At 67.0% G+C, this 45,718-nt stretch carries 37 protein-coding genes and 4 pseudogenes; 25 read left to right on the top strand and 16 right to left on the bottom strand.

Features of this window, described 5'->3' with window-relative positions:
- Positions 1 to 121: 121 nt before the first annotated feature.
- The 6 genes and pseudogenes from IM725_RS09130 to nadE all read right to left on the bottom strand — a co-directional run bounded on the left by IM725_RS09130 (position 122) and on the right by nadE (position 6,346).
- Complete coding sequence (locus tag IM725_RS09130) at positions 122 to 1,090, bottom strand: TRAP transporter large permease subunit (RefSeq protein ID WP_193780265.1); 969 nt, start codon at positions 1,088 to 1,090, stop codon at positions 122 to 124.
- On the bottom strand, positions 1,087 to 1,569 hold the full coding sequence (locus tag IM725_RS09125) for a TRAP transporter small permease subunit (protein WP_193780264.1): 483 nt from the start codon (positions 1,567 to 1,569) through the stop codon (positions 1,087 to 1,089). Before IM725_RS09125 ends, IM725_RS09130 begins: the two co-directional genes overlap by 4 nt.
- 86 nt (positions 1,570 to 1,655) lie before the next feature.
- Positions 1,656 to 2,279: a phosphatase PAP2 family protein gene (locus tag IM725_RS09120; RefSeq protein WP_193780263.1), complete on the bottom strand. Its 624-nt coding sequence runs from the start codon at positions 2,277 to 2,279 to the stop codon at positions 1,656 to 1,658.
- Between the two features lie 6 nt (positions 2,280 to 2,285).
- Positions 2,286 to 4,676, bottom strand: a complete 2,391-nt coding sequence (locus IM725_RS09115; RefSeq protein ID WP_456096128.1) for a cation-translocating P-type ATPase — start codon at positions 4,674 to 4,676, stop codon at positions 2,286 to 2,288.
- A 99-nt stretch (positions 4,677 to 4,775) separates the two neighbouring features.
- Positions 4,776 to 5,459: pseudogene (locus tag IM725_RS20835) on the bottom strand (cation transporter); the annotation flags it as partial.
- 71 nt (positions 5,460 to 5,530) lie between these two features.
- A complete protein-coding gene (nadE, locus tag IM725_RS09110; protein WP_193780261.1) occupies positions 5,531 to 6,346 on the bottom strand; it encodes an ammonia-dependent NAD(+) synthetase in 816 nt (271 codons plus the stop codon).
- Positions 6,347 to 6,469: 123 nt separating this feature from the next.
- On the opposite strand from nadE, the gene IM725_RS09105 reads away from it, so the two are divergent.
- Positions 6,470 to 8,398, top strand: coding sequence for an FTR1 family protein (locus IM725_RS09105; RefSeq protein ID WP_227753704.1), 1,929 nt, complete (start codon positions 6,470 to 6,472; stop codon positions 8,396 to 8,398).
- A gap of 103 nt (positions 8,399 to 8,501) precedes the next feature.
- Here IM725_RS09105 and IM725_RS09100 read toward each other — a convergent pair whose 3' ends face one another.
- Both IM725_RS09100 and IM725_RS09095 read right to left on the bottom strand, forming a co-directional pair.
- Positions 8,502 to 8,717, bottom strand: a complete 216-nt coding sequence (locus IM725_RS09100) for an SHOCT domain-containing protein (protein WP_227753703.1) — start codon at positions 8,715 to 8,717, stop codon at positions 8,502 to 8,504.
- 20 nt (positions 8,718 to 8,737) lie between these two features.
- A complete protein-coding gene (locus IM725_RS09095) occupies positions 8,738 to 9,271 on the bottom strand; it encodes a Spy/CpxP family protein refolding chaperone (protein WP_193780272.1) in 534 nt (177 codons plus the stop codon).
- A gap of 197 nt (positions 9,272 to 9,468) precedes the next feature.
- Here IM725_RS09095 and IM725_RS09090 point away from each other — a divergent pair, with 197 nt between their 5' ends.
- The 5 genes from IM725_RS09090 to IM725_RS09070 all read left to right on the top strand — a co-directional run bounded on the left by IM725_RS09090 (position 9,469) and on the right by IM725_RS09070 (position 16,212).
- Positions 9,469 to 9,855 (top strand): hypothetical protein, encoded by a 387-nt coding sequence (locus tag IM725_RS09090; protein WP_227753702.1) that lies wholly within the window; start codon positions 9,469 to 9,471, stop codon positions 9,853 to 9,855.
- A gap of 75 nt (positions 9,856 to 9,930) precedes the next feature.
- Complete coding sequence (locus IM725_RS09085) at positions 9,931 to 11,160, top strand: TolC family protein (protein ID WP_193780258.1); 1,230 nt, start codon at positions 9,931 to 9,933, stop codon at positions 11,158 to 11,160.
- Entirely contained in the window at positions 11,157 to 12,668 is a 1,512-nt protein-coding gene (locus tag IM725_RS09080; RefSeq protein WP_193780257.1) for an efflux RND transporter periplasmic adaptor subunit, read from the top strand. Before IM725_RS09085 ends, IM725_RS09080 begins: the two co-directional genes overlap by 4 nt.
- The gene (locus tag IM725_RS09075; RefSeq protein ID WP_193780256.1) at positions 12,665 to 15,847 is read left to right on the top strand and encodes an efflux RND transporter permease subunit; all 3,183 of its coding nucleotides are present in this window, start codon (positions 12,665 to 12,667) and stop codon (positions 15,845 to 15,847) included. The genes IM725_RS09080 and IM725_RS09075 overlap by 4 nt, the downstream gene beginning before the upstream one ends.
- 11 nt (positions 15,848 to 15,858) lie before the next feature.
- Complete coding sequence (locus tag IM725_RS09070; RefSeq protein ID WP_193780255.1) at positions 15,859 to 16,212, top strand: copper-binding protein; 354 nt, start codon at positions 15,859 to 15,861, stop codon at positions 16,210 to 16,212.
- Between the two features lie 157 nt (positions 16,213 to 16,369).
- Here the strand turns inward: IM725_RS09070 and IM725_RS09065 are convergent, their stop codons facing one another.
- Positions 16,370 to 17,881: a multicopper oxidase family protein gene (locus IM725_RS09065; RefSeq protein WP_227753701.1), complete on the bottom strand. Its 1,512-nt coding sequence runs from the start codon at positions 17,879 to 17,881 to the stop codon at positions 16,370 to 16,372.
- A 248-nt stretch (positions 17,882 to 18,129) separates the two neighbouring features.
- Here IM725_RS09065 and IM725_RS09060 point away from each other — a divergent pair, with 248 nt between their 5' ends.
- From IM725_RS09060 to IM725_RS09050, 3 genes are all read left to right on the top strand, one after another.
- Positions 18,130 to 18,339: an SHOCT domain-containing protein gene (locus IM725_RS09060; protein ID WP_227753700.1), complete on the top strand. Its 210-nt coding sequence runs from the start codon at positions 18,130 to 18,132 to the stop codon at positions 18,337 to 18,339.
- Positions 18,340 to 18,425: 86 nt separating this feature from the next.
- Positions 18,426 to 18,878, top strand: a complete 453-nt coding sequence (locus tag IM725_RS09055; protein ID WP_193780253.1) for a hypothetical protein — start codon at positions 18,426 to 18,428, stop codon at positions 18,876 to 18,878.
- Complete coding sequence (locus IM725_RS09050; RefSeq protein WP_193780252.1) at positions 18,860 to 19,264, top strand: hypothetical protein; 405 nt, start codon at positions 18,860 to 18,862, stop codon at positions 19,262 to 19,264. The genes IM725_RS09055 and IM725_RS09050 overlap by 19 nt, the downstream gene beginning before the upstream one ends.
- Positions 19,265 to 19,370: 106 nt before the next feature.
- Here IM725_RS09050 and IM725_RS09045 read toward each other — a convergent pair whose 3' ends face one another.
- The 4 genes from IM725_RS09045 to IM725_RS09030 form a co-directional block, all read right to left on the bottom strand.
- Positions 19,371 to 21,671 (bottom strand): copper-transporting P-type ATPase, encoded by a 2,301-nt coding sequence (locus IM725_RS09045; RefSeq protein ID WP_265334999.1) that lies wholly within the window; start codon positions 21,669 to 21,671, stop codon positions 19,371 to 19,373.
- 181 nt (positions 21,672 to 21,852) lie between these two features.
- Complete coding sequence (locus tag IM725_RS09040) at positions 21,853 to 22,140, bottom strand: hypothetical protein (protein WP_193780251.1); 288 nt, start codon at positions 22,138 to 22,140, stop codon at positions 21,853 to 21,855.
- A complete protein-coding gene (locus tag IM725_RS09035) occupies positions 22,115 to 22,780 on the bottom strand; it encodes a methyltransferase family protein (protein ID WP_193780250.1) in 666 nt (221 codons plus the stop codon). The genes IM725_RS09040 and IM725_RS09035 overlap by 26 nt, the downstream gene beginning before the upstream one ends.
- On the bottom strand, positions 22,761 to 23,021 hold the full coding sequence (locus IM725_RS09030; protein WP_193780249.1) for a DUF2933 domain-containing protein: 261 nt from the start codon (positions 23,019 to 23,021) through the stop codon (positions 22,761 to 22,763). The genes IM725_RS09035 and IM725_RS09030 overlap by 20 nt, the downstream gene beginning before the upstream one ends.
- A gap of 512 nt (positions 23,022 to 23,533) precedes the next feature.
- On the opposite strand from IM725_RS09030, the pseudogene IM725_RS20800 reads away from it, so the two are divergent.
- Positions 23,534 to 23,998: pseudogene (locus tag IM725_RS20800) on the top strand (CopD family protein); the annotation flags it as partial.
- Entirely contained in the window at positions 23,989 to 24,315 is a 327-nt protein-coding gene (locus tag IM725_RS09020) for a DUF305 domain-containing protein (protein ID WP_193780271.1), read from the top strand. The pseudogene IM725_RS20800 and the gene IM725_RS09020, both read left to right, overlap by 10 nt.
- Before the next feature lie 90 nt (positions 24,316 to 24,405).
- Here IM725_RS09020 and cadR read toward each other — a convergent pair whose 3' ends face one another.
- The gene (gene cadR / locus IM725_RS09015; RefSeq protein ID WP_193780248.1) at positions 24,406 to 24,912 is read right to left on the bottom strand and encodes a Cd(II)/Pb(II)-responsive transcriptional regulator; all 507 of its coding nucleotides are present in this window, start codon (positions 24,910 to 24,912) and stop codon (positions 24,406 to 24,408) included.
- Between the two features lie 43 nt (positions 24,913 to 24,955).
- Between cadR and IM725_RS09010 the strand changes: the two genes are divergently transcribed.
- From IM725_RS09010 to IM725_RS08960, 11 genes are all read left to right on the top strand, one after another.
- Positions 24,956 to 27,373: a heavy metal translocating P-type ATPase gene (locus IM725_RS09010; RefSeq protein ID WP_265334998.1), complete on the top strand. Its 2,418-nt coding sequence runs from the start codon at positions 24,956 to 24,958 to the stop codon at positions 27,371 to 27,373.
- Positions 27,374 to 27,532: 159 nt separating this feature from the next.
- A complete protein-coding gene (locus IM725_RS09005; protein WP_193780247.1) occupies positions 27,533 to 27,862 on the top strand; it encodes a hypothetical protein in 330 nt (109 codons plus the stop codon).
- 55 nt (positions 27,863 to 27,917) lie between these two features.
- Positions 27,918 to 28,553 (top strand): SIS domain-containing protein, encoded by a 636-nt coding sequence (locus IM725_RS09000; protein WP_193780246.1) that lies wholly within the window; start codon positions 27,918 to 27,920, stop codon positions 28,551 to 28,553.
- Between the two features lie 20 nt (positions 28,554 to 28,573).
- On the top strand, positions 28,574 to 28,930 hold the full coding sequence (locus IM725_RS08995) for a hypothetical protein (protein WP_193780245.1): 357 nt from the start codon (positions 28,574 to 28,576) through the stop codon (positions 28,928 to 28,930).
- Positions 28,931 to 29,041: 111 nt separating this feature from the next.
- Positions 29,042 to 30,328, top strand: a complete 1,287-nt coding sequence (locus tag IM725_RS08990) for a TolC family protein (RefSeq protein ID WP_193780244.1) — start codon at positions 29,042 to 29,044, stop codon at positions 30,326 to 30,328.
- 10 nt (positions 30,329 to 30,338) lie between these two features.
- Entirely contained in the window at positions 30,339 to 31,505 is a 1,167-nt protein-coding gene (locus tag IM725_RS08985; protein ID WP_193780243.1) for an efflux RND transporter periplasmic adaptor subunit, read from the top strand.
- A gap of 12 nt (positions 31,506 to 31,517) precedes the next feature.
- Complete coding sequence (locus IM725_RS08980; RefSeq protein ID WP_193780242.1) at positions 31,518 to 34,634, top strand: efflux RND transporter permease subunit; 3,117 nt, start codon at positions 31,518 to 31,520, stop codon at positions 34,632 to 34,634.
- Entirely contained in the window at positions 34,631 to 34,969 is a 339-nt protein-coding gene (locus IM725_RS08975; RefSeq protein WP_193780241.1) for a P-II family nitrogen regulator, read from the top strand. The genes IM725_RS08980 and IM725_RS08975 overlap by 4 nt, the downstream gene beginning before the upstream one ends.
- A gap of 2 nt (positions 34,970 to 34,971) precedes the next feature.
- Positions 34,972 to 35,697, top strand: a complete 726-nt coding sequence (locus tag IM725_RS08970) for a ZIP family metal transporter (RefSeq protein ID WP_193780240.1) — start codon at positions 34,972 to 34,974, stop codon at positions 35,695 to 35,697.
- A 14-nt stretch (positions 35,698 to 35,711) separates the two neighbouring features.
- Entirely contained in the window at positions 35,712 to 38,285 is a 2,574-nt protein-coding gene (locus IM725_RS08965; RefSeq protein ID WP_193780239.1) for a heavy metal translocating P-type ATPase, read from the top strand.
- On the top strand, positions 38,282 to 38,641 hold the full coding sequence (locus tag IM725_RS08960; protein WP_193780238.1) for a hypothetical protein: 360 nt from the start codon (positions 38,282 to 38,284) through the stop codon (positions 38,639 to 38,641). The genes IM725_RS08965 and IM725_RS08960 overlap by 4 nt, the downstream gene beginning before the upstream one ends.
- Positions 38,642 to 38,786: 145 nt before the next feature.
- Here IM725_RS08960 and IM725_RS08955 read toward each other — a convergent pair.
- Positions 38,787 to 39,840, bottom strand: a pseudogene (locus IM725_RS08955) (EamA family transporter).
- A gap of 574 nt (positions 39,841 to 40,414) precedes the next feature.
- On the opposite strand from IM725_RS08955, the gene IM725_RS08950 reads away from it, so the two are divergent.
- Positions 40,415 to 42,091 carry a phage integrase family protein gene (locus IM725_RS08950; RefSeq protein WP_193780237.1) on the top strand — a complete coding sequence of 559 codons (1,677 nt, stop codon included), beginning with the start codon at positions 40,415 to 40,417 and terminating at the stop codon, positions 42,089 to 42,091.
- Positions 42,092 to 42,274: 183 nt separating this feature from the next.
- Here IM725_RS08950 and IM725_RS20795 read toward each other — a convergent pair whose 3' ends face one another.
- Entirely contained in the window at positions 42,275 to 42,961 is a 687-nt protein-coding gene (locus IM725_RS20795) for a class I SAM-dependent methyltransferase (protein ID WP_407692513.1), read from the bottom strand.
- 122 nt (positions 42,962 to 43,083) lie between these two features.
- Between IM725_RS20795 and IM725_RS08940 the strand changes: the two are divergent.
- Both IM725_RS08940 and IM725_RS08935 read left to right on the top strand, forming a co-directional pair.
- Positions 43,084 to 43,348, top strand: a pseudogene (locus IM725_RS08940) (IS110 family transposase); the annotation flags it as partial.
- A 463-nt stretch (positions 43,349 to 43,811) separates the two neighbouring features.
- Positions 43,812 to 45,107, top strand: a complete 1,296-nt coding sequence (locus IM725_RS08935) for a branched-chain amino acid ABC transporter substrate-binding protein (RefSeq protein ID WP_193780235.1) — start codon at positions 43,812 to 43,814, stop codon at positions 45,105 to 45,107.
- The last annotated feature ends 611 nt before the right edge of the window (positions 45,108 to 45,718 follow it).

The following is a 45,718-nucleotide window of genomic DNA, read 5'->3' as shown; positions in this document are numbered from 1 at the left end:
CAGGCAGACGAACCCAAAAAGAAGGAGAAGACCAAGAACTTATCCACACCGTGAGCCGCAAGGCTCGCAAAGAGGGTGGGTCAATATTCGATGGAAATGCCGGGTCAGGATTCCATGGAAATCAACACGCAAACAGCTCCTCGATCCAGACAGGTCCGTAGAAGCCCCGGAACACCAGCGTGAAGAACGAGGCGCCCAGCAGCAGGAAGATGACGCCGGAACAAAGCACGCCCGTCGAACTGAGCGCCTGGGAGAGCCTGCGAATCCCCAGCCGGCGCCTCGCCGCGCCGATCGCAACGGCACCGCACACGCCGATGGCGCCCCCCTCGGTCGGCGCGGCGACGCCGAAGTAGATGGACCCGAGGATGATCAGGATCAGCGCGATGGGTGCGCCAGCCGCAGCCAGCGCCTGTCGCCAGACTGCTTGGCCCAGGCGCTCACCCGGCTCCATGACAGGGGGCGCCGAACGAGGCCGCAGCCGCGTCACGACCAGGACATAGAGCAGGTACAAGCCGACCAGGATGGCACTGGGCAGCAGGGCGGCATGGAAGATGTCCACGAGCGGAACGTCCATCTGCTCGGCGAGCACGATGAGCACGAGACTCGGTGGCAGCATCTGCGCCAGCGTTCCGGCCGCGGCGATCGCGCCAGCGGCCAGCTTCGGATCGTAGCCCGCCTTGAGCATGGCCGGCAGCGCGATCAGGCCCATCGCGATCACGGAAGCGGAGACGAAGCCGGTGATGGCGGACAGAGCGGAGCCCACGAGAATCGTGGCAATGAGCAGCCCCCCGGGCATGCGTCCGAAGAGCCGGCCCAGCGCGAGCAGGGTCTCCTCGGCCACGCCGCTCCTTTCCAGGATCATTCCCATGAGGACGAACAGCGGAACCGCCAGGAAGGTATCGCTGTTGAACACTCCCTGCACCCGCAACGGCATGGCCAGCAGGAAAGCCGGCTCGAATGCACCGGAGACCACGCCGATGCCGGCGAACGCAGAGGCCACTGCTGCCAGGGAGAACGCCACGGGAAAACCTGCCAGCAGCACCAGCACCAGGCTCGCGAACATGAGAGGTGCGGCCAGGTCCGGGTTCATGCGAGGGTGTCGGCTTGCGGTGCCGCTGCGGGTCTGCGCGAGGGGGAGGCACCGACCAGGAACGCGACGCAGCGAATCGCCTCGGCCACGGCCTGGGCGCCGAGCGAAAGGAACCCGAGGGTGATCGTCGCTTTCATGATCCAGGCCGGGAATTCGCTCAGGCTCTCGCGGCTACCGCGAGTCTCGCCCGTGAGGTAGGAGTGCAGGAAATCGGGCCAGGTGACCCAGACAGCGACGACGCACAGGGGTAGCAGCACCAGGCAGATGCCACCGAGGTCAAGCCATGCAAGCCCCCGCTCGCCGAGAAATCCGGAAAACACGTCAATGCGGACGTGCTCGTCACGCTGCAGCGTATAGGCCGCCATCAGGAAGACGGCAGCGGCGAAGAAATGAGGCTGCACGTCGTACATCTGCGAGGAAGCGACGCCGAGGAACTTGCGCGAGAGCGCGTTACCGGCGATCAGGACCGCGTTGGCCAACAAGCCCCATTGGACGACAGCCGCAAGCCACCGATTGGCTCGATCGATCGCCGCTGCACCCGCCAACGCAGTGCGCATCCGTGGGCTCACGGCGTGCGCTCCGTGTCTCCTGGCCAGCGATGGAACCTGCGCACCACCGGCGCTGCCATGGCTGCGCTGGCAGCGCCAAGGGCCCAGCCCCAGAGCACGTCCGCGGGAAAATGCGCTCCCAACGCGACGCGTGACCAGCCGACCGCGATCGCCGCAAGCACCAGCAACAGGCGCAAAGGGCGCCGAACGAGTGGCCACAAGGTTCCCGCGACTACCGCGGCGTAAGTGGCGTGCCCGCTCGGCAGGCTGTATTGGCTGTCCGGCGCGCCGAGCGCCCGTATCACTCCAGGCCCGAGCGCCACGGCGGGACGGGGGAAGGCCAGCGCGGGTTTCAGCACTGCGGCAAGCGCGAACGCGAGGGCGAAGGCGACCAGGAACGTCCATGGTGCGAGTCGCGCAGGAGCGTCCAGATCAACCGAGGGGCGGCGCGAAAACAACCAGAGTAGGGCGAGCATGGCGGGCGCCCCCCAGTAGCTGCCGAGGGCGGAGACCAGTTGCGCGGCCCAGCGCCACTGCGGCGCCAGGTTCCGGTTCACAGAGAGGAGGACCGACACGTTCGCGCCTCCCCAGTCATACAGCCAGTGGCGCGCCCACTCGGCGGTTGCTGGAATCATCTGCATTCGGGCTCAGGCCGTGCGCGACTTCAACAGGCGCAAGCCGTTGAAGACCACCAGCAGGCTCGCGCCCATGTCTGCGAACACCGCCATCCACAGCGTCGCCATTCCGAGCAGTGCCAGCGCGAAGAACACCACCTTGATCCCGAGTGCCAGCACGATGTTCTGTTTCAGGATGGCGCCGGTGCGGCGGCTCAGTCGGATGAACTGCGGGACCTTGCGCAGGTCGTCGTCCATGAGGGCCACGTCCGCCGTTTCGATGGCGGTATCCGTGCCGGCTGCGCCCATGGCGAAGCCGATGTTGGCCTTGGCGAGCGCAGGCGCGTCATTGATGCCGTCGCCGACCATGCCCACCGTCCGGTAGCGCCCGATCGCTTCTTCCACGGCTTTCAGCTTGTCCTCGGGCAGGAGCCCGCCCCGCGCGTCGTCAATGCCGACGTTGCGCCCGATCGCGCTGGCCGTCTGCTGGTTGTCGCCGGTGAGCATGAGCGTCTGCACGCCCAGCGCGTGGAGCTGGGCGATGGCGTCGCGGCTGGTTTCGCGGACCGTGTCGGCCACGCCGACAACGGCCAGCGCACTGCCTTCGCCGGCGAGGACGATCGCGGTCTTGCCCGCGTCTTCCAGCTGCTTCAATGCGGCTTCGGCCTGCGGACTGGCAATCCGCAGTTCCTGCAGCAGCCGCCGGTTCCCGAGGAAATACCAGAGTCCGCCGATGCGCCCGTTGACGCCTCGGCCCGTGATCGCTTCGAAGGCGTCCACCTCCAGAAGCGTTTCGCTCCCGTGCTGCTGGTGCCAGTAGGCGGCGACGGCGCCGGATACGGGGTGGTCGGAGCGCACGGCCAGGCTGGCGGCCAGGCGCAAGGCGTCGCTGGCGGCATCGAGCTCCACGACATCGGTCACGACCGGGCGGCCTTGCGTGATTGTGCCGGTCTTGTCCAGTGCAAGCGCCTTGAGTAGTCGGCCCTGTTCCAGGTAGGCGCCGCCCTTGATCAGGATGCCGCGTCGGGCCGCAGTGGCCAGGCCGCTCACCACAGTAACAGGCGTGGAAATCACGAGCGCGCAAGGGCAGGCGATGACCAGCAGCACGAGCGCCTTGTAGATCCAGTCCATCCACGCGCCGCCCGCCAGCAGCGGCGGAAGCACGGCCACAGCCAACGCAAAGGCGAACACAGCGGGCGTGTAGATGCGCGCAAACTGGTCGACGAAGCGCTGCGTCGGTGCGCGGCTGCCCTGGGCCTCCTCCACCGCCTTGATGATGCGCGCCAGCGTGGAATGCGTGGCTTCGGCATTGACGCGGTACTCGAAGGAGCCGGTCTCGTTCAAGGTGCCTGCGAAGACCGGGTCGCCGGGGGCCTTGGCCACTGGGATGCTTTCGCCGGTGATCGGCGCCTGGTTCACCGCAGATTGCCCGCTCACCAGCACGCCATCCAGCGGAATCTTCTCGCCGGGGCGGATGCGCACCAATTGGCCGACGGCGACACTCCTGGCGGGCACCTCCTGCCATCTGCCATCCGGCTGCTGCACGGTGGCCAGTTCAGGCGCCATCGCCAGCAGGCCGCGAATCGCATTGCGAGCGCGGTCCAGCGAGAGCACCTCGATGATTTCGGCAAGGGCGAACAGGAACATGACCATCGCCGCCTCCGGCCACTGCCCGATGAGAATCGCCCCCGTGACGGCGATCGACATCAGCGCGTTCATGTTCAGGATCCCGCTCCTGAGCGCCAGCCATCCCTTCTTGTAGGTGGGCCAGCCGCCCGTGATGATGGAGACGATGGCCAGCACCAGGACGGGCCACGCGCGGTCCTGGCCGATGGTGAACGCCACCGCTTCGGCAGCTGCGGCACTGAGGCCGGCCACCGCCATGAGGGCCCACTGGCGGCGCGTCACCGCAGGGCGCTCGCGCACCTCTTCTTCGTGGGGGGAGCCGCTGTCCACCACTGCCCTCATGCCAATCGCATGCAAGGCCTGTTCGACCGCCGTTGGCGGCACGGTGTGCGTCACGGTCAGCTTGCGCTGCATCAGGTTGAAGTCGAGCTTCTGCACGCCTTCCATGTTCTGGAGCTTGTCGCGGATCAACGCTTCTTCCGTCGGGCAATCCATGTTCTCGATGCGGTAGACCGTGCGCCGTCCTGACGTGCCCTCCGCTCCCGCGGGCGGCAAGCCGATGGACCGCAATGCGGCCACGATCGGCTCGGTCGACGTCAGGCTGTGCTGCACCGTCAGCTTGTGCTGCATCAGGTTGAAGTCGAGCCCGCCCACGCCGGACATCCCCTCCAACCGCTTGCGGATCAACGCTTCCTCCGTCGGGCAATCCATCTTGTCGATGCGGAAAGTCGCCGACTGGGCTGCGGCCGGCAATGCAGATGGGGCAGCGGAACTGGTTGCTGGTTCAGGAGAAGGCAGGACGGTCCCAGCTCGCGACGGACCAGGCGTCGAGGGCCCAGTCGAGAAGCCCGAGCCTTGTGGTTCCACTTCGGCGGGCATGCCCAATGCGGCCAGCGCATCGGTGATTTGCTGCAAGGGACCTTCGTGCTGCACGGTCAGCAGCCGGTTCTGGAGATCGAATTCAAGGTCCCAGACACCCGACATGGCGCCGAGCCGTTCACGGATCTCGCGCTCCTCGTTGCGGCAGTCCATCTTCGGCACCCGCAGGCGCGTACGGTGCGGAGCAGTCGCCGGCAGCGCCTCCGCCGCGGGCATGCCGAGCGCCGCGAGTGCACCGGTGATTTGCTGGGTATCGGCTAGGTTGTGGTGGACGGTGAGGAGTCGCTGCGGCAGGTCGAACTCCAGTTCACCGATCGCCGGGATCGCACCGAGGCACTCCCGGATCTGGCGCTCCTCGTTCCGACAGTCCATCTTCGGAACGTGGAACATGTCCGTGCGCGTGAAGCCGCCGCGCGCCGGCACGGCGGGCAGGCCCAACTCCGAGAGTGCGGTGGTTACCGGCTCCAGGCTGGGTAGGCGGTGCTCGACCGCGAGGTTGTGCGCCTGCAGGTCAAAGTGCAGGGACTCGACACCGTCGATGGCTCCCAGCCTTTGCCGGATCTGCCTTTCCTCGCTCGGGCAGTCCATCTTCTCGATGTAGAAGACGGTCGTGGAGAGGGGGCGCGCGGCTCCGACCAATGGCCGCTCCTTCAGCGATTCGCAGGCGGCCGTGCCGCAAGAAACCTTGTTGTCCGTGTTCATTGCTGACCTTGTTTTCTCTCGATGACTTCAAGGTACACCTTGAAGTCGCTTCAAGGTCAAGCGGTGCGAGTTCAAGGATGCGCCGGCAAAGCCCTTTTGTGGCGGCTGGTTGTGTAGAACCTTTCAATGACACCGACCGCGTGCGCGCTGGTCGGCTTCCCTTCCAGGAAGTCGTCGATCTCCTCGTAGGTGACGCCGTAGGCAGCCTCGTCGGGCAGTTGCGGCCGCAGGGACTCCAGGTCCGCTGTGGGGACCTTGTCGACCAGCGCTGCGGGTGCGCCTAGGCAGCGCGCGACGGCACGCACGCGCCGCTTCGTGAGGCCGGTGAGGGGCGCCACGTCGCATGCGCCGTCTCCGAACTTGGTGAAGAACCCCATCACCGCCTCGGCCGCATGGTCGGTGCCGACGACGAGCCCCCGCCGCGCTCCGGCAACGGCGTACTGGGCGATCATGCGTTGTCGGGCCTTGATGTTGCCCAGCACGAAGTCTTCCTGCTCCTGGCTGGCGAAGCCGAAACGCGAGCCGTGCAAGGCGGCCAGCATGGCGTCCGCCGCAGGCCGAATATCCACAGTCAGCTCCTCGTCGGCCTGGATGAACCGAAGTGCGGCCTGCGCGTCGGTCTCGTCCAGCTGCGTTCCGTAGGGCAGGCGCAGGGCGATGAAGCGCGCCGGCAGGCCTTCGATCCGGAGCCGTTCGACGGCAAGTTGGCACAGGCGCCCCGCCGTTGTGGAGTCCACGCCGCCGCTGATGCCCAGCACGAGCGCCTGCATACCAGTCGCGCGCAGGTAGTCGCTCAAGAAGCTCACTCTGCGGCCGGCTTCTGCTGCCGCATCGAAAAATGGAGCGACGCCTAGCTCCGCTGCAATCCTTTTGGGATCCATGGCCATCCGCTTTGCCTTCCGACCGGTGTTTCGGGAGAACGGCCGGGCGCCTGATCAGCCCTCGGCCCATCGCGGGATTTTGGCGCCAAAACGGTGGTTACAATGAACCGGAACGAGAATCATTGTCAAATGCAACGCCTCTACCGCCTCCTTGTCGCCAGCCTCATGCTGTGCGTCGGCTCCGTTTCGCTCGCCGCCACAGCCGCCGACGAGGCCTCGGTGCGTCAGCTCTGGCAGCTTCTGGACTACGTGGGGGTCGATTACGGCGGCGCCGTGTCCGGCGGTGCGGTCACCCGCGCCTCCGAGTACGAAGAGATGCAGGAATTCGCGAACAACGCGCTGAAGCAGGCGCAGGCCTTGCCTCAGGGCAGCGCGCGCGAACCGGTGGTCGGCGCCGTGTCGGCGCTGCGAGAGGCGGTGGTGCGCAAGGCGGACGCCGCGGAAGTCGGGCGGCTTGCTCGTCATGCCAGTGACCTTCTGCTGGCTGCGTATCCGGTGCCCGTCGCCCCGAAGTCTCTCCCAGACCTGAAGCTAGGCGCCGCTATCTACCAGAAGCAATGCGCCGCCTGCCACGGTGCGACCGGGCGATCGGATGGGCCCCTTGCCGCAAAGCTCGATCCCAAGCCGGTGGCCTTCGCGGACCACGCACGAGCGCGTTCCCGCAGTCTCCTGGCGCTTTACCAGATCGCGAGCAAGGGCATGCCGGGCACCGCCATGCCGGCATTTGCCACACTGTCCGATGCGGACCGCTGGGCCGTCGCTTTCTACGTCGGCACCCTCTCGTACGACAAGAGTGCGGTTGAGGATGGCGCAAGGGCCTGGCGGGAAGATCCTCGCGCCAAGGAGGCGTTCGCGGACATCAACGCGTTGACCACGAACACGGAGGCCAGCATCGCCGGAAAGCTGGGAGACGATGAGGCACGCGCGCTGACGGCGTACGTGCGCAGCCACCCCGAGGCGGTGAGTGCCGCCAGCGGCCGCGGCCTGGCCTTGACGCGATCTCGCCTTCAGGAGAGCCTGGCCGCCGCGCGCGCCGGCGACAAGGCAGGTGCCACGCGCCTGGCGCTCTCCGCATACCTGGACGGCTTCGAGCCGCTGGAGCCTGCGCTGCAGGCGCGGAACAAGGAGCTGCTCACCGAGGTGGAGCAGGGCATGGTCAAGTACCGCTCCGCGGTTTCGGCTGGCGATGTCGCACAGGCGGAAGCTGCCGCGCAGGACCTCGAGCGCCTGTTCACCCGCGTCGAGACCGAGTTGAGCGTCGGCGCCGCGGATCCGGGAACGACTTTCCTGGGGGCGCTCACCATTCTGCTGCGCGAAGGCGTCGAGGCGCTGCTGATCGTGGTGGGCATGATCGCTTTCCTACGCAAGGCGCAGCGGCATGATGTCGCGCGATACGTGCATGCGGGCTGGATCACTGCGCTCGCGGCCGGCGGCGCAACCTGGGGTGCCGCTACGTATGTGATCGCCATCAGCGGGGCGAGCCGCGAAGTCACCGAGGGGGTTTCTTCGGTGTTTGCGGCGATCGTCTTGCTTGGCGTGGGGCTTTGGATGCACCAGAAAAGCAGCGCAGGGCGCTGGCAGGCCTACCTGAACGACAAACTCTCCGCTGCCATGACGCGCCGTTCCGCCTGGGCGCTCTTCGCGCTCGCATTCATCGCGGTCTACCGCGAAGTGTTCGAGACGGTCTTGTTCTACTCGGCCCTAGCGGTGGAAGGCAGCGGCGCCGCGCTCCTTGGCGGACTCGGCGCAGGCGTGGTCCTCCTCGGGCTGATCGCATGGGCGCTGCTTCGTACGAGCGCACGCATGCCGATCGGGAAGTTCTTTTCCATCAGTTCGGTCCTGGTCGCGGTGCTGGCCGTGGTGCTCGTGGGCAAGGGCGTCGCGGGTCTCCAGGAGGCAGGTTGGGTGGCGGCCAGTCCGTTCACTGCTCCTCGGGTGGAAGTGCTCGGGATCTTCCCTTCGAAGCAAACCATCGCCGCGCAGTTCGTCGTGCTGGTTATCGCGGTGGTCGGGTTCTGGATGAACGCGGTGACGGGTCGGCGCGCGGCACGGGTCTGAGCGGCTACTGCCCGTGCGCCGCGACGTGCCCGGCGCACTCCGGCCCGCTTGTTTCCGCGCCGTGATCCCCGAAAGCCTCTGCCGCGACTACGTGCAGCAGTCGCTATTGGCTTAGCTGCTTGCGCCGGTCGGCGTATTCGGCTGCATCGATCTCGCCTCGTGCGAAGCGTTCACGCAGGATGGCGAGGGCGTTTTCCGCGGGAGCCGACCGGTCGCGCACCAGGTACCGGATCACGGCGACCGCGCCGCCAATCACGAGCACCCACCAGAGCGCATGCATCAAAAAGAAGCCGCCCCACGGGCCGCCATAGCTCCACATGTGCCACATGGTCACCGGTCCTAGCGCGAGCTCCCAAGACGCATCTGCTCGCGCTGCTGCGGCGTGAAAACCGCTTCCGTCCGCTTGCGCGCCTCGATCATGTTGTCGAACATCTGCCGCTGCAGCGTGGCCTGGCTTTCATACAGCCTGCGCTCTGTCTGCTCGTCGGCGCTACCGTTGGACTGCAACGTGAGTTCCTGCATCTGCTGCATGAGCGGCCACTGCTTTGCCCGCAGTTCCTTCTGGATCTGGGCAATCTTCGCCTGCTGGTCCGACGTAACACCCGAGGGCCACCCTCCGGTCGCGCCCGGCCCCATCGCGCCCCAGCCATAATTTCCGGGACCCATCATGCCCGGCCCCATCATCCCCCAGCCATAGCTTCCCGGGCCCATCATCCCAGGGCCCATCCCGCAACAGCCATACCCACCAGGGCCCATCATGCCGGGCCCCATCATCCCCCAGCCATAGCTGCCCGGGTAAGCGGGTGCCGTCTGGGCGTGAGCTCCGAGCGCGAGGGTTGCGGAGAGTGCGAGTGCGGTCAGTGCCTTGTTCATAGCGATGCTCCTTCAAAGTGGCGTGTTCGCTGGTTTGCTAGTGATTCCGTGAAAAGTAGCACGCGCCGCCTGATTCCACTTGATCGCCCTCAACTGATTGCCGCTCGCCCATCGAGCTGCCGCAAGCAGCCGCTGCGAGAGTCGTACGGCAGGGTTACACTTCGAGCTCGACGATGTCCCGTCAGCTTTACCCACGCTTGGCCACGATCTATCTTGTGGTCCTGTCGCTGCTGTTCTCACAGCTGGCGCTGGCGAACTATGTCTGCGCGCCGGCCAAGGCTCCGGATGAGCCGGCTCAGATGGAGATGTCCACGGGAGAGCCGTGCGAAAACATGGACATGTCCGCTGGCAAGGCCATGGACCAGGAGCAGCCTGTTCTGTGTCACCAGCACTGCCTGAACGCTCCGCAGTCCTTCGACCCGGTCCACGTTCCCGCCGTCAGCCTGCCTGCCGTGGTGCAGGCCCTCGTCGTGCCGGTGTTGGTGCACGGCGGCGCGGTGGGGTCCGTCGTGTTTGCCCACGCAGCCCGAGAGCGACCACCGCCGGAACCGATCTTCCTCTCCACCCTCAGACTTCGCGTCTGACTTCTCCGTCGACCTACAGGCGTCGCCGCGGCTTGCCCGCTGGCCGACACCCGCTTCGTTGTCTTCGGAGAGTCCATGTTCTCGCGTTTCATTCCATTGGCCGCCCTCGTGGCGGCCCTGCTTCCGGCCCTCGGTAGGGCCGCGCCTCTTTCCCTCGACCAGGCGCTGGAACTCGCGTCGCAGCGCTCGCAACTCGCACGTGCTGCCCGCGCGGGCGCACTGGGTGCCTCCCAGGCGGCGCGGGCGGCGGGACAGTTGCCCGATCCGGTGCTGAGCGTCGGCATCGAGAACTTGCCGGTCACGGGTCCGGACCGGCTCAGCACGACCGCGGAGTCGATGACCATGAAGCGGGTGGGCGTAAGCCAGGAGTGGGTGTCTTCCGAAAAACGCGCATTGCGGCAGGCTGCAGCGCAGGCGCAGGTCGGCCGCGAAGAGGCGGCGGAGCGCGTCGCGTTGGCCGATGCTCGCCTTCAGGCGGCAGGCGCTTTTCTGGACGCGTACTACGCCGGCGAAACCCTGAAACTCACCACGCTCACGGAGCACCATTTGCACGAAGAAGCGGAGGCGGCGAAAGCGCGGCTCGCATCGTCGTCCGGCGGCAGCCAGGAGGTGCTGGCACTGACTGCAGCGCGCGGTGTCGCAGAAGACGAGTCTGCGGACGCGCAGCAAGTACAGGCCGCAGCGATGGTGGCGCTGCAGCGATGGGTGGGCGAGCGGCCGGATGGCCTGGCCGCGCCATCATTGCCCGGCGTGCCGGGAGAGAAAGCCTATGTGGCGGCGCATCCCGCAGTCATTCAAGCGCAGCGCGAGGTCGAGGCGGCCCGGGCCGAAGCGTCCGCAACCGCAGCGAATCGCAATCCGAACTGGACCTGGGGAGCCTCCTACGGCCAGCGTACCGGCTTCTCGGACCTCGTCTCGATCGGTGTCAACATCCCGCTGCCGGTCTCGCCAAGCGAACGGCAGGATCGCGAAACAGCGGCAAAGCTGGCGCTCGTCGAAAAGGCGGCGGCTTCGCTCGAAGAGGCCCTGCGCATGGCATCCGCCGAATACCAGGGGCTCGCCAGTGACGCGCAGCGCCTCGCGAATCGCGTGAAGCGTTACCGCACCGGCGTGGTGATCCCTGCGCAGCAACGGACCGAGGCGGCCCTGGCCGGCTACCGGTCCAACCAGGTGCCGCTCATGACGCTGTTCGAGGCGCGCCACGCCGAAGTCGAAACGCGGCGCAAGCTTCTCACACTCGAGCGCGATCTTGCAAAGGTGCAGGCGCAACTCGCATTCAAGACCGTTCCCGGAGGCGCCCCATGAAAAGCACCCACATAACTGCAGCCGTACTCGTTGGCGCGGGCCTGGCGGCCGCGGGATTCCTGGCGGGCAAGTACACCGGGGCACCGGCAGAGAAGGTGGCCAGTGTGCCGGCGAGCGGCCCGACGAGCGAGCGCAAGGTCCTGTACTGGCACGACCCCATGGTGCCGGGCCCACGGTTCGACAAGCCCGGCAAGTCACCGTTCATGGACATGCAGCTCGTGCCGGTGTACGCCGACGAGCAGAACGACACTGGCGTGAAGGTCAGTGCCGGAGTGCAGCAGAACCTGGGCATCCGCACGGCCAAGGTCATCCGCACCCAATTGGCAAGTTCGTTCGACGCCGTAGGCACGGTGCAGTTCGATGAGCGCCTGACGGAGGCGGTACAGACGCGGGTGAACGGGTACGTGGAGCGCCTGCTGGTTCGAGCGACCATGGAATACGTCCGCCGAGGTCAACCGCTGGCCGTCATCTATGCACCCGACTGGCTGGGGCCGCAGAACGAATATCTGGCCTTGAAGCGCGCCGGCGTGCCCCAGGACCTCGTGGATGCAGCGCGGGACCGGATGCGCGCGATGTCCATTCCAGATGCGTTGATCCGCCAGAGCGAACAGGTCGGCGCCGCGCAGGCGCGATTCAGCGTGCCTGCTCCCGTCAGCGGTGTGGTCGCGGAGCTCGGTGTGCGCGAGGGCGTGGCAGTCACGTCGGGCATGACACTCTTTCGCATTGCAGGCCTGGAACGGGTCTGGGCCGTGGCCGAAGTGCCGGAGGTGCAGGCCGTGCGCCTGCGGCGTGGCCAGAAAGTGAAAGCCGCGTTGCAGGCCGACGCCTCCCAGACGTTCGACGGCGAGCTGCAGGAAATCCTGCCGCAGGTCAGTGCGAACACGCGGACAGTGCAGGCGCGATTCGAAGTTGCCAACAGGGCTGGCCGGCTCACGCCGGGGATGTTGCTGCGGCTGCAGGTGGCGGGGCCCGTCACCTCGCGCTTGGTGGTGCCGGCGGAAGCGGTCATCCGGACCGGGACGCGCGCCGTGGCCATCGTGCGCAAGGAAAACGGAAGTTTCGAGCCGCGCGACATCGCTCTCGGCGCGGACCTGGGCGACCAGCTCGAGGTGGTGCAGGGTCTCGGCGAGGGAGACCAGGTGGTGGCGAGCGGGCAGTTCCTCGTGGACTCCGAGGCGAGGCTGAAATCCGTGCTGGGCGGCATGGCTGCCGCAGGACAGGCCTCAGGGCCGGCAAGCAGTGCCGGCCCTGAGGCAAAGGCACCACCCGCAGCCGGCATCTTTGCCGCGCAGGGAAAGGTGGAGAGCGTCGATCCGGATGGCATCACGATCTCGCATGGGCCCGTGCCGGAACTCAAGTGGCCCGGCATGACCATGGGCTTCAGCAAGCCGACACCGAATGCCTTCCCCGGCGTGAAGGCTGGCGACATGGTGAGTTTCCAGTTCAAGCAAGGCGGCCCGATGGGATACGAGCTGGTCGCGGTGCAGCCCGCAGGAGCGGGCAAGTGATTGGCGCCCTCATCCGCTGGTCCATCCGCAACCGCTTCCTGGTGCTGATCGCGACGGGGTTCCTCGTGGTGGCAGGCCTCTGGTCGACGCAAAGGATGTCGCTCGACGCACTGCCCGACCTGTCCGATACACAGGTGATCGTGCGCACGCCTTACCCGGGCAAGGCGCCGCAGGTGGTGGAGGATCTCGTCACTTACCCGCTGACCACCACGATGCTCAGTGTCCCGGGCGCGAAGGTCGTGCGCGGGTATTCGTTCTTCGGTGACTCGTTCGTGTACGTGCTGTTCGATGACAAGACCGACCCGTATTGGGCCAGGTCACGTGTCGTGGAGTACCTGAACCAGGTGCAAAGCCGTCTGCCGCCGGGAGCGAACGCTTCGCTGGGCCCCGACGCGACCGGGGTCGGCTGGATCTACGAATACGCGTTGGTCGATCGCTCGGGCAGAAACGACATCTCCCAGCTGCGGGCGCTGAACGACTGGTTCCTGAAGTTCGAGTTGAAGACGGTCCCGGACGTCGCCGAGGTGGCCAGCATCGGCGGCATGGTGCGCCAGTACCAGGTGGTGCTGGATCCGGACCGCATGCGCACCCTCGGCGTGACGCAGCGGATGGTCACCGAGGCGCTGCAGAGGGCCAACCAGGCCTCCGGTGGTTCGGTCGTGGAGCTCGCAGAGGCCGAATACATGGTTCGCTCCCGAGGATTCCTGCAGTCGCTGGAGGACTTCCGCACGATTCCGATCAGCTTGTCGGGCGCAACCCCCGTTCTCCTGCGAGACGTCGCTTTCGTCCAGGTCGGTCCCGAAATGCGGCGCGGCATCGCGGAACTCGATGGGCAGGGCGAGGTCACGGGCGGCGTCGTGGTGATGCGCTCCGGCAAGAACGCGCGCACCACCATCGCGGCGGTCAAGGCCAAACTCGCTTCGCTCAAGGGCAGCCTTCCACCCGGAGTCGAAGTGGTGCCGACCTATGACCGATCGCTGCTCATCGACCGGGCCGTCGAAAACCTGAGCCACAAGCTCGTCGAGGAGTTCATCGTGGTGGCGCTCGTGTGCGCCGTGTTCCTCTTCCACCTGCGCTCCGCGTTCGTGGCAGTGGTGACTTTGCCGGTCGGCGTACTGGCTGCCTTCATCGTCATGCAGTGGCAGGGCGTCAGCGCGAATATCCTGTCCCTGGGAGGGATCGCCATCGCGCTTGGCGCGATGGTCGATGCCAGCATCGTCCTGATCGAGAACGCGCACAAGCACCTGGAGGCCTTCGAACATCGAACCGGCCGCGGGCCCGATTTGGCCGAACGGTGGGAGCTGGTCACCGACGCCTCCATCGAGGTAGGGCCTGCGCTGTTCTTCTCGCTGCTGGTCATCACTCTGTCCTTCGTGCCGGTGTTCACGCTCGAGGCGCAAGAGGGCAGGTTGTTTTCGCCGCTGGCATTCACGAAGACGTATGCGATGGCGGCAGCGGCGGGTCTTTCGGTCACGCTGGTTCCGGTCCTCATGGGATACCTGGTGCGCGGGCGCATCCCGCAGGAGGCCTCCAATCCGCTCAATCGGTTCCTGATGACGATCTACCGGCCGGCGCTGGACGCCGTACTGGGATTCCCGAAGGTGACGCTCGCGGTCGCCGGATTGCTGCTCGCCCTGACGGCCATCCCGGTGATGCGCCTTGGCGGCGAATTCCTGCCGCCGCTGGACGAGGGGGATTTGCTGTACATGCCATCGGCGCTGCCGGGCCTCTCGGCCTCGAAGGCTTCGGAGTTGTTGCAGCAGACCGACCGCCTGATCAAGACTGTTCCGGAGGTGGACCGGGTATTCGGCAAGGCGGGACGCGCTGACACCGCAACGGATCCGGCTCCACTGGAGATGTTCGAGACGACCATCCAGTTCAAGCCGCGGGAGCAGTGGCGCCCGGGCATGACCCCGGACAAGCTCGTGGAGGAACTGGACCGGGTGGTGAAGGTGCCAGGCCTCTCCAACGTCTGGGTGCCTCCCATCCGCAACCGCATCGACATGCTGGCGACCGGGATCAAGAGTCCGGTGGGCGTCAAGATTGCCGGCGCGGACCTCGCCACCATCGATCGCCTGACCGGCCAGGTGGAGGCCGCCGTGAAGAGCGTACCGGGCGTTTCATCCGCGCTGGCGGAGCGGCTCACCGGCGGGCGGTATATCGACGTGGATGTGGACCGTGCCGCGGCGGCTCGGTACGGCCTCTCCGTGGCGGACGTGCAGAGCATCGTATCGACCGCGATCGGCGGGGACAACGTCGGTGAAGTGATTCAAGGGCGCGAGCGGTTTCCGATCAACGTGCGCTACCCGCGCGAGGTCCGCGACTCGCTGCAACGGTTGCGAGAGCTGCCATTCGTGACGGACAGAGGTGCGCAACTGTTGCTGCAGGACGTGGCGCGAGTCGGCGTCCAGGAGGGCCCGCCGATGCTGCGCAGCGAGAACGCACGGCTGTCCGGCTGGGTGTACGTGGACGTGCGGGGCAGGGACCTGCGCTCGGTGGTCACCGACATGCAGGCAGCGGTGGCCAGACAGGTTGCTCTCCCTGCGGGCTACTCGGTGTCCTGGTCCGGGCAATTCGAATACCTGGAGCGCGCGACCCAGCGCCTGAAGGTGGTCGTGCCTGCAACGCTCGCGGTGATCTTCGTGCTTCTCTACCTTCTGTTCCGATCGTTCAAGGATGCTGCCCTGGTGATGGCTGCCGTGCCGTTCTCGCTGGTGGGCGGCTTCTGGCTCGTGTGGGCGCTCGGACACAACATCTCGGTGGCCACGGCCGTCGGCTTCATCGCGCTCGCGGGCGTTGCGGCGGAATTCGGCATCGTGATGCTGGTGTATCTGAAGAACGCCTACTCCAGGCGGCTTGCCGCGGGTGAACCCGAGAACGACGAGACGTTGCTGGCCGCCATCCGCGAAGGCGCGGTGCTGCGCGTGCGCCCGAAGGCGATGACCGTGGCTGTCGTCATGGGCGGCCTGCTTCCCATCCTCGTGGGAAGCGGCACCGGCTCCGAGGTCATGACGCGCATCGCCGCGCCCATGGTGGGCGGCATGGTCACAGCTCCCTTGCTGAGCATGCTCGTCATTCCGGCCGCGTGGTACTTGCTGCGGCGTGCGCGTCGCGGCGCGCTGGTCGCCCGGGCCCCGCGCCCTGCTGCTCTTCTCCATCCTTCCAATCCTCAGACCTAAGGAATTTTTCGATGAAAGTCATTCGCACCTTGTCCGTCACTACTCTGGCACTGTCCTGCATCGCGGGCGGTGTTCACGCGCAAGGCATGTCGTTGTCCCCATCGGCCAAATCAGCATCTACCAAGGCTGTCGCATCCACCTTGCCGCTCGTTAACGCAGAGGTGAGAAAGGTGGATGAAAAAAAGGGACTGATCGTGCTGAAGCACGAGGACATCCCGAATATCGCGATGCCCGCGATGACCATGGGCTTCGACATTGCCGACAAGAAGATGCTGAACGGCGTGAAGGCGGGCGACAAGGTGAAATTCCAGGCAGCGATAGTGGGCGGCAAGGCCACGGTCACCGAGCTGGAGCGGGCGCGCTGAACGGAGCCGTCAGCTCCCTGCCGGCGGCCACTCCGACGCGCGAGGAGATGGGTGGCCCGCGCGAACACCGGAGGCAAAGCAGCGCGGCAGGTCCGGGCGCACGGCCGGTGTCAGAGCTGCAGACCAGTGAAGCCCAGTGACCAGAGGGCATAGGCGTTCAGGCCGTCCCGAACTGACCCATCATTCCGTTGTCCTCGTGCTCGAGGATGTGGCAGTGATACATGAAGGGCGCCTTTGCGGCTTCTTGCGTGAACTGCATCAGCAGTTCCACGGGCTCGCCCACCATCACCGTATCGCGCAGCCCCTGGTCGCGCAGCATCGGCGCCGCGCCGCCGCGACTGAGCACGCGGAAGTGCGTACCGTGGATGTGGAAGGGGTGCGCCATCATGTCGCCCGAGACCTCCCACACCTCCGTGTCCCCCAGCCGCACCCGCTCGTCGACGCGGCGCATGTCGAAAGCGCGGCCGTTGATGCCGAACGTGCCGGTGCTGCCGCCCGGGCCGGCACCGCGCATCATGCGGCCCATGCCCATCATCGCGCCCATGGGCATGTCGAGGTTGAAGCGCCTGCGCCGCGTCGCGCGCGAAGGATCGGGCGCCGCGTGCGCGACGAGTCGCGTGGGCAACGCAACCGAATTCTCGGACGGTCCAATGGGTTCAAAAGCCAGGACCGGCTCGCGCCCGACGCCGTCCGGGCGCAGGCGGCTCATCGGACCCCCCATCATCATCGGTGCGTTGGGGTCGGGCGCCGTCACCAGCGTGGCCCGGCGCGCATCCGAGAAGTCCACCAGCACCTCCGCGCGTTCGCCGGGCGCGAGTGACAGCGACCCCATGGCAACTGGCGCTGCGAGCAAGCCTGCTTCCGACGCGATCCAGTGCATCGGCCGACCATCGTCGAAGGCGAGCGCGTAAGTGCGCGCATTCGAGCCATTCACGAAGCGCAGCCGTACCAGCCGCGCGGGGACACGCGCTTGCGCATCGGGCGTTCCATTCACCAGCAGGGTGTTCCCGCGTCGCCCGTGCATCAAGGTCATCATGCCGTTCGGCAGGAGCATCCGTCCGTTCTCGAACCACCGGTCCTGGATGACGAGGGGCAGGTCGTCGATCCCGTACTCGGAAGGCAGGTTCAGCCGCGCCTCCTGGTCGTCGGCCACGATCAGAACGCCCGCGAGGCCGGCGTACACCTGTTCGGCGGTTCGGCCGTGCACGTGCGAGTGGTAGAAGAGCGTGGCTGCCGGTTGCCGGACCGGCAACACCGGACGCCAGCTCGCACCCGGGGCGATGTTCTGGTGCGGTCCGCCATCGAGGTGCCCGGGCACGAGCAGGCCGTGCCAATGCACCGTCGTGTCCTCGCCCAGCGCGTTCGTGATGGCCACCTGCACGTCGTCGCCGCGGTGCACGCGCAGCGTCGGTCCGAGATAGCTGCCGTTGTAGCCCATGGTCGCGCTACGCGCACCTCGGAAGAACTCGGTCTGGCCGCGTTGCACCTGCAGGGCCAAGGCGTTCCCCTGCCTGCGGGCATCCATCAATGGGGGAACCTGGAGGGGGCGGAGCGGCTCGTCGCGTGGCGAGGCCAGCAGCCCGGTTCGCCACAGACCGGCTCCAATGAGCGCGGCGGCACCGGTCGCGCCCATGATGAACCTGCGCCGGGTGCTCGACATTGCCGTCATGGTGCTCCTTGGGCTTGGTGGAAAGCGGGAGTGTGAAAATCAGCGCGACGGTGGCGTGCAAGCCGCCTGTCCCGGCATGTTGGGGACGAATGCGTGTTCGCAAGTCGAATTGCACATGGCCAGGTCACCGCGCCCTTGATCTGTCTCAACCGGAACCCTGTTCGCTTGAACCTTCGAGCGGATGCTCCTCAAAATGTTCACTACGGACCGAAGAACTGTCGCAAGGAGAAATTGCAATGTGGGGAAACATGATGGGTTGGGGAGGCGGCGGGTTCGGGCTTGGCCACCTGCTGTGGTGGGCGCTGGTGATCATTGGCGTCGTGCTGCTCGTGCGTTCACTGTCGGGCGTCGGCCGGCGCGACGATGGCAGCCGGGCGCTGCGCATCCTCGAGGAGCGATATGCGCGCGGCGAGATCGACAAGGCGGAGTTCGAGACCCGCAAGCGCGACCTCTCCTGAGGGCTGCATTCTCCGTCCGCTGATACAGGTCAAGTGCGCTCCGCTACGCGGACCTATCCTGACCGGGCGACATCAGGAGTGCAGTCATGAAGCTCAGGGCGTTCATCAGTGGCTTGGCCGCGTTCGCAGGGCTGGTCATCATCTATTTCGCAGTCGTGGGGCTGCTGTCGGGCGCGGCCTATGCGCGCGAGCAGTTCGCCACCTTCGGCGTCTACCTGGTCAGCCTCGCGGCGGGCTTCGGCGTTCAGGTGGGGCTCTACACATACCTGCGGCAGTTGGTCGCTTCGGCCGATGCATCGAAGCGCGTTCTCGCCGTTTCCGGCACGAGCTCCACGGCGGCAATGATCTCCTGCTGTGCCCACTACCTCGTGAACATCCTGCCGGTGCTCGGCGCCACTGGCCTGGTGACCCTGGCAGCCCAGTACCAGGTCCAGTTCTTCTGGGCCGGGCTCGCGTTCAACCTCGCCGGCATCGCCTACATCCTGTCCAAGGTCGTGCCGGCGGCGAAGGAGCATGCAAGATGCGCCGTTCCCGCCTGACTGCCCTCGTTGTCGCCGCCGCGTTTACGGTGGTCGCCGCTGTAGCGGCACCGCTTCCGGCGAGAACCTCCGAAGCACAGATGGTGGGCGTGACCATCACCCCGAAGGACTTGCCGGCAAGCGGCGAGTGGCAGTTCGAGGTGACCATGAACACGCACGTCACGCCGCTGGAGGACGACCTCGCCGCAAGTGCGATGCTCGTCGATGGCCAGGGGCGCACGTATGCGCCACTCGCCTGGCGCGGCGATGGCCCGGGCGCGCACCACCGCAAGGGAGTTCTGGCGTTTGCCCCGATCACTCCGCGTCGTGCCGCCATCGAACTGCGGTCGCAGCGCCGCGGCGAAGCAACGCCGCGCAGCTTCAAGTGGACGCTGCCGGCGCAGTGAACGGCGATTCCGTCCCTGGCCTGGCGCCCGACGCGTATCCCGTGCCTGCGTAGGTCGAGCTCAGGTCGCGCTGATCGCGGAAGCTCTTGCCTGCCCTGGTGAGGAATCAGTCGACATCGACTGTGCGCAGCCGCAGCGCATTCGCGATGACGCTGACCGACGATAGCGCCATGGCTGCGGCCGCGACCACCGGCGAGAGCAGCAACCCGAAGAACGGATAGAGCACGCCCGCCGCGATCGGGATGCCGGCCACGTTGTAGACGAAGCTGAGGAACAGGTTCTGCCGGATGTTGCGCATCGTCGCCTGCGACAGCTTGCGGGCGCGCACGATGCCCAGCAGGTCGCCCTTGAGCAGGGTGACGCCCGAGCTCTCCATCGCCACGTCGGTGCCGGTGCCCATCGCGATGCCGACTTCGGCCGCCGCGAGCGCCGGCGCATCGTTCACACCGTCGCCTGCCATGGCGACCACGCGGCCTTCCTTGCGCAGCCGCTGGACGATGTTGGCCTTGTCCTCGGGGAAGACTTCGGCCACAACCTCGTCGATCCCGAGCTCGCGGCCGACGGCCTGCGCCGTGGTCTTGCCGTCGCCGGTGAGCATCACGATCTTCACGCCGGCTTCCCGCAGCTGCTTCAGCGCATCGGCCGTGGTGGCTTTGATCGGATCGGCGATCGCAACGAAGCCCGCGAGCTGGCCCCCGATCGCCACGAAGATCACCGTGGCCGAGCGAGCGCGCTGCTGCTCCGCCGCAGCATTCAGGGAAGAGACGTCGATGCCTTTCTCGGCCAGATACTTCGCCGCACCACTCGTCAGTTCGACCCCGGCCAGCTTGCCGACCACTCCCTTGCCGACGGGCGAATCGAAATCGGTGACCTCGGTCAGCGGCAGGTTGCGTTCCTTTGCCGCGGCGACGATGGCCATGGCCAGCGGATGCTCGCTGGCACGCTCGACGCTCGCAAGCTTCTGCAGGATCTCATCGGGCGCGAAGCCCTCGGCGGTCTCGATGTGAACCACCTTCGGGCGCCCCTCCGTCAGCGTGCCGGTCTTGTCGACCACAAGCGTGTCCACCTTCTCCATGCGCTCGAGCGCTTCGGCATCCCGGATCAGCACCCCGTGCTGTGCGCCGCGGCCCACCCCCACCATGATCGACATGGGCGTCGCAAGTCCGAGTGCGCACGGACAGGCGATGATCAGCACGGCCACCGACTCGATCAGCGCATACGAGAAGGCCGGCGCCGGCCCCCACACCATCCAGGCCGCGAACGTGGCGATCGCAACGATCACGACGGCCGGAACGAACCAGCCCGCGACCCGGTCGGCCATCCGCTGGATGGGCGCGCGGCTGCGCTGCGCGGCCGCGACCATGTGAACGATCTGCGAGAGCAGCGTGTCGGCGCCGACCTTTTCGGCCCGCATGACGAAGCTGCCAGTCTGGTTGAGAGTGGCCGCCGTCACCTTGGCACCGGCCGCCTTCACCACCGGCATCGGCTCACCGGTGACCATGGACTCGTCGACCGTGCCCTTGCCTTCGGTGACTTCCCCATCGACAGGGACCTTCTCGCCCGGTCGCACGCGCAGCAGTTCGCCGACCTGGATCGAGTCGATCGGTACTGTCTCGTCCGAGCCGTCGGCTTTCACGCGCACCGCGGTCTTCGGTGCGAGATCCAGCAGCGCCTTGATGGCGCCAGAAGTCTTTTCGCGCGCCCGCAACTCCAGCACCTGTCCCAGCAGCACCAGCACGGTGATCACCGCCGCGGCTTCGAAGTACACGGCCACCGCCCCGTCGTGGGTCCGCAGCTCCGAGGGGAACAGCGCCGGGGCGAACGTGCCTACCATGCTGTAGAGCCATGCCGCGCCCGTACCGAGTGCGATCAGGGTGAACATGTTGAGGCTGCGATTCTTCAGCGAGGACCAGCCGCGCACGAAGAAGGGCCCGCCGGCCCAAAGGACGACGGGCGTGCCGAGGAGCATCTGGATCCAGTTGGAGGTCTGCGCGCCCACCAGGTGACCAATGTCGAAAACGTGGCCACCCATCTCCAGCAGGACCACCGGCACGCTCAGCGCCAGCCCGATCCAGAAGCGGCGCGTCATGTCGCGCAGCTCCGGGCTCTCGCCGGAGCCCGAGGTCGCGATCACCGGTTCGAGCGCCATGCCGCAGATCGGACAGTTGCCGGGCCCCATCTGCCGGATCTGGGGATGCATGGGGCAGGTGTATTCGACCTGCTGGTCCGGGGACACGGCGGGTTTCATTGTGGGCGCGGACTGAGGCGCTGCGTGCACGGCCGCTCCTGCGCCGTGCCCATGATGGGCATGCGAGGGCGCGGCTGCGGCCTGCGTTCCTGCAGGCACCAGGTCCATGCCGCAGATGGGACATCGGCCGGGCTCGCTCTGTCGGACCTGCGGGTGCATCGGGCAGGTGTATTCCGCCGCAACGTGCTCTCCGGATGCACTAGCGCCAAGGTGATGGTGCTGGAGGTGCTCGTCCTTCTTGTTCTCCACTTCGGTGACTTCGCGTTGCAAGGTGTTCTCCTTCCGGCGGGATGCTTCTTGTCAAGTGTGCCCCCGCCAGGACTGGCGTGGGCGGGCGCGATCAAGCGTCGAGCAGTCGTATGCCGACCCAGGCCAACAGCACGGCGAGGGAGGCCCAGCACAGCCAGAACAGCGCCTGCTCCCACACGGCCACGCTGCCGTTGCGCTCTTCCAGCCGGTTCTTCAGCGTCATCCCCACGGCGTGCACGACGATGCCGACCAAAACGATTGGCATCGCGAGGGGACGGAGCGCGTCGGGTGCGAGCAGCGCGAGGCCGGCACCGAGCGCCCCAGCGCCCAGGCCGGCCGCGAACTCGGCAGCCTTACCCGCCGGCGACCGGTTGATCATGCCCTGGGCCCCCGGCGTTCGGAATGAAGCGGGGCGTGCGTGCCGCGTACGCGCGCCAGGAGTCTCCGAAGAGGCGTTCGGAATCCCGCTCTTCGGCCATCGCCAGGCGGACGTACATCAGGACAAGAACGGGAAACATCGCAAGTGTCAGCAGCGTGGGCCACTGCAGCAGGAAGCCAAACATGATGGAAACGAAACCGATGTACTGGGGATGGCGGACCCACGCATACGGTCCCGTGGTCGCGACTTCATGCCGCCGTTGCGCGTGGTACAGGACGTGCCAGGATTTCGCCAGCAACGTGAAGCCGACGAAGATGAACCCGAAGCTCAGGAGATGCATGAGCCCGAAGTGCGGATTGCCGTGCTGCCCGGTCACCAGCCACCAGAGGTGGCCTGCGTCGTGGCCGAACAGATTCACGTTCGGGAATTTCGGTCCGAGCCATCCGGCGAGCGCGTAGATGGTGAGCGGGAACCCGTACATCTCCGCGAACAGGGCCACGATGAACGCGCTGAACGCGCCGAAGCTGCGCCAGTCCCGCGGGTTCGTCGGCTTGAAGAAGCTGTAGGCGAAGCCGATGAAGACCACCGCGTTGATCGCGGCCAGCCCCCACAGCCCGTAGTCATTGCCCGCGTTGTTCATCACCGATCTCCTTCTGCTGCGAGCTGGCGTTGCCGCCGTGCTGTCCATGGCCGTGGTGCATGAAGACGTGCATCAACGGACAGGCGAGGAACAATACATAGGGCAGAGCCCCCATGACGTGGGCTGTGTGCTCCGTCGCCAGGTAGAAGCCCAGGACCGCGAGTGCCACCAGCAGGCACATGCCTGCCGGCGAGCGCCAGAACGAGGGCGTGGAGGACGCGTCGTGGGGATCATGATCCATGATGGATTCATGATGGACGGCGCGCGCGCATCCGGATTGATGCACGTCAAGCAGCCCCCGGGTGCCGACGAAAGCAACACGGCACGGAGCGAGGGAGGTGATTCGCAGGGCTTGGGCCCAACCGCAGCCGTGCCGAGCTTCCGCTCCGGCGCAACCCAGAGGCAAGCCCTGCTGGGATCAAGGCAAGCAACCAGTTGGAGGAAATCCTGGATACCCACCGATGCTGAATCCGCAGCCGACTGGCGCACTTCGGCCATTTCACCTTCTCGCGGTTGCACGCGTGCGCGCCAGCTCCCGGTACAACGCCTCCGGTGTGGCGCCGATCTCCTGGGCGCCTCGATCCATCGACCGCGCGGAGGCAGTTTGCCGTGCAGAGCACGCCATGCTGCCAAGCGTTCCCGGACCGTCCGCAGCGAAAGGAGCTCTGCGCGAGCGCGCGCCGGCTGGACTTCACCAGCGAGATGGGCTGCCAGATCCGCTAGCCTTGGCTCCGCTGCTCTCGAACCCTTTACGGCAACCGCCTCGCCGCGAAACTGCTGCTGTTCGCACTCATGCTCGGACTCGCCGCGGCGAACCGGTTCTTCTTCAGCCCGCGCCTGGAATCCGCAGTCCTCGAAGGCAATCACGTCCATGACGTGCGAATCCTCCGGCGAAGCCTGCGGGTCGAAGCCTGCCTGGGGTGTCTTGTCCTCGGGCTGGTCGCGTGGCTGGGGATGTTGTCCCCCCAGTCCTGGCTGACATGGCTGGGAGCCTGCGACTCGCGAGACGGGAGGGATCTCCGAGGTCCCCAGCATCACACAAAGACCTTCGGACAAGGCGTTGGGGACTCACACGAGGTCTTCCGTGGCGAAACTCGTCAGCCGAGCTGTCCTACGCCGCACCGGCCGAGGCACCTACCTCGGCCGATCGGACGGGATGGCGCAGCGGCTCGGGTCGACCACGTCTATTCAGCTGGACGCGCGTCTTCATGGCAATGATCATGGGCGGCATCATGACGGGGGTGATGATGCTGTTCATGTGGCGCATGTACCCCAACAAGCGCGTCAATGCCGGTGTGCTGGGCATCGCGGCCCTGCTGTTCTTCGCCGGCCTGGCCCTCGTGCGCACGCAGGCGACGATAGGAGACGTGGCCTACATGCGGGCGATGATCCCTCATCACTCGATCGCGATCATGACCAGCTCACGGGCGAACATCCAGGATCCCCGCGTGCGCAAGCTGGCCGACGGCATCATCGAGAGCCAGAAGAAGGAGATCGCCGGGATGAAGGACCTGATCGCCGATCTCGATCGATAGCGTGCATCGGTGCCGGCAGATTCAACGCATTCGTTGCCTCTGCCGCCCCGCATCTTGCTCCGGGGCGCATCGCCAGGACGTACAGCGTGGCTACGCCGTCTTGCCGGTCTTGCCCGTGCCGCCGACCGAGCTTGCGCGCGGCGGGTGCGAACCCGCGAGATGCTGCGTGCGCCCGGCGCTCCCCGATGCGTGGTCGTGTTCGCGCGCTGCGCGTTCCAGGCCTCCAAGGACGCCGCACTCGGCGGCTGTACGGTCCGTCGCGCACCCGGCGCGCAGCGTGCGCAATTCCTTCTCGAGCGCCTTGAGCTCGCCGATGCGCGCCACCACATGGCCGATGTGTTCGTCCAGCAGCCGGTCCACGGCGCCGCAGTCCTCCTGCGGCGCATCCTTGTATTGCAGGAGCACCCGGACTTCGTCCAGCGTCATGTCCAGGCAACGGCAGTGCCGGATGAATCGCAGGCGTTGCACGTGCTCCTGGTCGTACACCCGGTAATTGCCTTCCGTGCGCGCAGCGGGCGGCAGCAGCCCTTCGCGCTCGTAGTAGCGGATGGTGTCTGCCTGCGTGCCGCTGGCTGCGGCGAGTTGCCCGATCTTCATGCCTGCTTGACCTTGGAGTGGCTTCAAGGTTTTCAATTAGGCCATGGACAAGAAGACCCTGCTGAAGGAAGCGGACTGCTGCGGCTCATCCGCAAGCGCCCCGCAGCCGGCGCGCAAGCCGGCCGTTGCGGCGCGGCGATACCGCATCGCCACCATGGATTGCAGCGTGGAAGAGGCGGAGATCCGGCGAGCGCTCGAACCGGTGCCCGGCATCCGCTCGCTGAACTTCCAGCTGTCCGCCCGTACCTTGGCAATCGATGCGCAGGAGGATGCGTATCCGGCCGCGCTCGCGGCCATCCGCAAGGCCGGGTTCCGCCCGGAACCCCTCACCGGCAAGGCGAGGCCGCACGATCGGCAGTCCCTCGGCGGCGCGCATGAGGCGGCGCCTGCAATGGGCCATGCCCACGCAGGCGGCCACGACGCACACGAAGGACACGACCGCGGGAGCGGGCACGGCGCCAGCTGCTGCGTGGGCCACGAGCACGCGACCCATGCAGCGCACGGCCACGACCACGGCCACGACCACGACCACGACGCGCCACCCTTCGGCACCGAGCTTCGGAAGCTGGGCCTCGCCCTCTTGCTCGCTGTCGGTGCCGAAGTCGCGCACTTCATGGAACCGGCCACGGGCCCGTGGCGGCTGCTGGGCATGGCGCTCGCGCTGGCGGCGATCGCGTTGGCGGGGCTCGACGTCTACCGCAAGGGCATCGCAGCCGTCCTGCGCGGGCGGCTGAACATCAGTGCGCTGATGGCGGTCGCGGTTACCGGTGCCTTCGTCATCGGCCAGTGGCCCGAGGCGGCCATGGTGATGGCGCTCTATGCGATCGCGGAAGTGATCGAGGCGCGCGCCGTCGACCGGGCGCGCAACGCCATCCAGGGGCTGCTCGCGCTGGCGCCGCAGCAGGCGCTGGTGCGCGCGGCCGACGGGTCCTGGAGCGCGTGGCCTGTACGCGAGGTGGACCTGGGCGCGATCGTGCGCATCAAGCCCGGCGAGCGCGTGCCGCTGGACGGCGTCGTCACGCGGGGCACGAGCGCGCTGGACCAGGCTCCGGTGACGGGCGAAAGCATTCCCGTCGACAAGGGGCCGGGCGAGGCGGTGTTCGCCGGCACGATCAACCAGACCCACGAACTCGAGATCCGGGTTACCGCCGCTGCCGACGACACGACGCTCGCGCGCATTATCCACGCCGTGGAGCAGGCGCAGGGCAGCCGCGCGCCCACGCAGCGTTTCGTCGACCGCTTCGCCGCGGTCTACACGCCGGCCGTGTTCTTCTTCGCGCTCGCCGTCGCGGTGGCGGGTCCGCTCGTGTTCGGGCTCGGCTGGCTGAGCGCGGCCTACAAGGCGCTGGTGCTGCTGGTGATCGCCTGCCCCTGCGCGCTCGTGATCTCGACGCCGGTGACCGTGGTCAGCGGCCTGGCCGCGGCCGCGCGCCGCGGCATCCTGATCAAGGGCGGCTCCTTCCTGGAGACGGCGCGCCTCGTGCGGGCCGTCGCGTTCGACAAGACGGGCACGGTGACCGAGGGCAAACCGCGGCTGGTCGCTTGGCGCACCTGGGGCGGCGCCGACGAGGCCCAGGTGCGGCAATTCGCGGCGAGCCTCGCCTCCCGCTCCGACCATCCCGTTTCGTTGGCGATCGCCGACGCCCTCGATGGCGAGCGCCTGCCCGTGGATGCGTTCAGCGCCTTGCCGGGCCGCGGCGCCACCGGGATCGTGCAGGGCCAAGGCTTGCTCCTGGGCAACCACCGCGCCGTGCACGAACGCGAGCTCTGCGGCCCGGAGCTGGAGCAGGAACTGCGCACGCACGAGCAGCTGGGACGATCGGTGACCCTGCTCGCGAACGACCGCCAGGTGCTCGCGATCTTCGCGGTGGCGGACACGATCCGCGACAGCGCGCGCCACGCGGTCGCGGATCTGAAGGCGCTCGGCGTGCAGCCCGTGATGCTCACCGGCGACAACGCGGCCACCGCGCAGGCGATCGCCGCAGAGGCGGGCATCTCCGATGCGCGCGGTGACCTGCTGCCCGAGGCGAAGCTGGAGGCGATCCGCGCCCTGCAGCAGCGCCACGGCCGGGTGGCCATGGCCGGCGACGGCATCAACGACGCGCCCGCGCTCGCCCAGGCCGACGTCGGCTTCGCCATGGGCGGTGCCGGCACGGACGTGGCGATGGAAGCGGCCGACGTCGTGATCATGAACGACGACCTGCGGCGGGTCGGCGAGACCATCCGCCTGTCGCGCCGCACGCACGCCGTGCTGTGGCAGAACATCGCGCTGGCCCTGGGCATCAAGGGTGTGTTCCTGCTGCTGGCTCTCTTCGGCTCCGCGACCATGTGGATGGCGGTGTTCGCCGACATGGGGGCGAGCCTGCTGGTCGTGGCCAACGGGCTGCGGATGCTGCGTGCGCCCGGACCCAGCAGCGCAGTGGCTGGAACGGCTACCATGCAACCTGTTCGCACAAGCTGACGTGAAAGCTGAAGGCCCTGCGTCCCTCGATGAGGACACATGAAGAGTCGTGCCAATCCGCACAGCTGGGCCCGGTATCTGGGCCCGCTTCTTTGCGCCTCAACTTCTGTTGCGGCCTGCGCAGGAGTCCCCCCATGGACGGCTTCGGACGCCGTTGTGATGCTTGTGCCACCCGAGGTCCCGAATCCGACCTTCGACCGAGGCTGCTGGATTCGACTGTCCGATGGGCCGGACTTTTCGGGGCAGTCCTTCGTCGTCGTGGGCCCGGCGGAACTGCGCGCGTTCGACCTGGCGACCATCGCGCGTTTCCGGCGCCGCGTTTCCAGCGCCGAAACTGGCCCCAGGGCAGTTGCGAAGCTGTATTCGCGCGAGAACTTCACGGGGACGGCATTGACCATGGGCTCCTCGGCCAGGCAGGCGCAGGTCGGGCGCGCGTTCGGTGCATCCCACCGGCGCGTGGAAGCGCTGCGCCTGTCCTGCAAGGACTGAATGCCGAGCGTCGCCTGCTGGAACTGGAAGACCGATCACCGCTCAGGACACGATCATGACCACGCCGCCCACTATCCCCGACGCTGACCACGCCGACGCAGCCGGCTGCATCCGGCAGGCGCTTTCGCAGGCACGCCATGCCCTGGACGCGCTGATGGACAACGCAGCGACGCTGGCTGCGATCGAGCGCGCGGGCGACCTGCTGTGCAGCACCTTCTCGTCCGGCGGCCGCGTGTATGCCTGCGGCAATGGCGGCTCCATGAGCGATGCGATGCATTTCGCGGAAGAACTCACGGGCCGCTTCCGTGGCAACCGCGCAGGCCTGCCTGCGCAGGCGATCAGCGACGTCGGGCACCTGAGTTGCGTGGCGAACGACTTCGGATACGACCAGGTCTTTGCCCGATACGTGCTGAGCCACGGCCGGGCGGGAGATTGCCTCCTGGCGATCAGCACCAGCGGCACCAGTCCCAATGTGCTGGCCGCCGCGCGCGCGGCCAAGGATCTCGGGATGCGCGTGATCGCTCTGACCGGGCGCGCAGGGTCGGAACTCGGCGCGCTGGGGGACGTCTCGATCGCCACTCCCGCCGGCGCCTGGGCCGATCGCGCGCAGGAACTGCACATCAAGGTGATCCACATCCTGATCGAGCTCGTGGAGAGAAGGCTGTTCCCGGAGAACTACGGGTCTTCCTGACCCTGGCACAATCCCCCTTCATGCGCCGCTTCGTGTTCCTGCTGATTGCCGTGCTGCTGCTCCAGTTCAACTGGATCGCCGCGGCCTCGGCGTGCACACACGAAACCGGGGCCGGTGCCCGGCACTTCGGGCATCACCAGCATGAGCACAACGCAGCAGATGCGAAGTTCGGCGAATACAAAAAGGCGTCGAACGGCGGCGCGCTCGCCGACGACGACTGCGCCGTCTGCCATATGGGCTGCGGAGCGGCATCGTCGCCTGGGTCGCTGCGACTGAACGTGCTGGCCGCGCATGCGCCCGCGATCGCGTCTGCGCCCATGATCCTGGCAGCCTGGCCGGATCCACCCGACCGGCCCCGCTGGCCCACCGCGTCCTGACTCGGCGCGGCGGCCCCTCTTTCCCATCTTTGAATTGCGCGCCCCCGGATAGGCCGGGGCGCGGCCGTCGCCGATCGCTTGTTCGCTTGTTTCCGTGATCGGAGGATTTCGATGCGATTCCCATCGCTGGCGGTGGCCTGTGTCCTGGCCATTCCGCCCGCTGGCTGGAGCCAGCCGGCTGCCAGCGGCACCCCCGTGCCGCAAGCGGCGCAACAGCTGCTGACCTTGCCGGAGGCGCTGGCCCTGGCCGAGGCTGCGAATCCCGTGCTGCGCGCCAAGACGGCCCAGTTATCTGCGGCGCAGGGCGCCGCCACGGATGCCGGCGCCCTGCTGCAGAACAATCCGCAACTTTCGCTGGAGGGCACGCGCCGCCGCATTGCCGCCAGCAGCGGCGACGAGAGCTGGAATGAGTGGAACGCCGGCGTTGCGCAGACGTTCGAAATCGCTGGCCAGCCTGGCTGGCGTCGCGAAGCCGCGCATGCCGGCCTGGACGCCGTCGGCCTGGAGATCGAGCACGAGCGCCTGCAGCAGCGCGCGGAGGTGGCACGCCGCTTCTATCGCGTCCTGGCCCTGCAGCGCCGCGTGGCCATCGAAGGTGAGGCCACGCGCCTGTTCGACAACACTGCGCAGGCGGTAGAACGCCGCCGCGCGGCCGGTGAGGACACGCGTCTCGACGCCAACGTTGCCTTGGTGGAAGCCGAGCGCGCGCGCAACCACCTCGCTTCTACGCAGGAGCAGTTGCTGGAAGCACGCGCGGCGCTGGCCACGCCGCTGCAACTGACGCCGCAGCAGCTGCCGGTGGTCGAGGGCGTGCTCGAACCGGTCGCCGTCGGTTATGACGAAGCGGAGCTGCTCGCCCGCGCGAGCGCGCAGCCCAGGCTGCAGGCCTTGTCGGCGCGCGAGCGCAGCGCCCAGGCGCGGCTGAAGCTGGAGCAGGCGGCGCGCTATCCGGACGTCACGCTTGGCGTCGCGGCGGGCCGCGAAGGGCCGCCCAGCGCTCGGGAGAACCTCACCACCTTCTCGCTGTCGGTTCCGCTGCCGCTCTTCCGGCACAACGCTACTGCCATCGGGCAGGCCGCTTCCGAAGCCAGCCAGGCCGGCATCGAGCGGCAGTCCGCCGAGCGCGACACGCCGACGCAGGTGCACGCCCTGTGGGCGCGGCTGCAAAGCCTGCGTCAGCGCATCGAGCGCCTGGAGCGTTCGGTGTTGCCCGCGCTGTCGCGCAACGAGCAGCTTTCCTCGCGCTCGCTGCAGGCCGGCCAGATCGGCCTGCTGGAGCTGCTGATCACCAATCGGCAGGTTCTCGACGCCCGGCGCGAGCTGCTCGATGCGCTGCTCGATTACCAGACCACCCGCCTGACGCTCGAAGCCACCGCCGGCTTCAGCGGCCGGCCCTGAGATTCCCGCCATGAACAGAACCATTGCATCCCACCGGCCGGCCGCACGCATGCGGTTGGCGGCCACTGCCGCCGTGTTGGCGTTCCTGCTTGCCGCTTGCGGCAAACCCGCCGAAGAAGGCCACAAGGAAGCCGAAGCGAAGAAGGACACCGGCATCCAGCTGAGCGCCGAAGAGGCGACGCGCGCGGGCTTGCAGGTACAGGCCATCCAGCCACAGAACGCACCCGACATCGTGAGCGTCACCGCGACGATCAAGGCGAACCAGGATCGTTGGGCGCGCGTGGCGCCCCGCGTGGAAGGCCGCATCGTGCGAGTGATGGCGAACCTGGGCGACACCGTCAAGGCCGGCCAGGCGCTGGCAACGTTGGACAGCGTGGCGCTGGGCGAGTCCCAGAGCAGCCTGCGGCAGGCGCAGGCTGCGCAGCGCATGGCGGAGGCCGATTACCAGCGGGCGAGCCGGCTGGCAGCCGAGGAGATCGTGCCCCGGCGCGAGATGCTCCGCGCCGGCGCGGAGCTGGAGAAGGCCAATGCCGAACTGGCAGCCGCGCGCGACAAGGTGCGCCTGCTGGGGGCCTCTGGCGGCGGTGACCAGACCGGCTTCACGCTGCGGGCCCCCCTCGCGGGATCCATCATCCAGAAGAAGGCCACGATCGGCGAACTGGCTTCCCCGAGCGAGCCCGTTTTCACCGTGGCCGATCTGTCGCGCCTGTGGATCGAGGCGAACCTCACCGAGGACCTGCTGGCCAAGGTGCGCGTGGGCGCGCCCGCCGCCGTGCTGGTCGCGGCCTATCCCGGCGTGCGCTTCCCGGGTCGCGTGACGTACGTGGCGAGCGTGATGGACAAGGACACGCGTGCCATCCCCGCGCGCATCGAAGTGGATAACCGTGACGGTCGTCTGAAGCCCGAGATGTTCGCGACGGCGGAGATCTCCACCGGCACGACGGGCGCACCGGTGCTCGCCGTGCCGGACGGCGCGATCCTGCTGCTGCAGGGCCAACCCACCGTGTTCGTGCAGGGGGCGAGCGGCTTCGAGCCCCGAGCCGTGGAGCCGGGTGAGAAGACCGGCGGCCGCACCGTCATCCGCTCGGGCCTGGCCGCTGGCGACAAGGTGGTCACGGCCGGCGCGTATGCCCTCAAGGCCCGCGTGCTGAAGTCGCAGATCAGCAGCGAGCACTGAGAAGGACTTTCAATGCTCAATGCCATCGTCAACGCCTCGCTGCGCTACAAGGTCCTGGTGCTGGTCGCCTTCGCGGTCATCATCGGCCTGGGCGTGCAGGCCTTCCGCCAGGTCCCGGTGGACGCATTTCCCGACGTCACGCCGATCCAGGTGAACGTCTACACGGAATCGCCAGGTCTCGCCGCCGAAGACGTCGAGAAGCTGCTCACGGCGCCCATCGAAGGTGCCATGGCCGGCCTGCCCGGTGTGGAGGAGGTGCGCTCCGTCTCGCTGTTCGGCCTCTCTTACGTCGGGGTGTACTTCAAGGACGACGTCGACATCTACTTCGCTCGCCGGCTGGTCGGCGAAAAGCTGCAGGAAGCCAAGGAGCGCCTGCCTCAGGGCTACGGAGAGCCGGTGCTGGGACCGAACAGCTCAGGCCTGGGTCAGGTCTTCTGGTACACCGTGGAATCCGCCGACAACAAGCTCTCTGCCATGGACCTGCGCACGTTGCAGGACTGGACGGTCCGCCTGATCGTGCGCACGGCGCCCGGCGTGGACGACGTCATGTCCTGGGGCGGCCACGAGAAGCAGTACCAGGTGCAGGTCGATCCGCAACGGCTGATCAAGTACCAGATCTCGTTCAAGGAGGTGATGGCGCGGCTGGCCGCCAACAACAAGCAGGTCGGTGGGCAGTCGATCGACATCGGCTCGGAGCAGTACCTCGTGCGCGGCCTCGGCTTGGTGGCGAACACCGCAGACATCGGCAGCGTCGTGCTGGCGGAGCGCAACGGCGCGCCCGTGTACGTGCGCGACGTCGCGGCCGTGACCGAGGCGCCTGCCATGCGCTTCGGTGCCGTCACCAAGAACGGGCAGGAGACCGTGCTCGGGATCGCGCTCGCGCGCGTCAACGAGAACGCACAGACGGTGGTGGACGCGGTCAAGGCAAAGCTCAAGGTTGCGCAGGCGGCGCTGCCCAAGGGCGTGGAGATCAAGCCGATCTACGACCGCACGGAGCTGGTCCAGAAGGCGCTGAAGACGGCGGAGAGTTCGCTGGTCGAAGGCGCGGTGCTGGTGGCCATCATCCTGTTCCTGTTCCTCGGCGAGTTCCGGTCGGCGATCGTGGTGATCGTGACCCTGCCGCTCGCGATGCTGATGGCCTTCATCCTGATGAAGCAGTTCGGGGTCAGCGCCAACCTGATGTCGCTCGCCGGCCTGGCGATCGGCACCGGAATGATGGTCGACGGCGCCGTGGTGATGGTGGAGAACGCGTTCCGCCTGCTCGCGCACGCGCAGGAAAGCGGCCAGCGCGTGAACCGCACGAACCTCGTGCTGCAGGCGGCGAGCGAGGTGGTCAACCCGATCGCGTTCGCGATCGTCATCATCATCGTGGTGTTCCTGCCGCTGTTCTCGCTGACCGGGCTGGAAGGCAAGATGTTCAAGCCGATGGCGTTGACCATCACCTTCGCGATGGCGGGTTCGCTGCTGCTGTCGCTCACGCTCGTGCCCGTTCTCGCGGCACTGATCCTGAGGCCGAAGAAGGAGCGTGACACCTTCCTGGTCGCCGCCGCCAAGCGGGCCTACCTGCCGCTGCTGGCTTGGGCGCTCGAACGCAAGAAGCGGGTCATCGGCAGCGCCGTGGGCCTGCTCGTGCTGGTGCTCGCGCTGTTCCCGTTCCTTGGCAAGGAGTTCATGCCGACTTTGCAGGAAGGCAGCCTCATGTTCCGGGTCACCGGGATTCCCTCGACTTCGCTCCAGGAGTCGATCCGCGTCTCGAACGTCGTCGATGCGCAGCTGCGCAAGCAATTTCCGCAGGTCCGCTCGGTGCTCGCCACCATCGGTCGCGCGGAGAAGGGCGAGACCGCCGACGTGAACTACATGGAGGTGCTGCTGGACCTCAAGCCGCAGAGCGAGTGGCCGCGGAAGATGTCCTTCGATGCCCTGGGGCGGGAGATGCAGGAGGCGTTGGAGAAAGCCGTGCCGACGGCGGTCTTCGGCGCCACGCAGCCGATCCAGATGCGCGTGGAGGAACTGATCTCCGGCGTACGCGCTGCGCTGGCCTTGAAGCTCTATGGCGAGGACCTGGAGACCCTGGACCGGCTCACGGCACAGATCCGCAATACGCTGGCCGACGTGCCGGGCGTCGCCGACCTCGCGGCGGAGGCCAACAAGGGCAAGCCTCAGCTCGTGATCAAGGTGGATCGCGCTGCTGCCGCGCGGCTGGGGATCAACGCCGACGAGATCCTCGAGATCGTGCAGAGCGGCATCGGGGGCAGTTCCGTGTCCACGCTTATCGAAGGCACGCGCCGGTTTGACATCGCGGTGCGGCTGGCCGATTCGGCGCGAAGTTCGCCGGCGGCGATCGCAGCCATCCCGATCCGAACCGCTGAAGGCGCCCTGGTGCCGTTCTCGCAGGTGGCGAAGATCGAGATGGACGAGGGCTATTCCTTCGTGCGGCGGGAGGCGCTGCAACGCTACGCGGTGCTCGAGATGGACGTGCGGGGGCGCGACATCGATGGCTTTGTGAAGGATGCCAACGCTGCGATCGAAAAGAGCGTCAAGCTTCCGGCCGGCTACTGGATCGAATGGGGCGGCGCCTTCGAAAACCAGCAGCGCGCGATGGCGCGCCTGGCGGTGATCGTGCCGCTCACCATCGGCCTGATCTTCCTGTTGCTGTACACGGCGTTCGATTCGCTGCGCCACGCGACGTTGATCATTGCCAACGTGCCCTTCGCCATCATCGGCGGGGTGATCGGATTGTTCGTGACGGGGCAGTACGTTTCCGTGCCTTCGGCGATCGGCTTCATCGCGGTGTTCGGGGTGGCGATGCTCAATGGCATCGTGCTGGTGTCGTTCCTCAACGGCCTGCGGCAGCAGGGGCTTTCGGTGCGCGAGGCCGTGACCCAGGGGGCGGCGCTGCGCTTGCGGCCGGTGCTGATGACCGCGTCAGTAGCCATCCTGGGGCTGGTGCCGATGCTGCTGTCCACCGGGGTGGGCGCCGAGACACAGCGCCCGTTGGCGACGGTGGTGGTCGGCGGACTCTTCACGTCGACCGCGCTCACGCTGCTGCTGTTGCCGCTCATGTACGAATGGGCCGAAAGCCGCGCACAAGCACGTGCGGCCGGCCACCAACCGGGAGCCCTGCAATGAAGGAAATCAAGGCCTATATCCATGCCCATCGGGTCGGCGCGGTGATCGCTGCATTGAAAGCCTCGGCCGCATGGGCGGCTGCGGCTGACAAGGGAGTTCCCAATCTTGCCGTATACCTCGTCAAGGGAACGCTGCTGCCTCTGGACGAATGGGAGCGCCAGTATTCCGTCGAGCTGGGAGACGAAGTGGTCAACGAGTACAAGCTGGAACTTTTGTGCGAAGGCGAGCATGTGGACGAGCTGGTGGGCCTGATCCGCCAGCACGGCCGCACCGGTCAGCGGATGGCCGGCTGGGTCTATGTGACGGAGGTCGAGCAGGCCTCGCCCATCGCCTGAGCATGGCACCCGCCCTTGTAGTCCTCCTGTTCACCCTGCCGGCGCTGTTGGCGGCGACGGTGGGCGGGATTGTGGCCGTGCGGCGCCCCCCCTCGCCGGCGGTGACGGCAGCGATCCAGCACTTCGCCGCGGGCATCGTGTTCGCGGCAACGGCGCTGGAGCTGTTGCCGAAGGAGCGCACCGAGGCGGCCATTCCCGTGATCGTCGGCTTCGCAATCGGCATCGCGCTCATGCTGGGGCTGCGAATCCTGGAGCAGAAGCTCGAAGGGCGCAGTGGAGGCGCCGGTGGAATTCCCACGGGGCTGCTGCTGGTCACGGCACTGGACTTCACGATCGACGGGCTGGTGCTGGGGATGGCCTTCGCCGCAGGCGAGAAATCCGGGATTCTGCTGGCAGTGGCGCTCACGCTGGAGGTCCTGTTCGTCGCCCTGTCGGTCACCACGGAGGTGGCGGGATCGGGGGTGCGCCGCCTGCTCGCCGTCGCCACCGCGCCGGGGCTGGCCCTGGTGTTGTGCGCGGCGGCCGTGCTTGGTCGCCTGTTCTTCGGCTCGCTCTCACCGTTCCCGTTCGCCGTGCTGCTGGGCGTGGGCATTGTCGCAATGCTGTACCTGGTGACCGAGGAGTTGCTGGTCGAAGCGCATGAAGTCGAGGAGACGCATTGGTCGGTGGCCGCCTTCTTCCTCGGCTTCCTCCTGTTCCTCGTGATCGAGATGCTGGTGGAAAACTGAAGAGGACAACAACGATGGTGAATGCAGAGAAGCTTCGGCTGGACCTGCCGGTGGTGCTGCCCGAGGTCAAGGACCTCCGCGATCGCTGTATCGAACGCCTGATCGCGACCTTGCAGGGCAAGCCGGGGATTTTCGAGGCGCATGTGCGCGAGGGCAGTGGTCCCCCGCAGCTGTGCGTTCACTATGACCCGAATGAGATCTCCTTGAACCGGGTGCGTGAGATCGCTTGTGCGACCGGTGCCCACATCACGGACGAGATCGGTCACCTGCTGTTCCTCGTGGAGGCCATGCACGCGCGCGAAGCCCGGCGCGTGTCCGCCGCGCTACGGGAGCTGCCCGGCGTGCTGGAGGCGGACGCCGGTGTCGGTGGGGTCCTCCGGGTGGAATTCGACCGGAAGGCCACCACCGAGGACAACTTGCGCAAGGCGATAGCAGGGCTCGGCATCGCCTTGCCGGCTCCGCGGCCAGAACACGCCCATCGGCCGGCCGATGGGCACGATCACGAGGAGCACGGCGAGCATGCGGGAGACGAACATGCCGCTCACCGCGACGAGGACCACGATCACGCGGCTCACGACCACGCGGGTCACGACCACGGCGAGCATGCACACGGCGAGCACGGGCACGACCATGCGCATGGCGGCATCTTCGGCGAACGGTCCGAGCTGATCTTCGCCGTGCTGGCAGGAGTCGCCGTGCTGGCCGGCTGGCTGGTGGAGCGCGTGGGCCTGGAGAGAGTCGGGTTGGGCTTCTTCATCGCTGCGTATTTTTTCGGCGGCTGGTACACGTTGCGAGAAGCGATCGGGAACATACGCGCACGCCGCTTCGAGATCGACACCCTCATGCTCGTTGCGGCCGCCGGTGCCGCGGCGCTGGGAAAGTGGGCCGAAGGCGGGCTGCTGCTGTTCCTCTTCAGCCTCGGACACTCCCTGGAGCACTACGCGATGGGCCGCGCCCGACGCGCGATCGAGGCGCTGGCGAAGCTCGCGCCGGAGCGGGCCCTGGTGCGCCGCAACGGCGCAACCGAGGAAGTGGATGTCGCGTCGCTGAATCCGGGCGACATCGTGGTAGTGCGGCCCAACGAACGCATGCCCGCCGACGGCATCGTGGTGAAGGGGGAGACCAGCGTTGACCAGGCACCGGTCACCGGGGAAAGCGTGCCGGTCGACAAGGCTCCGGTATCCGACGCGCAGGAGGCGCTGAAGGACTTCGGCCGCGTGCCGGCCCGGCACCGCATCTTCGCCGGCACGATCAACGGGGCAGGTGCAGTGGACGTCATGGTCGCGCGCCGAGCCGCCGAGTCGACCATGGCGCGCGTCGTGCGGCTGGTCACGGAAGCGGAGGCGCAGCGGTCGCCGACCCAGAACTTCACCGAAAAGTTCGAGCGCCGCTTCGTGCCGGCAGTCCTGCTACTCGTGGGCGCGCTGCTGTTTGCGTGGGTGGTCATCGACGAGCCGTTCTCTGCCAGCTTCTATCGCGCCATGGCCGTGCTCGTTGCGGCGAGTCCCTGCGCGCTGGCCATCTCCGTGCCCAGCGCGGTGCTCAGTGGCGTGGCTCGCGCCGGCCGCGGCGGCGTGCTGATCAAGGGCGGCGCGCCGCTCGAAAACCTCGGCACGCTCACGGCGATCGCTTTCGACAAGACCGGCACCCTGACCGAAGGCAAGCCGAAGCTCACGGACGCGGTGCCCGCACAGGGCGTACAGGAGGCGGAACTACTTGCCGTCGCGCTGGCTGTGGAACAGCACAGTGACCATCCGATCGCTGCTGCCATCGTGGCGGGCGCCAGGGAACGCCTGGCCGGGATCGACGACCCTCCCGAGGCCTCCGCCCTGAGCAGCATCACGGGACGCGGCGTCACGGCGCAGGTCGACGGCGAAACCGTGCACGTCGGCAAGGCGCAGCTGTTCGCCGAAATCGAGGGGACCCGGCCTCCCCCGGACGTCGTCCGCGCCAACGAGGAACTGGTCGCCCAGGGACGCACGACCATGCTGGTTCGAAAGGGCGACCGGCATCTCGGAGTTCTTGGCGTGATGGATACACCAAGGCCTGCGGCGGCCGGCGTGATGGAGGCCCTGCGCGATCTCGGAATCACGCGCATGGTGATGATCTCGGGGGACAACCAGCGCGTGGCCGACGCGGTGGCGCGCACCGTGGGCCTGACCGAGGCCCGTGGCGACCTGATGCCCGAGGACAAGGTTGGCGCGATCCAGGCGCTGCGCGGGGAGGCCGGCAAGGTGGCGATGGTGGGCGATGGCGTCAACGATGCACCCGCCATGGCGAACGCCACAGTGGGCATCGCGATGGGCGCGGCCGGCTCCGACGTCGCGCTCGAAACCGCGGACGTCGCGTTGATGGCCGATGACCTGGCGCAACTGCCGTTTGCCGTAGGTCTGTCGCGCCAGACCAGCCGCATCATCAAGCAGAACCTGTGGGTGAGCCTCGGCATGGTGGCCGTCCTGATCCCGGCGACGATCTTCGGGTTGAACATCGGCGTCGCCGTGCTGTTCCACGAGGGTTCGACGCTGTTGGTCGTTGCCAATGCGCTGAGACTCCTCGCTTACCGTGAGGCTGGAGCGCGAGCCGCATGACCATGGGCGTCGCTCATCATGCTGCGTTCGCCGGTGTCGCGTGCTCGCTCCTGGTCGGGTGCGCCTTCGAGCCGGAGGGTGCATACCCGTTTCGCGATGGCTGGCGCCGCGGAGAGGTCGTTTCAGTCATGCGCGCAGGCGAGGTGCCCGATCCGCGTTTCTGGACTTGCCTGCGCAAAGCCGACCTCGCGGGGCTCGGCGCAGACCGGGTGGTGGTCGTGTCGTACCGGCAGTCGGGCAGGCGGCGACGTCACCTGACGCAGCTTCCATCGAGCGTGATGGAGCTGCGGCCGGGAGAACGAGTATTGGTGAACGTCGGGGAATGCCGCGACGGGCTGGTGCGGCGCGAGGACTAGGACGCGTTGTGCGGACCGCAAGAGACTTCGCCATACGGATGTGAAGCCGGCGAAGAACATGAAAATGAACGCACCTGCGCCCCGCGTTGCATCGTGTGATGGCTGAAATGGGTTGGCGCCAAGGAGCAGGAAGCCCGCACCGGACCTAATGCCGATGCGTGTGATGCGCGTCCGGCACGTGGGGATGGCGGTGCAGCTGCGGCTGGTGCTGGTGCAAGTGGCTGTGTTCACCTTCCGGCGCGGGATCGTGGACGTGCTTGTGGTGCCCATCGTCATGCCGGTGCGCGTGCTCGTGCTCCGTCAAATCGTGCTAGTGCTCGTGTTCGTGGCGCTCGTAGAGGTGGACTACCACGCCGGCGAGCATGAACAGCCCGCCTGCGGCCATCCCCCAGCTCAGACCACGATCCCCGAGCCCGACGGCCACGGCGGCGCCAATGAACGGAGCGAAGGCGAACACGGATCCCGTGCGGGCTGCGCCGAATGCGCGCTGTGCGAGCAGGTACATGCGCAGGCTCAGGCCATAGCCAGTGGCGCCGATCGCCAGCAAGGCCGCGGCCTGCACCCATCCAGGCAGGAATTCACCTCGCATCCAACCAAGGAGAAGCGCCGCCGGCGCCCCAAGCGATGCCTTCACAAGTACCACCTGCGCCGGGTCCCGTTCCGCGACGCTTCGCGAGAGCGTGTTGTCGATGCCCCAGGCTGCCGTGGCGCCGAGAACGGCCAGCAGCCCCATGAACTGCGCGCGCCCTGCAGTGCTCCGGGTCCACGACCAGGAGCACGCCACCGGTGAGCAGCAAAAGCATGGCGAACCAGACCCGTCCGTCCATGGACTCCCGGTACAGGAAATGCGCCAGGACGGCGGTGAAGAGAGCCTCCAGGGCAAGCATCAGGGACGCGCTGGTGCCGCTGGTGTGTTGCAGGCCCCAGGCCAGGGCGACAGGGCCGACGACCGCGCCGAAAGCCGCCATGGCAACAAGTCGCGGCAGATCGCCGGCTCGCACCTTTGCCTCTCGTTCGGCGTCGCGGCGCAGCGCCGCCCCCAGCAGAGCAGCACCGGCATAGAGCAGGGCGGCCGTCGTGAAGGGGCCGACGCCGCTGCCGGACCGCTGCACGAGCGGGGTGCTGATACCGAAAAGCGCCGCCGCCACCACGGCCAGCAAGCCACCACGAAGCGCCGGCCAGCGCTGCAAACTTCCCATCATTCCTTCACCTCGCACGAGGGGCCATCATGCGCCCGAGGCGCTATTTCATGTAAGAGCGCATGACCGATAGCACCTGCTGCAGGTCTGCCTGGCGCGGCCGCGGGGGAACATCCTTCGAACCGGCGTGCTCGCGGATGGCCTCGGAACCAGTTGAGAGACCGGCCATCTTTCCGATTGGCGCCTGGCAAGGTAGCCGGCTCGTAGCCAAAGGAGGGGCGGCACCGCGTGCTCGCAGTGTTAGAACCGTGGGGATGGCCAAGATGGCTGCAGTCAGCCACCGCGCACGCAAGACCGCAGGGCTGCTGCGCGAGCACCGCGTCGTACGGTTTTTCGTTCGCACTGACTAGGCCGCGCGTGACTGGCCCACTGGGACGCCGGTCGGAGCAATGCCCAGAAGCGCGCGATCCAACCACTGGCGACGTTCGGGCGAGATTCGCTGAGGCGTGGCCAGCACCGTGGCCAACTTTCCTTCATCAGAAACCCGGCCTATATCGATAACTATTCTTATCGTAACACCCTGACGCCAGTGCTAAACTGACCTGGCCGAAAAGTAGCAGGGCAGGAGGCGTTGGTGGACAGCAAGGGACAACAGGCAGCGGGCGGCCTCTTCGACGAGAGCGTGGCCGCGGCATTGCGCGCCTGGCACCAGGGGCTGCCCAGCCGGCAGTGCGTCGAGCAGTACCTGCCCAGGCGGCTCGAGCCGGGGCGCACGGCCCGCGGCGTGCTCGGCCAACTGCGCCGCGATCTCGCGCAGTACGCAAGAATTCGCCACCGCGAAGACCTCGCCGCTGTCTTCGAATGCCAGGCAGCCCGGCGTAAAAGCGTGGCGCCGCGGCTGCAAGGCGCCCTGAACGAGCTTCGAGCGCTGCCCCTCCCTGCGCCGCTGATCGGGGACGCGGTGGATCGCTGGTTTCCAGCCCGCATCGCGAAGGTGCTGCAGGCCCACAAGATCCGCACCCTGGCCGACCTCACCGTGCGAACGCCGCGCCGGCGACAGTGGTGGGTGGCAATCCCCGGCCTGGGCGAAGCCTCGGCGCGAGAAGTGGAGCGGTTTTTTGCCGCCAATCCCGAGCTGACCGAGCGGGCCCGCGCCCTGATTGCCCGTGACGAGCAGGGTGACATCGTGCCGCTTGAGCGGCAAAAGCCCGCCCACGAGCTCGATGGATCCCAGGGCCGGTACCGGGCGCCGGCGCAGCAGTGCCTCCTGGAAGCCACCAACGACCTGGAGGCTGTGCACGCCTGGCTGAATCTGCACGAAGCCGAGGCGACGCGCCGGGCCTACCGCAAGGAGGCCGAACGCCTCATCCTGTGGGCGGTGTTTGAGCGGGGAAAGCCTCTGTCCTCCCTCAATACTGAAGACGCGACAGCCTACCGAGCGTTCCAGCGCAACCCGTCACCGCAGGGGCGCTGGGTGGGAAAGCCCCGTCCGCGAACGTCCTCAGAATGGCGCCCCTTCACCGGGCCGCTATCGGCAAACTCCATCCGCTACAGCCTGTCGGTGCTGGGCGCCCTATTCAGGTGGCTCATGGACCAGCGCTACGTGCTGGCCAACCCGTTCTCGGGAATGAAGGTGCGGGGGTCTGACAAGACAAAGTCGCTGGACGCAGGGCGATCCTTCACGGAAGGGGAGTGGACCTTGGTGCGGCAGATTGCCGACCAGCTCGAATGGCACCCTGGCTGGAGCGACAAGGCCGCGCAGCGTATGCGCTTCCTTCTGGATTTTGGTCAGGCCACGGGCCTGCGAGCCGCCGAGTTCGTGGGCCTGAAGCTGCGCGCCTTCCAAACGGATGCGCAGGGCGACCTCTGGCTGCATGTGACGGGCAAGGGCGACAAGAAGGGCAGGGTGGCCGTGCCGCCCCTGGCGATGCAGGCGGTTGAACGCTACCTGATGGAGCGGGGGCTTCCAGTGCTTCGTGCCTCCTGGCATCCGGACACGCCCCTGCTGGCCAGCCTCGGGGAAGACGGTGGTGCCATCACGGGAACCCGGCTGCGGGCGATCACCAAGAAGTTCTTCAAGACGGCGGCGGACATCGTGGAAGTGCCGGCCGTAGCCGAGAAGCTGCGCACGGCCACGCCGCACTGGCTTCGGCACACCCACGCCACACACGCCTTGGCCGCCGGCGCCGACCTCACCGCGGTGCGCGACAACCTGCGGCACGCCTCGATCTCGACGACCACAACCTACCTGCACGGCGAGGACCGCAAACGCGCCAATCAGTTTGCAGCAGCATTCGGGCGACGGAACTAGGTTGGCCATCGTTTCGCAGCTGCACTGATCGCATGAGCCGTTCGAGTTCACCATGCCGACACAGGCAGGGAGAGCTATTGGCTTGACAGCTGGGGAAGCCCTTGTAGTTAGATTTGACCGGCGGGCCTATTCCACGAGCAGCGCAGAGATAGAAATACTTGCGCGCCCGTGTCGAACAACCCGTTAGTTTGCGTCCTTATTCTCCCAAAGCGCCACTGCCAATCTGCGCGTGGGTCCATGCCACGATACATCAGTAAACCCTAATTGAGCAAGCTCGCGCTCGATCTCCTGCTCTCCTAAGGCGGCTACCAAAAACTCTTGGGTCCAACTGTGGGCCTGAGTCTCATAGTGCAGGCGCATAGAGATGCATCCTCCAGTTCTCGCCACGTGTTCGACGAAGATGACAGCTGGGCCCGCGGCGGCGGCTCTGCCTGGGATCGCATTCAGCAGCCACTGAGGATCGTGTCGCTCAAGAATCAGGCGTCCGCCTCTGCGCAGGTGTCGAGCAGCGCACTGAATGAAAGACTGACGAACTCGCTTTTCTGGATGATTGATCAGACAAGACGCAAGCAGCACAGTGTCGAATGTCCTGCTCAGATCGAGTACCTCGATGGTGCTGCAGATTCTGTCTACGCCTGCTGGGATGTGTGCCAGCATTTCGTTGGACGAATCGACTGCTGTCGGAATCGTTCCCCAATCAAGCAAGACACGAGTGAGACGCCCTGTCCCGGCGCCCAGTTCGAGGACAGTGGACCCAGGCCAAGCAAATTCTCGGATCGCATCCAACTCGCCCAAGTATGGAAGCAGCCGGTAAAGCTCAACTGAGCATCCGTCATCGCTCTGGGCTCCAGGGCCGGTTCCACGAAACACTGTACGACCTAACGAATGAAAGGGACTTCCCCGTCCCGGGCTAGCCGCATTGTGGCGACCGACAACGAACTGCCGCGATGGGAAGTGCCACAGCTCATCAATTCGCTCGAAAGGGGATGTCCATGACTATTTTTACGCTGGGAATCGATCTCGCCAAGAACGTGTTCGCTCTGCATGGGGTGGATGTAACAGGAAGCCGGTGCTGTGCGCCCGAGCGTTGCGCGTGGCAAATTGCTCAAACTGGCGGCCTCCCTGCCGCCGTGTCTGATCGGCATGGAAGCCTGCTCCGGCGCCCACCACTGGGCGCGACTGTTCCAGGCGCATGGCCAGATGGTTCATCTGCAGGTGCCCAAGTTCGTGACCCCGTACCGCCTGTCTGGCAGGCGCTCACCTCAAACGCCAACATCAGTGATCAGAACCTTACTGTTGGGGGAGAAGTCCATATCCAGTAGCGCTGGCTGCCTATCGAATGACCATTGTGAGCTTCGCGTGTAGACACTGACCTGCTCTTGAATTGAGCGGAGACGGAGGAGTGATCGACAACTCCGACTAAGACGAGCAGACGATGGTGAGAGTGCGTGGCAGTTAGGGCCCCTTAGTGAAGGCCCATCCTCCACCATATCAGTGCTGGGTTTTACTGCACGACTGCGTTGCCCAGCAGAAACGCTGGACTCATCTCTTGGCAAAGCTGCGCGCGGCGACTGGGGGCTCGGCGTGTGCGAGCTGGTCGCCGATATGGGCCGAGTCTTTGATACGCAGGCCGTCGCTGCTCTACACTTCGCGCCGCGCACAGTGTGTGTCGCCGTGCGGCCAAGTTCGCGGCGATAGACTTTAGATAGAACACGATTCCATGTCACCATTTCAAAAGATTCCGCGTCGCGCGGCCTTGAAATCCCTGGCCGCAGCGCTATCTCTTCCTGCCTTCGCGTTTGCGCAGACCGCCCCGCAGGCCGCCGGCCGCAGCGTGAAGCTGGCCCTGGTCGAGGGCCTGTCCGGCGGCAATGCGAACGGCGGCGAGGCGGTGTTCCGCAACCTGGTGTGGGCGGTGGAGCGCGTGAACCAGCGTGGCGGCGTGAAGACCGCCGAAGGCCGCAAGCCGCTGGAGCTCATCCGCTACGACAGCAAGGGCCAGATCGAGGAGGCGCTGTCGGCCATGCGCTCGGCCATCGACGATGGCGCGCGCTTCATCCTGCAGGGCAACTCCTCGGCCGTGGCGGCCGCGCTGATCGAGGCCGTGGAGAAGCACAACGCCCGCGAGCCGCAGCGCCGCGTGCTGTTCCTCAACTATTCGGCGGTGGACCCGGTGCTCACCAACGAGAAGTGCAGCTTCTGGCACTTCCGCTTCGACGCGCACGCCGACATGCGCATGGCGGCGCTGATGTCGCTGCTGCGGGACGACCGCGCCGTGACCTCGGCCTACCTCATCGGGCAGGACTACAGCTTCGGCCAGGGCGTGCTGCGCGAGGCACGCCGCCAGCTGGCGGCCCAGCGCCCCGACGTGCGAATCGTGGGCGACGAGCTGCACCCACTGCTGCGCATCAAGGACTTCGCGCCCTACGCGGCCAAGATCAAGGCCAGCGGCGCGCAAGCCGTCATCACCGGCAACTTCAGCAGCGACCTCACCCTGCTGGTGAAGGCCGCGCGCGAGGCCGGCTTCGAGGGCAAGTTCTACACCTTCTACGGCAACGCGCTGGGCGCGCCTGCCGCCATCGGCGACGCCGGCGTGGGCAAGGTGCTGGCCGTGGCCGACTGGCTGCCCAACATGCCGGGCGCCGCGAGCGAGAGCTTCTACGTGGCCTTCCACCGCCGCTATCCCAACCCCGCCGACGACTACGTGCACCTGCGCATGCAGCTGATGGTGGAGGCGCTGGCCCAGGCCATCGACGCCGCGGGCGGCACCGAGGCGGTGGCCGTGGCGCGCCAACTGGAGCATGCGCAGGTCAGCATGACCGGCCAGACAGGCACCATGCGCGCGTCCGACCACCAGTTCCAGCAGCCGCTGGTGGTGGGCCTGATGGACCGCCATGGCGCGCCGGGGGTGAAGTTCGACGTCGAGGGCTCGGGCTACGGCTTCCGCGTGGTCAAGGTGCTGAGCCCGGCGCAGGCCGAGATGCCCACCACCTGCCGCATGCAGCGGCCGGCCTGAAGGAAACCCGTTTCGGCCAACACGGCGCTGTAGGGGCGTTCGTGCGCCGAGTCAGCTGATGATGAATTCACAGCTGCGAGGGATCGCGCGGCTCTTACGTCTTGGCTGACGCGCCTCCACGTACCCCAGACGGCCGCAATTCCACTCGCCTGCACTGCACTGCACTGCACTGCACTAGCCTGCCACGAGTTGCTCCAGTCGGCTGTGAAGCGCGCTCAGCGACGGGCGCACTCCGGTAGGAACTCGCGCCTCGAGAACCCCCCCAGATTGCGGCCGGGGTGCCTCGGGTTGCGTGAGCCGGCCCGAGCCTTACACAGAAGGCATCGCCATGGTCTGCCGGCAGCCAACTGTCTTGCGGGGCTTACCCTACGTCCCCTGCGGCGGCGTCCTACATCAAAGCGCGGCAGTTTCGAAAACTGCCGAGCCAGGGGTTGGCTCAGCATGTCTCTTCGAGATTTCGAAGGAGACGAACCCATGGTTTCACACCCCAGGCTTCCCCTCGTGGCCGCGCTCGCGGCCCTCGTTCTAAGCGCGTGCGGCGGTGGCGGTGGGGGCGGCAGCGAGCCCCTGGCCAGCACGAGCCCGGCGGCGCCGCATGCACTGAGGACGAG

Source organism: Ramlibacter aquaticus (assembly GCF_015159745.1).
In the GTDB taxonomy this organism is placed as follows: domain Bacteria; phylum Pseudomonadota; class Gammaproteobacteria; order Burkholderiales; family Burkholderiaceae_C; genus Ramlibacter; species Ramlibacter aquaticus.
Note: the sequence above shows the minus strand (reverse complement) of the source record. Positions and strands in the feature narration are given on the sequence as shown.

Excerpts from the sequence above, each read along its gene's own strand:
- IM725_RS09130 (WP_193780265.1), bottom strand. The coding sequence starts at position 1,090 with ATGAACCCGGACCTGGCCGCACCTCTCATGTTCGCGAGCCTGGTGCTG.
- IM725_RS09120 (WP_193780263.1), bottom strand. The coding sequence starts at position 2,279 with ATGCAGATGATTCCAGCAACCGCCGAGTGGGCGCGCCACTGGCTGTAT.
- nadE (WP_193780261.1), bottom strand. The coding sequence starts at position 6,346 with ATGGCCATGGATCCCAAAAGGATTGCAGCGGAGCTAGGCGTCGCTCCA.
- IM725_RS09105 (WP_227753704.1), top strand. The coding sequence starts at position 6,470 with ATGCAACGCCTCTACCGCCTCCTTGTCGCCAGCCTCATGCTGTGCGTC.
- IM725_RS09100 (WP_227753703.1), bottom strand. The coding sequence starts at position 8,717 with ATGTGGAGCTATGGCGGCCCGTGGGGCGGCTTCTTTTTGATGCATGCG.
- IM725_RS09095 (WP_193780272.1), bottom strand. The coding sequence starts at position 9,271 with ATGAACAAGGCACTGACCGCACTCGCACTCTCCGCAACCCTCGCGCTC.
- IM725_RS09085 (WP_193780258.1), top strand. The coding sequence starts at position 9,931 with ATGTTCTCGCGTTTCATTCCATTGGCCGCCCTCGTGGCGGCCCTGCTT.
- IM725_RS09080 (WP_193780257.1), top strand. The coding sequence starts at position 11,157 with ATGAAAAGCACCCACATAACTGCAGCCGTACTCGTTGGCGCGGGCCTG.
- IM725_RS09070 (WP_193780255.1), top strand. The coding sequence starts at position 15,859 with ATGAAAGTCATTCGCACCTTGTCCGTCACTACTCTGGCACTGTCCTGC.
- IM725_RS09065 (WP_227753701.1), bottom strand. The coding sequence starts at position 17,881 with ATGACGGCAATGTCGAGCACCCGGCGCAGGTTCATCATGGGCGCGACC.
- IM725_RS09060 (WP_227753700.1), top strand. The coding sequence starts at position 18,130 with ATGATGGGTTGGGGAGGCGGCGGGTTCGGGCTTGGCCACCTGCTGTGG.
- IM725_RS09055 (WP_193780253.1), top strand. The coding sequence starts at position 18,426 with ATGAAGCTCAGGGCGTTCATCAGTGGCTTGGCCGCGTTCGCAGGGCTG.
- IM725_RS09050 (WP_193780252.1), top strand. The coding sequence starts at position 18,860 with ATGCGCCGTTCCCGCCTGACTGCCCTCGTTGTCGCCGCCGCGTTTACG.
- IM725_RS09045 (WP_265334999.1), bottom strand. The coding sequence starts at position 21,671 with ATGCACCCGCAGGTCCGACAGAGCGAGCCCGGCCGATGTCCCATCTGC.
- IM725_RS09040 (WP_193780251.1), bottom strand. The coding sequence starts at position 22,140 with ATGATCAACCGGTCGCCGGCGGGTAAGGCTGCCGAGTTCGCGGCCGGC.
- IM725_RS09035 (WP_193780250.1), bottom strand. The coding sequence starts at position 22,780 with ATGAACAACGCGGGCAATGACTACGGGCTGTGGGGGCTGGCCGCGATC.
- IM725_RS09030 (WP_193780249.1), bottom strand. The coding sequence starts at position 23,021 with ATGGATCATGATCCCCACGACGCGTCCTCCACGCCCTCGTTCTGGCGC.
- IM725_RS09020 (WP_193780271.1), top strand. The coding sequence starts at position 23,989 with ATGGCAATGATCATGGGCGGCATCATGACGGGGGTGATGATGCTGTTC.
- cadR (WP_193780248.1), bottom strand. The coding sequence starts at position 24,912 with ATGAAGATCGGGCAACTCGCCGCAGCCAGCGGCACGCAGGCAGACACC.
- IM725_RS09010 (WP_265334998.1), top strand. The coding sequence starts at position 24,956 with ATGGACAAGAAGACCCTGCTGAAGGAAGCGGACTGCTGCGGCTCATCC.
- IM725_RS09005 (WP_193780247.1), top strand. The coding sequence starts at position 27,533 with ATGCTTGTGCCACCCGAGGTCCCGAATCCGACCTTCGACCGAGGCTGC.
- IM725_RS09000 (WP_193780246.1), top strand. The coding sequence starts at position 27,918 with ATGACCACGCCGCCCACTATCCCCGACGCTGACCACGCCGACGCAGCC.
- IM725_RS08995 (WP_193780245.1), top strand. The coding sequence starts at position 28,574 with ATGCGCCGCTTCGTGTTCCTGCTGATTGCCGTGCTGCTGCTCCAGTTC.
- IM725_RS08990 (WP_193780244.1), top strand. The coding sequence starts at position 29,042 with ATGCGATTCCCATCGCTGGCGGTGGCCTGTGTCCTGGCCATTCCGCCC.
- IM725_RS08985 (WP_193780243.1), top strand. The coding sequence starts at position 30,339 with ATGAACAGAACCATTGCATCCCACCGGCCGGCCGCACGCATGCGGTTG.
- IM725_RS08980 (WP_193780242.1), top strand. The coding sequence starts at position 31,518 with ATGCTCAATGCCATCGTCAACGCCTCGCTGCGCTACAAGGTCCTGGTG.
- IM725_RS08975 (WP_193780241.1), top strand. The coding sequence starts at position 34,631 with ATGAAGGAAATCAAGGCCTATATCCATGCCCATCGGGTCGGCGCGGTG.
- IM725_RS08970 (WP_193780240.1), top strand. The coding sequence starts at position 34,972 with ATGGCACCCGCCCTTGTAGTCCTCCTGTTCACCCTGCCGGCGCTGTTG.
- IM725_RS08965 (WP_193780239.1), top strand. The coding sequence starts at position 35,712 with ATGGTGAATGCAGAGAAGCTTCGGCTGGACCTGCCGGTGGTGCTGCCC.
- IM725_RS08960 (WP_193780238.1), top strand. The coding sequence starts at position 38,282 with ATGACCATGGGCGTCGCTCATCATGCTGCGTTCGCCGGTGTCGCGTGC.
- IM725_RS08935 (WP_193780235.1), top strand. The coding sequence starts at position 43,812 with ATGTCACCATTTCAAAAGATTCCGCGTCGCGCGGCCTTGAAATCCCTG.